The organism is Cellulophaga omnivescoria (genome assembly GCF_001999725.1).
Taxonomy (GTDB): Bacteria; Bacteroidota; Bacteroidia; order Flavobacteriales; family Flavobacteriaceae; genus Cellulophaga; species Cellulophaga omnivescoria.
In genome coordinates, this window is sequence record NZ_MDDP01000050.1 from 56407 (window position 1) to 114077 (window position 57671).

The window sequence follows — 57671 nt, forward strand, 5'->3', positions numbered from 1 at the left end:
TTAGTTCTACTCAATGGACGAGTTTCCATTATTTTTACTGTATCACCAATATTGCAATCGTTTGTTTCGTCGTGCGCAACGTATTTCTTAGTTTTTAACACGAACTTACCGTACATAGGGTGCTTAACACGCTTAACTTCTGAAACCACAATTGATTTCTCCATTTTGTTGCTAGTAACAACTCCTATTCTCTCTTTTCTTAAATTTCTTTTTTCCATAAAGCAGAACCAATTATTGGTTATCCCTTTTAGTTAATTCAGTTGCTAGTCTAGCCACCGTTCTTCTCGTCTTTCTGATTTGAAGTGGATTCTCCAAAGGCGTAACAGAATGCGCTAATTTTAAATCGCCATACTGTTTCTTATACTCAGCTAATTTATTTTTTAAATCTTCAACTGATAATTCTTTTACTTCTGATTGTTTCATGATTCCTTAAATTATAAATTAAGCTGAATAATCTCTAGCAACAATAAACTTAGTCTTTACCGGTAATTTTTGAGCCGCAAGACGTAAAGCCTCTTTTGCGATATCCATAGGAACACCCGCTACCTCAAACATAATTCTACCTGGTTTCACAACAGCAACAAAATATTCTGGAGCACCTTTACCTTTACCCATACGTACCTCTAAAGGCTTTTTAGTAATAGGCTTGTCCGGAAATATTTTAATCCATAACTGTCCTTCTCTCTTCATATATCTAGTAGCAGCAATACGAGCCGCCTCTATCTGACGTGAAGTAATAAACTTAGAATCTAAAGATTTTATACCGAACATACCGTTAGAAAGCTGATGCCCTCTTTGCGAAAGTCCTTTCATACGGCCTTTCTGCGCTTTACGAAATTTGGTTCTTTTTGGTTGTAACATTTCTCTATCTCTTTAAATAATTACTTTCTACGACGTTGTTTCTTAGGCCCTTCATTTCTTCCACCTTTGCCCTGTCCTTTAGACATACCAACTAGCGGAGAAAGTTCTCTTTTACCATAAACCTCGCCTTTCATAATCCACACTTTAATACCTAATCTTCCATAAGTAGTATGTGCTTCATTTAATGCATAGTCTATATCTGCTCTAAAAGTAGACAAAGGAATTCTACCATCTTTGTAAGCTTCAGAACGTGCCATTTCAGCACCGTTTAATCTTCCAGAGATTTGAATTTTTATACCCTCTGCATTCATTCTCATTGCAGCAGCAATTGCCATTTTTATAGCTCTTCTATAAGAAATCCTATTTTCAATTTGACGAGCAACACTAGCAGCTACAAGATTTGCATCAACCTCTGGTCTCTTAATTTCAAAAATATTTATCTGAACTTCTTTACTTGTAATCTTCTTAAGCTCCTCTTTTAACTTATCTACTTCCTGACCACCTTTACCAATTATGATACCTGGTCTAGCGGTAGTTATAGTTACAGTAACAAGCTTTAAAGTACGCTCTATAATAACTCTAGAAACACTAGCTTTTGCTAAACGAGCATGAACATACTTACGTATTTTATCATCCTCTGCTAATTTATCTCCATAATCATTTCCACCGTACCAGTTAGATTCCCAACCTCTGATGATACCTAGACGATTCCCGATTGGATTTGTTTTTTGTCCCATAGTAATGTCTTAGCTTTGAGTTTTATTGTTAGATTCTAAAACCAATGTTACGTGGTTAGAACGTTTTCTAATTCTATGTGCTCTTCCTTGAGGTGCTGGTCTTAACCTTTTTAACATTGCACCACTATCAACTCTTATTTCTTTAACAATAAGATCAGCTTCTTCTATATCTGCATCTTCATTTTTAGACTGCCAGTTAGCAATAGCAGAAAGCAACAACTTTTCTACTCTTCTAGAAGCTTCTTTTTGACTAAACTTTAAAATAGCCAAAGCTTTTTCTACCTGTACACCTCTAATTAAATCTGCAACAAGACGCATTTTTCTAGGCGAAGTTGGACAATTATTCAACTTTGCAAAAGCAATCTTTTTCTTTTCAGCCTTAATTCTTTCGGCCATCTGTTTTTTACGAACTCCCATAGCTTACTTTTTTCCTTTGTTCTTCGCACCAGCATGACCTCTAAATGATCTTGTTGGTGAAAATTCTCCTAATTTATGCCCTACCATATTCTCTGTTACATAAACAGGAACAAATTGTCTACCGTTGTGTACTGCTATAGTTTGACCAACAAAATCAGGAGTAATCATAGAAGCTCTAGACCAAGTCTTAATAACCGCTTTTTTACCCGACTCAACATTTTGTTGAACTTTTTTCTCTAAACTATAATGAACGTAAGGTCCTTTCTTTAGTGAACGTGCCATTTTTTTCTAATTTTATTTCTTTCTACGTTCTAATATATATCTATTTGTATCCTTAGTTTTAGAACGAGTTCTAAATCCTTTAGCAGGAATACCATTTCTTGATCTTGGATGACCACCTGAAGCTCTACCTTCACCACCTCCCATTGGGTGATCCACTGGGTTCATTGCTACCGGTCTTGTTCTTGGTCTTCTTCCTAACCATCTACTTCTACCTGCTTTACCAGACACAAGCAATTGGTGATCCGAATTTGATACTGCTCCTATCGTAGCCATACAACCCGCCAAAACTAATCTAGTTTCACCAGAAGGCAACTTAACAGTTACAAATTTTCCATCTTTTGCCATCAATTGAGCAAAAGTACCTGCACTTCTAGCCATAACAGCTCCTTGTCCAGGACGTAGTTCTATACAAGAAATAATTGTACCTAATGGTATAGCACTCAACGGTAATGCATTTCCTATTTCAGGAGATGCCGTTTCACCAGAAGAAATCTTCTGACCAACTTCTAATCCGTTTTGAGCAACAACATATCTCTTTTCACCATCAGTATACTCTACTAATGCTATAAAAGCTGTTCTATTAGGATCGTATTGTATAGACTCAACAGTCGCAACAACACCTTGTTTATCACGCTTAAAATCAACTACACGATACCTTCTCTTATGACCTCCACCTTTTTGGCGCATTGTCATTTTCCCCTGACTGTTTCTACCTCCAGACTTTTTTAACGGAGCAAGTAAACTTTTCTCCGGCTTATCAGTAGTAATCGCGTCAAATCCGTTTACTACTCTAAATCGCTGTCCTGGAGTGATTGGTTTTAATTTTCTAACTGACATTCTTTGTCTTTATAGATTATTATAAAAATCAATTATATCTCCTTCTACCACGTCAATAATAGCTTTCTTATAGCTACTAGTTTTTCCGTGCTGCACACCTGTCTTAGTGTGACGTGTTTTACGCTTTGGTCCGTAAATCATTGTTCGAACATCTTTTACCGTAACCCCATAAGCCTGCTCTACAGCATCCTTAATTTGGATCTTATTGGCATTTAAATCCACAACGAAACCATAACGATTATACAACTCGCTATCAGCGGTCATTTTTTCCGTAATTATTGGCTTAATTAATACACTCATTGCTTTTCTATTTGTTTAAGTTCGATACAATTCCCTCTAATGCGCTTTCAAATAACACTACACTCGAAGCATTAAGTATTTTGTAAGTGCTTAATTCTGAGTTAATTACAACTTCCGAACGCTTTAAATTGCGCGATGACAAATATACATTATTATTTGAATCACCCAACACAATTAAAGATTTTTTATTTTCAATACCCAAAGACTTAAGAACTTGCGTAAATTCTTTAGTTTTTGGAGCGTCAAAATTAAAGTCTTCAACCACTAAAATTGCTTTCTCATTTTGCTTGATACTAAAAGCAGATTTTCTTGCCAAACGCTTAACGTTTTTATTTAACTTCTGCTTATAGTCTTTAGGACGTGGACCAAAAATACGACCACCACCTCTAAAAACTGGAGACTTAATACTACCCGCACGAGCAGTACCTGTTCCCTTTTGCTTCTTTATTTTTCTTGTACTACCAGCAATCTCAGCTCTTTCCTTTGACTTGTGGTTTCCTTGCCTCTGATGCGCTAAATACTGCTTAACATCTAAATAAACAGCATGCTTATTAGGCTCTATTGCGAATACCGAATCAGAAAGGTCTACCTTTCTACCCGTATCTTTTCCTTTACTATCTAAAACTGCTACTTTCATTACTTCTGAATAGTTACGTAAGCGTTTTTATGACCAGGAACACAACCTTTTACTACTAAAAGATTTTTTTCTGGAACTACTTTATAAACTCTAAGGTTTTGAACAGTGACTCTTTCACCACCCATTCTACCTGCCATCTTCATACCCTTAAACACTCTCGCAGGATAAGAAGCAGCACCAATAGAACCTGGAGCCCTTAATCTGTTATGTTGACCGTGCGTAGCCTGACCAACACCTCCAAAGCCATGTCTTTTAACAACACCCTGAAAACCTTTACCTTTAGACGTACCTACTACATCTACAAATTCACCCTCTACAAACTGATCTACACCTAATGTATCACCTAATTTGTATTCACCTTCAAAACCTTGGAATTCAACGACTTTTTTCTTAGGAGAAGTACCTGCCTTTTTAAAATGACCCATTTGAGCCTTATTAGCACGTTTTTCTGCCTTGTCATCGAAACCAAGCTGAAGAGCACTATACCCATCAACTTCTTCGGTTCTGACTTGGGTAACAACACATGGCCCAGCTTCGATTACAGTACATGGAATATTTTTTCCATTTTCATCAAAGATGCTGGTCATGCCAATCTTTCTTCCAATTAACCCAGACATATTTATTAATTATTAATTATTAATTACTTATTTACTACTTAAAACTTTTTGACAAAAAAACAGGGTCAAAAATAACTCAACCCTGAATTTATTTTTTTCCGTTTTTCCATCGCGAAACGCTCAGGACATGTCATCCACTTCACACAGAAGCAGACAGAGATACTTAAACCTTAATCTCAACTTCAACACCACTTGGCAACTCTAACTTCATTAGAGCATCAATAGTTTTAGAAGAAGAACTGTAAATATCCAATAATCTCTTATAAGAACTTAACTGAAACTGCTCTCTAGATTTCTTATTTACGTGCGGCGAACGCAATACTGTAAATATTTTCTTGTGAGTTGGTAACGGAATTGGACCCGTAATAACCGCTCCAGTAGTCTTAACCGTCTTTACAATTTTCTCGGCAGATTTATCTACCAAATTATGATCGTAAGATTTTAACTTTATTCTAATTTTTTGACTCATTTTACTAAATTTAAGCGGTTGCTCCTTTTGCTGCCTTAATTACTTCTTCAGATATGTTAGATGGAGTTTCTGCATAATGAGAAAATTCCATAGTAGATGTTGCTCTACCAGAAGATAATGTTCTTAATGAAGTTACATAACCAAACATTTCAGATAATGGAACCTCAGCCTTAACAACCTTAGAACCAGCTCTATCATCCATACTAGAAATAACACCTCTTCTTCTATTTAAATCACCAACAATATCACCCATATTTTCCTCAGGAGTCAAAACCTCCATTTTCATTATAGGTTCCATTATAACAGCACCAGCAGCCTTACCAGCAGCTTTATAACCCATTTTTGCAGCTAACTCAAAAGATAATGCATCAGAATCCACAGGGTGGAAAGATCCATCTTTAAGAACTATTTTCATAGTATCCATCTCATAACCAGCTAAAGGACCATTTTTCATTGCAATTTCAAATCCTTTCTGAACAGCAGGTATAAATTCTTTTGGAATACGACCACCTTTAATTTCATCAACAAACTGAAGACCCTCTCCTTCAAAATCAGAATCCACAGGACCCATTTCAAAGACAATATCTCCAAATTTACCACGTCCACCAGATTGCTTCTTGTAAGTTTCTCTATGGTTAGCAGTTCTTGTTAATGCTTCTTTATACTCAACTTGAGGCTCACCTTGATTCACCTCTACTTTAAATTCACGTTTTAAACGATCAACAATAATATCTAAGTGAAGCTCACCCATACCTGATATAATTGTCTGACCTGAAGCCTCATCAGTTCTAACTGTAAACGTAGGATCTTCTTCAGCTAACTTACCTAAAGCCATACCCAATTTATCAACATCAGCCTTAGTTTTAGGCTCAACTGCAATACCAATTACAGGGTCTGGAAAATCCATACTTTCTAAAACGATAGGATTCTTTTCATCAGACATAGTATCACCTGTCTTAATATCTTTAAAACCTACAGCTGCACCAATATCTCCCGCCTCGATATAATCAATAGCATTTTGCTTATTAGAATGCATTTGGTAAATACGAGAAATACGTTCTTTTTTACCAGATCTATTATTTAATATATAAGAACCAGCATCTAAACGGCCAGAATAAGCTCTAAAGAATGCTAAACGACCAACAAAAGGATCCGTAGCAATTTTAAATGCCAATGCCGCAAAAGGCTCTTTAGCATCTGGCTTACGAGTAACAGCCTCACCAGTATCTGGATCAGTACCTACAATATCATCCTTATCTACAGGAGAAGGTAAATATCTACATACAGCATCTAATAAAAACTGCACCCCTTTATTTTTAAATGAAGAACCACAAACCATAGGAATAATTGCCCTATCCATAACAGCAGCTCTTAAAGCAGCATGAACTTCCTCCTCTGAGATTGAATCCTCATCCTCAAAAAATTTCTCCATTAACTCCTCATCATACTCAGCTACAGCCTCTATTAAAGCAGCTCTATACTGCTTCACTTCAGCTTTCATCTCTTCAGGAATATCAACAACATCAAAAGTTGCCCCAAAGTTCTCATCATGCCAAACAATAGCTCTATTCTTTGCCAAATCAACAATACCCCTAAAATCAGCTTCATCACCAATTGGCAAAACAATAGGAACAGCATTAGAACCTAGCATTGTTTTTACCTGACCACAAACCTTTAAGAAGTTAGAACCTTGACGATCCATTTTATTAACAAAACCAATACGCGGAACCTTATAATTATCAGCTAATCTCCAGTTAGTTTCTGACTGAGGCTCAACACCATCAACAGCACTAAACAAGAAAACTAAACCATCTAAAACACGTAAAGACCTATTTACCTCAACAGTAAAATCTACGTGGCCCGGAGTATCAATTATATTAAAGTGATAATCTTTAGTTTCTGGCAATGGCTTTGCATTCTCCATTGGAAACTGCCAAGTACAAGTAGTTGCAGCAGAAGTAATTGTAATACCTCTTTCCTGCTCCTGCTCCATCCAGTCCATAGTAGCCGCACCATCATGCACTTCTCCTATTTTATGACTAACACCCGTATAAAATAAAATACGTTCAGTTGTTGTTGTTTTACCAGCATCAATATGAGCTGCAATCCCTATATTCCTTGTATATCTTAAATCTCTTCCCATTACTATTAGAATCTAAAATGTGAGAATGCCTTGTTTGCTTCAGCCATCTTATGAGTATCAACTCTCTTTTTAACAGCAGCACCTTCCTCCTTAGCAGCAGCTAAGATTTCAGCAGCTAATTTCTGAGCCATTGATTTCTCATTTCTCTTACGAGAATAACTAATCAACCACTTCATAGCTGTAGATATTTTACGATCTGGCCTAATCTGCATAGGTATCTGAAAAGTAGCACCACCAACCCTACGACTACGCACTTCTACGTGAGGCATAACATTAGATAACGCTTCCTTCCACAATTCCAAAGCCGACTTTTCCTCGTCAGTATTTTTCTCATCTACAATTGCAATTGCATCATAGAACACCTTAAAGGCAACAGATTTTTTACCATCCCACATCATCATATTAACGAAACGTGTCACTAATTGATCATTAAATTTTGGATCCGGTAAAAGAGGCCTTTTTTTCGCCTGTTTTTTTCTCATTTCTTCTCTTTAAAAGTGTTAGTTAATTACTTCTTAGGGCGTTTAGCTCCATACTTTGATCTACGTTGAGTTCTTCCAGCAACACCTGCTGTATCCAAAGCACCTCTAACGATGTGATATCTAACACCTGGTAAATCTTTTACTCTTCCGCCTCTTACTAATACTATCGAGTGCTCTTGCAAATTGTGACCCTCACCTGGGATGTAAGCATTTACTTCTTTTCCATTTGTCAACCTAACCCTGGCAACTTTACGCATTGCAGAGTTTGGTTTCTTTGGAGTAGTAGTGTAAACACGTGTACAAACCCCTCTTCTTTGAGGACACGAATCCAAAGCAGCCGATTTACTCTTCTTAGTAATTGAGACCCTTCCTTTTCGTACTAATTGTGAAATTGTTGGCATACTATATTTATATGTATATAAATTTTTTCCCTTCTTTTAAGGGCGGCAAATGTAGTAATTATTTATTAAAATTCAAACAGTTAGATATTAATTTTATTTTTTTTCGAAAATTGAGGTATCCAAAGTCAAAAAATAAAAACAAAAAATCAATTACAAAATCTAATATAATTATCACTATTAATTATCCCGAAAATGGTTTACATAAAATAGTTGACAGCAACTGGATTTATATTGATGAAATTAAAGTAATACATAAGAGTAATATAAAAGATTCAAATCATTTATCTATTCCTACATATAAATTTACAAGTCTTAAAGTTGAAGATAAATTATTAAATGAGAATGCAAATACTATTGATATGGGAATGCTTGTATAAAGTACTTCAAAATTCTAGTAATTACATTTTTTACAACAAGACACAAACTTTAATAAATGGCAAGGTCTTATTTAGCAGAAAAGAAAATATATACAATTAGTGATTACAAAAAAAAGATCAACAGTAAATATAAGTTTTTAATAATTTTTATTTTTTAATAACAAATCATACTTAATAATACATCAACAATATACATATAGAAAACTTATGTAAAGTATAAAAAAACAGTTGTTATCTTAATAATTCATATTATTTGTTAAAATAAAGTGAATTTAATTTTTTTAATTAACAATATTTTTTGATTTTTGGTACCGACTAATTCAAATTTCAAAAAAATGAAAACAAAACAAAGAGGAATCTTGACGCTACTCTTAGCGTTTATTGTGCACTTAACTTTTGCACAACAAAAAACGATTTCTGGTACAGTTACCGACCAAGACGGTATACCATTGCCAGGCGTAAACATCCTTGTAAAAGGAACAACTACAGGTACTCAAACAGATTTTGATGGGAAATACACTATTTCCGCATCTAACGGACAGGTACTTTTATTTACCTATTTAGGTCAAACACCTACTTCGCGTACCGTTAGTAGCTCTAGCGTAATTAATGTACAGATGCAAGAGGACGCCGAAACTCTTCAAGAAGTTGTTGTAACTGGACTTGGTATCAGCAAAAAAGAAAAAGCAATTGGTTATGCTGTTCAAAAAGTTACTGGTGAAAGTATAGACAATGCAAAAGAAGTTAACATTGTAAACTCTTTACAAGGTAAGGTTGCCGGTGTGCAAATCCAAGGTAGTTCTTCAACTTTAGGTGGATCATCTAGAATAACTATTAGAGGTTCAAACTCATTCTTAGGAAATAACCAACCATTGTTTGTGATTGATGGGGTACCAGTAAGTAACCAAAGTTTTTCTGACTCTAGCCAAGAAAGAGGTTTTGGTGGAGGTAACTATGATTACGGAAACTCTGCCTCAGATATAGATCCTTCTAGTATTAAAACTATGTCTGTATTAAAAGGTGCAGCCGCAACTGCTATATATGGTTCTAGAGGTGCAAATGGTGTTATATTGATTACGACCAAAAATGGATCTGACAAAAAAGGTCTTGGTGTAACTTTTGACAGTAGTATTACTATTGACGAAGTTAGAAACTTAATACCTCATCAAAGAGTTTACGGTGGGGGTTCATCATATAATACAGCTAGTGGATTTAATGAATTTACACAAGACGGTGTGGCTTATTTAGCTCCAAATTACGGTAAAGATGGTTCTTGGGGACCAAAGTTTGATCCAAGTGTAAACGTAAGACATTGGGATTCTTGGGATCCAGGAGCAAGTAACTACAAAGAAACTAGACCTTGGGTTGCTCCTGAAAACACATATGATTCATTCTTCAATACTGGTGTAACTCTTATGAATAGTGTTGCTTTAAGTGGCGCAAATGAAAAAGGCTCTTTTAGATTAGGTTATTCTAATGTAGACCAAACAGGTACAACGCCAAATGGTGCTTTACAAAGAAACACAGTAAACCTTAACACAACTTATAATTTAACAGATAAATTAAAGGCTGGTGTAACAATGAGCTATATAAAAACAGAAGCTCAAAACAGAAACATTACTGGTTACAGTAACGGAAACCCATTACAAGGATTTAACCAATGGTGGCAAACACAATTAGATGTTGAGAGAATTAAAAATCAACAAAACACAACAGAAGGTAACCAATACACTTGGAACCCAAAAGGAATTGTAACAGATGCTTCTGGTAACTTAACTTCTTTTGATCCTACTCCTAATTATTTTGATAATCCATCATGGGTAAGAAATAACTTCATGCAAGAAGATACAAGAAATAGAGTTTTTGGTAACGCTAACTTTAGCTATGCTATAACTGATAACTTAAGTTTATCTTCTCAATTTGGAACAGATATATCTCAATTTAGTTTAATGGAAGGGATTCCTTTTAGATCAGTAGATCCTTCTAAATATGTTGAAACTGAAAGAAAGTTCCAAGAAAACAACTTTGAGGTTAGATTAAACTACCAAAAAGATTTTTCTGAAGACTTTACGTTTAGTGGTATTTTAGGTGCTAACAGAATGAGACAGTTTACAAAAAGAATAACTGCTGCAACTTCTGGTGGTTTAGTAGTAGATCGTTTTTACAATATTAGTAATTCTAGTGCTGCTGCTAACACAGACACTTACGAGGCTAACAAAGGAATTAATAGTATATTTGGATCTACTTCTTTTGGATTTAAAGATATGTTATTCTTAGATTTATCTGCTAGAAATGACTGGTCTTCTACACTTCCAAAAAAGAATAACAGTTATTTTTACCCTGCAGCTTCTATAAGTTTTGCACTATCTGAATTAGATTTTATAAAAGGGAGTAACGTTGTAAACTTTGTTAAACTTAGAGCTAGTATTGCTCAAGCAGGTAATGATGCAGATCCGTATAGACTATCTGATGTATATTCTCCACTAACTCCTAATTTTGGAAGTTTCCCGATGTACACAGTTCCTAACTCACAGCAAAACCCTGACTTAGTTAATGAGTTAACTACAGAAACAGAATTTGGTATTTTAGTTAAATTATTTAATAGTAGATTAAGTATTGATGCTTCTTACTATGACAGACTTACGGAAGACCAAATATTTAACGTGCCAACTTCTTCATCTACCGGCTATTCTTCTAAACTTTTAAATGCAGGTAGTATGAAAAACTCTGGTTTTGAATTCCAGATTAATGGTACTCCAATTCAAACTGAAAACTTTAGATGGGATATAGGCTTAAACCTTACTCAACAGAAAAATGAAGTGGTTGAATTGTTAAAAGATGAAAATGGGGAAACTTTAGTTGAAAGTATTAATATGGGTGGAACATGGGCTGCCGATTTAAGAATTCAAGAAGGTAAACCATATATGGCTATGTACGGTCAAGACTATATTTATGATGACAACGGAAACAAAGTTGTTGGTGATGATGGTGCTTACTTATTTACTGACGAAAGAGTTTACCTAGGATCTGCAATTGCCGACTGGGTTGGTGGTGTAAGCACATCTTTTACATATAAAAACTTTACATTATCTGGTTTAATAGATTTTCAAGAAGGTGGTATAATACACTCTACTTCTTTACAATGGGCTAAGTACTCAGGTATGCACCCAGAAACTGTAGCCTTTAATGGTGAAAGTGACACTAGAGCTAACGGAATGGTATTACCTGGTGTAACATCTACTGGAGCTGTAAATACTACAAGAATAGATCCACAAACTTATTACCAAACATATTGGAATAGAGCTGCTCCTAACGTTTATGATGCTAGCTTTATTAAATTTAGAGATATAAGATTAAGTTACTCTTTACCTGCTAAAGTATTAAAAGACCTCCCTTTTACTAGTGTAAATCTTAGCGTATTTGGTAGAAACTTAGCAATAATCTCTGCAGATGTACCATATATTGACCCTCAAGTTATAACTGGCTCTGGTAATGTACAAGGTTTGGAGAACGCACAGGTTCCACCAACAAGATCATTTGGTGTTAATTTATCTGCTAAATTTTAAATTATTAAAACATGAAAAAAAATAAAATATTTACCTTATTACTTTCTGCAACTATGTTCTGCGCTTGTGATAATGGACTTGAAGAACTAAATGTTGACCCAAACAATGCGGTTATAGTTAGCCCTTCTACCCTACTAACTACAGCAGAATATACTTTCTACAACAGTATGGCCGGAACAGGAGTTAATGCTGGATGGGGTATGTTAATGACACAACAGTGGGCAGAAAATGAATATACTGAAGACAGTAGATACACACAAACAATTACTGCTTTTGATGGCACGTGGTCTACTATGTATGTATCTATACTTAAAGAACTAAATTCTGCTAAAGAATTAGTAGAATTGCAGGATGTATCTGACAACATCAAAACTAATAGAAAAAATATATTGGATGTGATGTCAGCTCAAGTTTTTACTTTCTTGTCGGATGGATTTGGTTCTATTCCTTATACTGAAGCAATTAGCAGCGAGTTTAACTTACCAAGTTATGACTCTCAGGAAAATGTTTATTTAGGGATTTTAGAAACTCTAGAACAAGCAAGTAATAGTTTTGATACTAGCTCTCCTTCTTTTACAAGTGGAGATGTAGTATATGGCGGAAATGTTGATAGCTGGATTAAGTTAACAAATTCACTTATGTTAAAATATGCCATACGTCTATCTGATGTTGATTTAGCAACAGCTACACAATATGCGACAGCTGCAGCTTCTAATTTAATCTCAAGCAATGCAGAAAATGCTTTATTTACTTTTGATGCCGCACCAGATAGGTCTAACCCATTATGGAGAAATGTAAACATAAATAATAGAGATGATTATGCGGTTTCTGAATATTTAGTTACTACACTAACAGACCTAGGTGACCCAAGGTTAGAGGTATATGCTAAACCAGCTTCTAGTGGTTCAATTGTTGGTATGCCTTACGGTTTAAGTGATAATGATGCTACAGTATTAAAACCTACAACTTCTAGACCAAGTGATTTAGTTAGAGCTGCAACAGCACCTCACGTAATTATGTCTTATGCAGAAGTACAGTTTTTATTAGCTGAAGCTTACCAAAGAGGTATATTAACTGGTGATGCAGAGACAGCATACAACAATGCTGTTACAGCTTCTATGAACTATTGGGGTATTGATGATGCTGCGGCTATAAGTGACTACCTAACTAATAATCCTTATGATGCTGCTAACTGGAAAGAATCTATTGGGGTTCAAAAATGGGTGGCTTTATACGCTAAAGGTTTTGAGGCTTGGAATGAGTGGAGAAGATTAGATTACCCACAATTAACAGCTCCAGAGGCAGCATTCATTAGTACAATTCCTGTACGTATGCCTTATCCTTTATCTGAGACAACTTCAAACGCTGCTTCATTAGAAGCGGTAACTTCTACTCCAGGAGATATGACAACAAAAGTTTGGTGGGATGTTAACTAATAATTAGTTATTTAAATTACTTCTAATTTAAAATTTAAACCTGCGGAAAATTCCGCAGGTTTTTTTATTAATAGAACTATTAGAAATAAAAAAAGTAAACTAAACTCCTTGTGAATACAATACCTACAAAACACAAAACATACTGTTAAAATAACAAATAAATTTATTTTTAACATTTTAAAATAATATAATTCAGTCATTGTTAATTTACACCAAATTAAATAGTGGTGGATATTTTTTTTGCATTAACAAATGTATACTACTAACAAACAAATCAAAACCTAATAGTTAACAAAATTAAATTATTAATAACCGAATGAGGTTCTTATTATGAATATATCAATGTTTTTAGCTTTTTTATGAGATTATTGTTAAAATAAATAGAAAATTAGTTTGCTTATTAACAATAATTTTTGATTTTTGATACCGACTAATTCAAATATTTCAAAAATGAAAACAAAACAAAGAGGAATCTTAACGCTACTCTTAGCGTTTATTGTGCACTTAACTTTTGCACAACAAAAAACGATTTCTGGTACAGTTACCGACCAAGACGGTATACCATTACCAGGCGTAAACATCCTAGTAAAAGGAACAACTACGGGTACTCAAACAGATTTTGATGGGAAATACACAATTTCTGCCTCAAACGGGCAAGTACTATTGTTTACTTACCTAGGACAAACTCCAACATCTAAAACTGTTAGTAACCAAAGTGTTATTAATGTACAAATGAAAGAAGATGCTGAAGCGCTACAAGAAGTTGTGGTAACAGCTTTGGGTATTAAGAGAGAAGAAAGGACTCTTACATATGCTGCCCAAGAGGTAAAAGGAGAAAACCTTAATATTACTGAAGACGTAAACATTAAATCTGCAATTGCAGGTAAAGTTGCTGGTGTACAAATTCAAGGTCAATCAGGATCAAAATTGGGCCAATCAGGTAAAATTAGAATTAGAGGAGGAATATCTTTAACATCAGATTCTGATCCATTATATGTAATAGACGGAACACCAACTACAGACCCAAACAGTGTGGATATGAGCAACGTTGAGTCCCTAAACGTATTAAAGGGACCAAATGCAACCGCATTATACGGACAAAGAGCTGCATCAGGTGTTGTTGTAATTACAACAAAAAGAGGAAAAAAAGGACAAGGATTAGGGGTAGAAATATCTAGTGCAATAACATTTGATAAAGTAGCATATTTACCAAATTATCAAAATATGTACGGACAAGGATATTCTGGAGAAGCAGAATTCGCGATATTTGATTACTCTGCTGGAAATCGCCTTAACGGTGCTCCTTATCCAACATGGATGCAAGCATTTGACGGAAAAAGATACTTTGCGGGAGATGCATATGCAGATGAAAGTTGGGGACCTAAATTTGATGGTCAAGGGCACGTTCCATGGTACAACTACTACCCAGACAGTCCAACATTTGGAGAGGAAGTACCATATGTAGGGCAACCAAACAATATCAAAGACTTTTTTGATACCGGAGTTAGCCAAAAGAACTCTATTGCGCTATCAGGTAGCGGAGATAATTATAGAGCTAGATTATCTTATACTAACATCAAACAAAATGGTATCATACCAAATTCAGACTTTACAAAGAACTTTATTAGTACTAGTTTAGATTTTGATTTATCCGATAAATTAACCGCAGGAGTTAACATAAACTATACTGTAGATAATATCTCAGGTGATTTTAATGATGGATATTCTAATCAAACCTCTGGTTCTTTAAATAGCTGGTTTAACAGAAACCTAAATATGAACAAGGTACAAGAGTATAAAAATTTAACCACACCAAGAGGATACGCTACTTCATGGAATAACTGGGGATTAGATTATTATGCATATGCTGAAGAGGCATACCAAAGAACTGGTAACGAAACTCTTTTGGAGTATCAAAAACCTGCCTTTTGGTTCAATCCATATACGTATTTAGATGAATATGAAACAACTAATAGTACTAACAGATTGTTAGGTGACATTCATTTTAGTTACCAACTTACCGATAATATAGATATTAGTGCTAAAGCTTCTAGAAATGAAACAAAGTACAAGAGAGATTACTTTGTACCTTATTCAATAGAGTTTGCTGCTGCGCCAAACCTTTATAATAAATGGGTAAATTCATTTGGAAAGTATTATAGCTCTTCAAGTGAAGACAACTACAATGTGTTGTTAAAATACACGAAAGATTTTGGAAAACTAGATATGACTGCTTTTGTTGGTGGTAATATTCTAACTTCCAACTACTATCGTTTTCAAAATGATATGAGTATTGACAATAGTGAAAACGGAGGATTAATTTTACCAGACGTTTATACCTACAGTAACTCAAGAGAAGTTTTAACTGCTCAAACATATGAATATGAAAAGCAAGTTAATAGTGTATATGGAAATATGTCTCTTGGTTATGATAATATGGCTTATCTAGATTTTTCTGTAAGAAGAGATTGGAGTTCATCTTTACCATCTGACAATAATGGTTATACATATCCTTCAATCGGTGGTTCTTTTATATTATCAGAATTATGGGATAATAAAGGAGCTGTTACATTCGCAAAATTAAGAGGTAGTTGGGCTCAAGTAGGAGATGATGTTAGTGCATTAGCACTTAATCCTACATACCCTTTGGGATCAAACCTATATAATGACCAAATTTTGATGTACACACCTACTCAGCTCGTATCTAGCGGTATAGAACCAGCTATAAATACATCTCAAGAAATTGGTGTTGATTTAAAATTCTTAGAAAGTAGAATTGGATTAAGTGCCACATATTATACTGAAAATCGTAAGAACGAAATTATTCCTGTATCGTTATCAACAGGAACAGGATACTCTACATTATTAACAAACGCAGGAGAATCAGAAAGAAAGGGTATTGAAATTACTCTTAACGCAGATATTATTAAAACAGAAGATTTTAATTGGAGCATAACAGCTAACTATGCAAAAAATAAATCAGAAATAATTAGCTTACCAGGAGATTTAAAAGCGATTAATGGTGCTGGTGGTACGGATGCTTGGGGATTTGTACAGGTTGTTCATGAACTTGGTGGTGAATGGGGACAACTTAGAGGTACTGGTTATAAATTAGATGATAACGGTAACAAAGTAATTGGTGCAGATGGGCTATATGCTGTAGAAACAGATCAATATTTTGGCTCAATTCTACCTGATTTCACTGGTGGCTTACTAACAAATTTCTCATATAAAAATCTTAGTTTGGCAGCTTCTTTTGATTTTCAAAAGGGAGGTAAATTCTTCTCTTTATCAGAAATGTGGGGTACATATTCTGGCCTACTAGACGATACAGTAGAACTTAATGATAATGGTGTAAATCAAAGAGATGCAATTGCAGATGGTGGTGGTGTTCACGTAACCGGAGTTGATGTAAATGGTAATCCAGTTGACACATATGTAGAAGCTCAAACATATTGGAATCAATTTCAACCTAATAGACTGGCGAGTCCATTCATACACGATGCGGATTACATTAAACTTAGAGATATTAGTTTAACTTATAATTTACCTTCAAAATTATTAGAAAAAACAGCTTTACAGAGTGTAAGTATTAGTGCTGTAGGACGTAATTTATGGTTAATTTCTGTAGCTGATGACAACAAACACGGATGGGATCCTTCAGAATTATCTCAGTCTTATGGAGAAAACGCTCAATTACCAGGAACTAGAAGTTATGGTTTAAACCTAAAATTAACATTCTAATTTAAAGAATATTATGAAAAAAATTAAAATTATACTATCAGCCCTACTAATATTTGGCGCGTATAGTTGTGACACCGTAGATTTTGGTGATACAGATGAAAACGTTAATGGTCCAAGTGAATATAACTCTGGCGCATTATTAGCCGCTGCACAAAGGAGACTTGCAACCACAGGAGGTAGACAATACAAATCTGTGCCTACACTATATGTGCAGTACCAATCACAACCAGCATATCAAGATGAATCACGATATGGAGAAACACCATATACTTGGACTAGCTTTTATGTTCAAACACTTTCTAATTTAGAAGAAATAGTAAATCAAGCTAATGACCCAGAAGTTAATACTTCTGTATCATTCTTATCTAATGGATCTGTGAATAATCAAATTGGTATTGCTAAAATAATGAAAGCTATCATTTTTAGAAGAATAACAGATTCTTATGGAGACATACCTTACTCTGAAGCTTTAAATCCAGAGATTCAATCTCCAAAATATGATACACAAGAATTCATATATAAAGATTTGATAAATGAATTAAAAGAAGCTAGAGACTTGCTTGATGCTACTGAAGCAGCTCCAACAGGAGATTTGATATATGATGGAGATGTAAGTAAATGGAAGAAATTTGCAAACTCAAGTATTTTATCTTTATCTATTCAACTGTCAAATAAATATCCTGGAGTTTCAGAGTTTGCTGCTACCGAATTTAATAGCGCTCTAACAAATACTGCTGGAGTAATTGAATCAATAGAAGATGAAGCTTGGTTTACACACCTTAATACCGCTACATTTGAAAATCCATATTCTGGATTTAGAGCGGCAGATTATGCACTATCTGAATATTTTGTAAATGCTCTACAAGGAGATGGTGATGATTTCTCTTCTACTACATCTGACAGCAGATTACAAATTTTTGCTGATGATGCTAGTTTAGAAGGTTATCCTTATGGATTAGAAAGTAACCCATCTGGTTTAATTACTGCTAAAATGTCTTCGAACATTGCTAGTCCTGATGCACCTGCAGCTTGGCTAACAGCAGCTTACACTTATTTGAACAGAGCTGATGCTGCAAATTTAGGCTGGACTTCTGAAGATCCTGCAAGTATGTTAGAAATGGGAATTCAAAAATCGTATGAAACTTTATCTGCTCATTACGGTGTTGACATTACCGCTGATGCTGCTACATTTGCTGCAGCAAGAGTTAGTGATGCCTCAAGTACATCAATGGCACAGGTAATTGGTGAAGAAAAATGGGTGGCTTTATATCCTGAAGGTTTTGAAGCTTGGTCTGAATGGAGAAGAACAGATTATCCAATTTTAACACCTTCACCAGATCCATTAAACTCTAGTGGAGAAATTGCTACAAGATATATGTATCCAACATCTGAAATTAGCTTAAATGGTGCTAATTATAGCTCTGGAGTAAGCAACTTAAGCCCTGCAACAGACAATAACGATAGTAAAGTTTGGTGGGATCAATAAAAATTGATTAAACAATATTTAATATTTAAACCTGCGGAGATTTCCGCAGGTTTTTTTTATACCTTTGCCAAATGGAAAAAACTACCCAAATTTATGGTATTAGAGCTATTATAGAAGCAATAAATGCTAACGAAGCTCTAGATAAAATTTTTGTTCAAAAAGGATTAAAAGGAGATCTTTTTAGAGAGCTAGAAAATTTAGCCAGAAAAAAAGGAATAACAATTTCTTATGTACCTGTTGAAAAACTTAATAGGTTAACAAAAAATAACCACCAAGGTGTAGTTGCAAACATATCTCCTATTACGTTTCATAATTTTGAAGAATTGGTAGAAGCGGTAATTGAAAGAAAAGAAACTCCTCTTTTTTTACTTTTAGACCAATTGTCTGATGTACGTAACTTTGGTGCCATTATTAGAACAGCAGAATGTACTGGTGTAGATGGCATTATTATACAGAAAAAAGGTGCTGCTCCGGTAACAGCAGATACCATAAAAACTTCTGCTGGCGCTGCTTTTAAAGTACCAATAGCTAAAGTTAACCATATAAAAGATGCTGTACATTATCTGCAAGCATCTGGCGTTAAAATTATTGCTGCATCAGAAAAAACTGAGAACACAATTTACGATGTTTCTTTTAAAGAAGCTTCTGCAATTATTATGGGTTCTGAAGATGTAGGTATATCTCCATCAATATTAAAAGCTGCAGACCATACCGCTAAATTGCCATTATTGGGAGAAATAGAATCGTTAAATGTATCTGTTGCTTGTGGTGTATTTTTATATGAAGCTGTAAGGCAACGTTTAGGTTAAAATACTCCTACTACTCTTCTGTTTTCTTTTTAAAGTGATACGTTATATTAATTGGACTTGTAGTATCTAACTCAGGCTCATCTTCTGGTTTAGATTCTATAAAATTACCATTCTCATCAAAATGACGTAAAAATTCGTCTGCGTCCTCATTATAGTTGTCCTCTTCCCAAGCATACTTTTTGGGTTTAGGAATATCTGCTTTTAAAAAATATGCAAAAACCAAACCTGTAACAAATCCTCCTAAATGGCCTTCCCAAGAGATACCTTCTTTTATTGGTAAAATATACCAGAGCATACTACCGTAAACAAATACAACAAATAAAGAAAGTGCAATTAACCTAAAGTGTTTAGCAAAAACACCTTTAAAAAATATAAAACTAGCTAGTAAATATATAACTCCACTTGCTCCAATGTGGTAAGATGGTCTACCAATTAACCACGTAATTAAGCCAGATAATAGTGTACCGTAAAACAAAACTTTAAAAGCAACGGGCTTGTAAAAATAAACTAGAGCCGCACTAAGCACTACCAATGGTAAAGTATTACTATAAAGGTGCTTTAAAGATCCGTGTATAAACGGACTAAAAAGTATACCTTTAAGTCCGCTTAAGGTTCTTGGATACACTCCAAAATTATTAAAATTTATTTTAAATTGTAGCTCTACCCAATAAACTGTCCAAATACTTAGCACAGCTATTATAGGCACTAATAGCACCGAATTAGAAAATTTAAAGTAATTATTGTCTGTCATTAACACTAATTTACTACAATAACGCAATCATTTAGCCAAAAAATATAAATCTGCTAAATTGTCATTTAGATTCTTTTTATTTTTGTGGTATGAACGAGCCCTTAGCAGAACGAGTAAGACCAAAAACGTTATCAGAATATGTGAGTCAGACTCACTTGGTTGGAGATAATGGTACCTTAACACACCAAATTAAAAGGGGTATTTTGCCCTCGTTAATACTTTGGGGGCCTCCTGGTACCGGAAAAACTACTTTAGCAAACATAATTGCTAATGAAATAGACAGACCTTTTTACACTTTAAGTGCTATTAGCAGTGGTGTAAAAGATGTTAGAGAGGTTATTGAAAAGGCTAAAAAAAGTGGCGGATTATTTACTACAAAAAATCCTATATTATTTATTGATGAGATTCATAGATTTAGTAAATCTCAACAAGATTCTTTATTAGCTGCTGTAGAAAAAGGTTGGGTAACACTAATTGGAGCCACAACAGAAAATCCTAGTTTTGAGGTGATACCAGCACTTTTAAGTAGATGCCAAGTATATATATTAAAACCTTTTGATAAGCACGATTTAGTAGCTTTACTTGAACGTGCAATACGACAAGACACACAACTACAAAAGAAAACAATTCAGCTAAAAGAAACTGAAGCCTTATTAAGACTCTCTGGTGGTGATGGTAGAAAATTGTTAAATATGTTTGAACTAGTTATTAATTCTGAAAACACAGAAGATGTGGTTATTACAGATGAATTGGTACTTAGCAAGGTTCAAAAAAATACTGTTTTATATGACAAAACAGGTGAACAACATTATGATATTGTTTCTGCCTTTATAAAATCTATTCGTGGTAGCGACCCTAACGGTGCTGTATATTGGTTGGCTCGTATGATTGAAGGTGGTGAGGATGTAAAATTTATTGCACGCAGAATGCTTATTGCTGCATCAGAAGATATTGGCAATGCCAACCCTACTGCTTTAGTAATGGCAAATACTACTTTCCAAGCTGTTAGTACAATTGGTTACCCAGAAGCCAGAATTATACTTAGCCAATGTGCTATATATTTAGCTACATCTGCTAAAAGTAATGCTAGTTATGCCGCTATAGGTAAGGCTCAACAGGTAGTTAAACAAACCGGAGATTTATCTGTACCACTTGCATTGCGCAACGCACCAACAAAATTAATGAAAGATATTGGTTATGGTAAAGACTACCAATATGCCCACAATTATGAAAATAACTTTGTTGCAGCAGAATTTTTACCTGATGAGTTATCAGGTAGCTCTTTTTACATTCCTGGTAATAATAACCGAGAACGAACTATTAAAGAATTTTTAAAAAATAGATGGAAAGATAAATATGAGCTTTAGAATTAAAACTTTATGTTTAATTCTTTAGATTGTAATTTATCCCCTTGGTAATACTCAAAAAACCACTTACCGTTTTTAGACACCACCATTCCGTTAATATCATTATTAGTGGCCAAAAATACATTTTGTACTGTAGTTTTATACATTTTGTATTCAATTTTTGGAGTACTATCTACCAATTGGTAACCATTGGTAATCTGTTGCGCATATAAAACACCTTCTAGAACAGACTCTTCTGCTTTGGCAGCTGCAACAACTTGTTTTTTAACTGGAGTTACTACTGTTTCTTTTTCTTCAACCTTTTTAACATCATCTTTATAACTTACAACCAAAGTTTGATTGTTTTGTTTTTCTGGCTGCTTAGGAGTGTAATTATAACTTATAGTATTAAAAGATTTAAAAGCGTTTCTAATAGCCTCACTATATGCTTTTTGGTATTCTTTTTGTTTACTTTTAGCTACTGTAGTTTTAAAAACTTGATCTGCGTTACAATCTTTTAAAAGTAAACCAGCTTTGGTAGTAAACATATTAGACTCATCTTTTAAATCTACAGTTAAACCTAAGCATCTGTTAGATTTTAAATCTTGAGGCATGGCATCATCATACACAACATCATAGCCCTTTTTATCAAACAAAAATTTAACCAATGCACTAGTTCTATATTGGTCTTCTTCTTTAAAAGCATTAAATTTTTTAGGTACAATTATATATTTATACTCGTCAAAATTTTGAGCTGATAAAAAAAATGAACACATAAAAATTGTGCTAAAAAGTAACTGTTTCATAAGGCTAAAATAAATTTAACGCCAAGATATAACATTAATTCCTAATTGAAAAGATGCGTATTGCGAAGCTGCCAAATTTTTGTAACCAATTAAATTATCTGCCATTGCATATAGGTTTACTGGGCCTAAGTTTAAATTTGCACCAAAACCAATATTTGTAGCAGAGTATTTATCTACCGTATAAGTTGTTTTTAAGCTAACAGTTTTGCCAAAATTTCTTTGGTAAAAACCTGTTAAAGCAACCTGTGGCCCTCGTGGTCTGTTAATTACATATAACTGTCCGCCAACCGCATTAGGAAAACCTAAACTACCTTTACTTCCTCCTGCTTTACAGTCACAGTCCCTCATACTTCTATTTTGTTCTCCAAAATTATAACGTATAGAGCCATAAAGTTTAGTTGGTCTAAAGCTTATATAGGAATCCTGATTTTCTTCATAAGGAATTAAACCATCTACTTCATCTACTAGTTCTTGCCAAAAATCTCTTGACGGATCTGCCAAAGCATCTGGTAAAATTACCTCTACTCCTTCTACAGTTGCTTGTCCTTTTAAAGTATAGTTTCTAACATCTGTAGAATTCATTATAAATCCAAGGTCTAAAATACTTGCAGTAACTGTTGTATTTCTGTTTAATTGGTATGTAAAACCTACATCTACACCCACACCTAAATCACCTCCAAGCAAGCCTCTTTTTGTTAAAACACCACCAACACCTGTACCATCATCATTAGCATCTTTTATACTATTTAAACCAGATGTTTGTAATTTCATATCTGCAACTAAAGTAGAAGCCAACAAATTATTTTCTCCTGGAGTAGTAACAAAATACCCTTTGTTTCTGGTAGATTTAAATGAAAAAATACTTGAGTATAGTTTAGCTCTTGCACCAACTATTAACTTATTATTTACACGCTTATTTATTCCAAAATGAAAAACATTTACCATTTCTCCTCTTGTTTTTAGGTGAGACAAATCAAACCTCTGATTTAGTCTGTCCGCATTTCCTTCAAAACCTAATATAGCATAATCTTTAAACCAATAACCAATGGCATCACCTTCATTATAAATACCAAAGGAGTAAAAATTATCTGGATTTTTTTTACTTCTAAATCCAACATTTAAAATTTCTAAATGGTAGGTTCCACTTAAATCATCAGATGGTTTCATACCGTATAAGGCACGCTCTCTAATTTTATCATTAATATCTAAACCATCGTTAGCAAAAAAATCGTTTACAGATGCTCCACTAGAGCCCGCCTGAAATGATATACCCGATAATAAAGGTATACCCACATACATATTTAAACCTGTTTCTATACCAGGGTTTAAAAGCATGGATTGTGGCACCTCTTTAAAATCGTACATTATTTGTTTATTCTGCGCAAAACCAAAAAAAGTGTACGCAAAAAATAGTAACATTACATACCTGTATATCATCTTACACCTATTTTTAATTTAGCACTAGATCTAAAAATTAACTTAGGATCTGCATTACTAGACACACTTGAGTTATCCCCTAAATTTTGAGCAGACAAACGTAAGGCAGATGTATTTCTTATAATATCTAATGGTTTACCTGTACCACCATACAAAACATCTAGATCTGTAGTGGTGGCAGATTCTGCTGCAATATTTAAAACCGTTGTATCTAAAACATTACCGCCATCATCTATTAATTCTATAATAACGCTAACAGGCTTACTAGTTGTATTTTCTAGTTGATAGGTAATTGTACACTCCAGTACATTATCGGAGATATAATCTTCACTAAATGCATCAAAATTAAAATCGTTTGTATAAAAACCAGCTGGATCTGGATTGGTATTTATTAAATCTTCCGTAGTTTCAAAATAAAATATACTAGCTTCTACTGTTGGTTCTATTATTATATCATCGGTCTGGTTAAAGTCTTGTTCATCTATACAAGATACAAATGAGAAGCACAAAAATAGAACACCAAATAAATAGTGGGGAATTTTCATTATAGAATGGTTCTTTAATATTTGTAATTTAATAACTCTATAAATAGTTTTTTATTTCATCTAAAGAGTTAATTATACTACAATGATTATGAATTGGTTCTTGATGAGTATTAAAATGGAGTGCATGGAAACCAACAGATTGGGCTCCTAATATATCTGCTTCTAAGCTATCTCCAATCATTAAAGATTGTTCTGCTGATACATTCGCTTTTTGCAGTGCCAGTTTAAAAATATAAGGATCTGGTTTTTTTACACCTGCCATTTCTGAGTCTATTATAACATCAAAAAAGGTATGTAACTTAGCGTTTCTAATTTTTTTATTTTGAACTTCCTGAAAACCATTTGTAATAATGTGTAGTTTATAATTTGGTTTTAGATGCTGTAAAATTTCAACAGCATAAGGAAATAAGTGGTTGTACAAAGACAAATGATTAATATACTCTGCTGCAAGTAAATTAATTTCTGCATCTGTTGCTTTATAATTTATTGTATTAAAAGTGGTTTGTAAACGCTGAAAACGCAAATCTTCCTTGGATATTTTTTCTTCTCTAAATAACTTCCAATATTGATGATTAATTGGCACGTATGCAGCTAAAAAATCTTTAACTTTTACACCAATTTTATTATCTTCTAATATTTTGGTAAACGTTAGAGCAGAGTTTTTTTCAAAATCCCATAAGGTATGGTCTAAGTCAAAAAAAACATCTGTAACTATTTCTTTATACATTGTATTTTTTTAGTATTGTTTCGTAAATATTCATCCAATTAAAGCGCTGTGTACCTCCTAATAACTCATTAGAAAATATGGTAACTAATTTACCATTAACTTTATGCAATTGAAGATATAAGGCATCTAATTTTTCAAATATTGCTTTTTCGTTCTTTAAAGTTATTAGTGAGTAATTGTGTACTGCAAACGGATGAATTTTTATAGGTTGTTGGGACTCCAAATGTATATCATAAAATGAAAACGGAGAACAAGTACCAGCTCTAAAACCAATACAATGTGTATAACCCATTGTAAAATCTTCTCTAAAATCTGCTTCAACCAAAGCTTTGTAAGTTGCAGGCACTTCTACCCTATTGTACCTAAAACGCACATACTTAATTGGTCTGTTAATTACCGCTGCTAATTTGCGTTTTTCTTCTTTTAAAATTTCTAGGTTAGAAAAAGAATTATATGATGCTGCTAGGGACACAACACTATAATCTGCTACAGATTTAATTAGATATTTAAACTTATTGTTTGTTGTAGACACGTTTTTATCGAAAGTAGAATAATCTGCAAACTGAAAAAAGAACATACTTTTTACTTTGTTTGCTTTGTGCAAATTTATAAGGTAATCAAAATTATTGTAGGGATCTTTTTTAGGATTAAACCATACAGATACTCTCTGAAAAACACGTTTAATTTTTAAGGTAAAAACATCTAACAACAAACCACCCAAGCTACGCATAACACCTCTATGAGCAAAACAATGAGACGTGGTTACATCTATTATAGATGTGTATTGGTAAGTTCGTTTTTTATGTTCTAAATCTGGAAATTGCTTAAGCAAAGCATCTAATACCTTGTACATCCAAATATCTACCACAGGCTTGTCTAAAAAACTATGTTTATACGCCATGCTATCTTTTACAGGATACCTACCGTGCTCGTCTTTTACGTGTGGCAAATACTCCTCGTACCTAGTAATTAAATAAAAACTTGCGGCAAAAACATCAAACGGAATATTACTACGCTCTCCTGTTGCAAAAAAACAAGGTGTACCATCCCAATCTCCAATATTAATTTCTAAATCTGTTATACCCTGTTGGTAAAGTAAATCATTACTACGTATAAAAAACTCATTTTGTAATGGTTGTTTACTATAGGTTATTTTTGCTCCAGAATGCTTTATAAAATCTTCTACCTTTGTAGTTAGTGTAACCTCTATACCCAGAATTTTACCAAATAGATGTTTCATTATATATGTGAAACGTGGCGTTATTTTATGTGTGTAGATTAGTAACATTATGGATTTTAGCGATTTATATTTTTTAGATTATTTTTTACAATAAATTATCATCTGCAAAGCTAAAGTATTCTCTTTGAGTAATTATAATATGGTCTAAAACTTTCATATCTAAAGCAGCTGCTGCATTTTTTAATTTTTCTGTTATTTGCTTATCTGCGGTACTTGGCTTTAACCCACCAGACGGATGATTATGCGCTAAAATTAAGCCAATTGCACCAATTTCTAAAGCTTGCTTAAGCACCAACCTAACGTCTACCAAAGTACCAGTAATACCTCCTTTACTTAGTTGCGCTTGGTGTATTACCTTATTGGAGTTGTTAAGGTAAATAATCCAAAATTCTTCATGGGGCAACTCCCCTAAAATAGGTTGCAGTAAATTAAAAACATCTTTACTACTGCCTATTTTTTCTATCTTTTTAGCTTCTTCTCCTCTTCTGCGTCTTCCTATTTCTAGAGCAGCGGTTATGGTAATTGCTTTAGCTTCTCCTATACCTTTAAACTGCATAAGCTGGTTTATTGATAGTTTACCAAGGTCGTTTAAATTATTATTTACAGAGCCAAGTATTCTTTTAGATAATTCTACAGCGCTTTCATCTCTACTTCCAGATCCTATTAGTATGGCAATAAGTTCTGCATCAGACAAAACAGATTTTCCTTTTTGCGCTAATTTTTCTCTGGGTTTATCATCGTTAGACCAATTCTTAATAGAAAAGGATTGTGGTTGGTTTTGCATTTGTTAAAGATAATAATCTTTAGTAACATACGTATTTGTGTATTAAAACGTTACTTTTATAAATAAGACATTACAATGAAAGAAATTCTGAATCAGCTTTATGAAATTGAACAAAAGAGTATAAAAAATAACATTACGTTATTTGACAGAAACCTAAAACGTTTATTTCATGATATTGAAGAGCAAGGTTTTTTTATAAAAAATCCGTTAGGAGAAAAATTTTCAGAATCCAGAACAGATATTGATGCTACCTTAATGAATAATATAGGTCCTGAATCTAAAATTACGAAGGTGTTAAAACCTATTATTTACAAAAAAGAGAATGACCAACTAATAATAATACAAAAAGGGGTAGCAATAGTAGAATAAACAAGTATGAAGACAATAAACTTTGGAATAGACTTAGGCACAACAAATAGTTTAATTGCTAAATATGAAAATGGAGTATTAGAGGTTTTTAAAAACCCTATTGGTCAAAAACAAACCCTTGCATCTGCTGTTGCCTTTAGGGGTAGTAGAATTTTAGTTGGAGATAAAGCTAGAGATTTATTAGAAAAAGACCCTTTAAATGTTTTTACTTGTTTTAAAAGAAAAATGGGTACTACAGACCGTTATTTTGCAAAAAGTATAAACAAAGATGTTTCTCCTATAGAGCTTAGTGCTTATGTATTAAAAGAACTCAAAAATTTTATACACACTGGGGAGGAGTTGCATGAGGCAGTTATTACAATACCTTCTTCTTTTGACACTATACAATCTAACGCAACAAAAACTGCTGGCCAAGAGGCTGGTTTTAAAAATGTATATTTACTGCAAGAACCTATTGCTGCTAGTTTAGCATTTGCCAATAAAAATAATTTAGAGCTAAACGAAACAAAAAAATGGCTTATTTACGATTTTGGCGGTGGTACTTTTGATGTTGCCTTGTTAGAGATTAACGAGAGAGAAATGAACGTTTTGGATAATGAAGGAGATAATTTTTTAGGAGGTATGGATATAGACAACCTAATTATTGAAAAACTTCTTGTTCCAAAATTAGAGCCCATTTTAAATGAAACTAAACTTTGGGATAAATTTAAAGAACCTAATAACCCTTTACAAAAACTATATTTTGAACTTTTATTTAGAGCAGAAGAAGCAAAAAAAGAACTCTCTAGGTTTGAAACCACAGAAATAGATATAGATTACCCAGAAAAAGACATTTATACCAGCATAGAGGTTACCAGAGATAGTTTTAACAACTTACTTACCCCATTAGTAGAACACACTATTAATTTTTGCAAAAAAATACTGAATAATAATAACCTTATAAGTACAGATATAGAAAAAATTATTATGGTAGGTGGCAGCACACTTATACCCTATGTTAGAGAACAAGTAGAAAAAAACTTAAATATTACAATAGATACCAGCGTAGATCCTACTGCTGCCGTAGGTATTGGCGCTGCATATTATGCAGGCTCTAAAATTTCGGCATTAAAACCAGAGGATATAAAACCACCTACTACCAACCAAACGGAAGTTAGTACTAGTACACAACCTTTGGTAAATTTAATTTTTGAAAAAAACACAAAAGATACAGAAGAGCTTTTAGCTTTTAAATTAAATTCCTCTTTACAAGGATTTTACAGAGTTATAAGAAAAGATGGTGGATTTGATACTGGACTTGTTACCTTACAAAATAATGTTAATGTATTTGTAGATTTATTAGAAGGACAAGTAAATAGCTTTAGTCTTAAAATTTACAACAGTAACCAAGATGTTGTTTACACCAATAATGACATCCACATAAACCAGGGTAAATACAATATACAGGGCCAATTATTACCTAACGACATTTGTTTAGAAATAGATGACATACAATATAATGTGACTAGACTAGAAGCTATTTTTAACAAAAATAGTGTTCTTCCTCTAAAAAAAACGATATACAAATCGGCTTCTAAAACTATTTTAAAAGATAGTGATGACAAACTACAAATAAATATTGTAGAAGGAGATGGCAATGGACTACCTAGTTCTGGACTATCTATAGGTTATATAGAAATTACAGGAAAAGAACTAGAACAAGATTTAATTAAGGGTACAGATATAGAATTAAACATTTCTGTATCTGAATCTAGAGATATTGATGTAGATATATTTTTAACAAGTTGTGACCAAGAATTTAGCAATTCTTTTAAGCCCACAGAAAGGTACATCAGCAATTCTAAAATGGAAAATGAAATTAGAGTTGTTATCCAAAAAATTGAAAGAGAAATTGCAAAACCTGAAAATGCAGAAAACTATGAGCTTTTGCAAAAATTTAAAAACATAGAACATGCATTAATTGAGCTACAAATAGAATTAAGTTTATTGGTAGATAATGATGTTACAGATGCTAAATTTAAAATAGACAACCAAAAAAGAAGCTTAATACAAAAATATGATTTGCTTACTAGGCATAAAGAATTAGATAATGACATAGAAGAATACAAAAACAATGTTTTAGCTGTTAAACAAGTGTTGACAGAATCTGGCAGTGAATATTATATGGCAGAATTAAACAAAGTTATAGCTAATGAAAAAACATTTATAAACTCTGGAAATAAGTACCTAATACGTTCTAAAATTGAAGAGCTAAGAGTTATTAGAAATGCAATTTTTACAGCAGATGATTCTAATTTTATTGGTCCATTTTTTCATTATAAAACATTAGATAATTATCCAGACCAGCAAAAAGCGAATATACTAATTGCAGAAGGTGATAAAGCTTTAGAAAACAAACAATATAAAGTTGTTAAACAAGTAGTGTACCAACTTGCTAGTATGTTACCAGATGACAAACCAAAAACATCATTTAACAACCAAGACAAAACAGGATTAAGCTAATACATAAATAAAAAAGCGGTTAAGTAAAACTCTTAACCGCTTTTTTTATTCCTGTATTAGTAAAGGCTTATTTAATACTACCTTCTTTATACTTTATATCTACAAAATCTACACCAAATATACTAATGTTAATTTGTGGTTTTAAGCCCAATTCTTCAATTAAAAAATTCTTATTAAAATATTTTTTAGCTGTTTTAGATGAAGTTTTAAAATACCCTCTTGGCTCTTGTAAATCTTCTGTATTATAACTTCCGCTTACTTTATAAAAGTCTTGGCCCATATAAAAATAAAGTGTATCACCCTCATCATGTAGGTTTATAACAACAGAATCATCACTTTTTATAAATGTAGCCTGATCCCTTTGTAAACCAAAATTTGATGTAAACAAAAACATATCTTCATCGCTCTTATTATTTACTGTTACCTCATAACCATTTAAAGTACTATTATATATACCCTTAAATAAATCTGGATAAGGATTATCTCCTGTATCAAAATTTAACAAACGTACATTACGGTTGCCTTCAGCATTTTTAAACATATTTTTAAAAAATATAGATTTATCTTTTTCCCAAACACTAGTACTTGGGTTAGTATATCTATTTCTTGGTCCACCTATAACAGTTTCCTCAACTACTTCTAACTCTTCAACCTCAGGAGGCAAAATTTTATGTGGCACTGTGTGGTAGTATATATCTGTAAAAACAATATTATCATCATAAACAACAATATTTGGGTCTGCGCCTAAGCTATCTATCACGTATTTATTTTTTAAAAAGCTTAGTTCTTTTTCATTTACACTTTTAAAGTACTTTTTACTAGCACTTAATTTTGTAGATGATCCATAGGTTTCTCGATTTAAACTTTCGTTACCCACAAAATCATCACCCATATAAAAAACCAATTCTTCTAAGTAATTTTTATTCATTATTTTAAAAGAGTCATTAGGTCTTGTATAAGCCGCATAATCCGGTTTTATAACTTTAAAATGCTCAAAAAGAATAAAAGGTCTAGTCCTTTTATTTAGTACTTTAATAAAATCGCCAGACCTTAGACCTTCATTACTCTTAAAAGAAGCTGAGTACGGTGTAGTTCCAGATTTTATAATTATTTTGTTATTTATATCTAAACTATCATTTTCTGCTTTATGTATTAAATCTGAGTAAAATGCTGTTTTATCATCCTCATAAGAAAACTCTAACGTAGGAATTTTATAATTAGGAGAACTGTATGTAGAGTAATTTGATGATGATGATGATGATGAGGATGTAAAAATGCGTCCCACTCTAACCAAAAAAATAACAATTCCTATAACTATTGCAATAGTTTTTACACCCGAAGATGATGATCCTTTGCTTTTTTGAGCTTCTTTACTAGTAGAATATTTTGTTTGTGATACCCAATGTTGGCTTCCTACGTGGTTAGCTATTTTTACATAATAATCTTTGGTTTCTTGGCTAGCTACCTCTATTAATTTAAAATTCCGAAATGCCCGCTGTACACTTGGGAACTCTCCATAAATATTTTTTGTAATGTTATAATAATCTATCATGGCATTTACATAGTCTGTTTTAGACTTTGTAATTACACCTAAAGAAACTGTATTTAATAGGTAAATATATGTTTTATAAGCTATCTCTGGACACCTACTTATTAAATCTCCATTAGCAGATATTTTTACCTTTTCTGTAATAATATCCGCCTGTGCTTTAATATATCTATAGTAAATGCTTAATAAATTATCTGTAAAAAGTTCTTTGTGCTGCATTGCCTTAATAATGGTATCGTATTTTTTTGCAGCAAAATCCTTTTTTACCATCTTCATAAAATAAGCTTCAAAATAAGGTTCTAAAAACTCTTTTATGTTTGGGGTATTAGCTAATAAAACAGCATCTACAATAAATGTTTTTTCTCCATTATCTTTTCCTGTGGTAATAAACTCTTTTAAGTATCTGTGCTTTTCTATAAAATAAACAGATTTTTTTTGCTCATCGTTAGATAACTGTTTTACAATACTACTAACTTGCTCTGGATTGTAGGCATTTGCACCAGTTTGTAGTCTTTGTACTTTAAGTGTTTTTTCTAGTCTAATAATTCCTCGGTTATCCAAGTTCATAAGTTCGTCTAGAGATAATCCTAAAAGGTCTACAGGTGAAATATACATAAGCAAGTTTAGATATTATTTTAACGAAAAAATCTAAACTTTATGATGTATTTACCTAAAAAAGAAAAAAATACTACTTTATAAGTGTCTTAAAATCATTTAAATCTAAACCACCATAGTTACCAGAGCTCATAAACAAAACAACAGAATTGCTATAATCTTGGGCATAAACAAGATCTTTAAAAGCAGCTGCATTTGTTAAAATTTGTAGATCATCTCTTTTAAAAGCATCTTTTATTTGTTGTGGACTAACCGGATCTAATTTTTTAATGGCTACAGATTCTGGAATATAAAATACAACTGCTACATCTGCTGCATTTAATGCTCCTTTATATTCTTTTAAAAACTCTGGGTTAAAACTACTATAGGTATGTAACTCTAAAAAGGCAATTAATTTTCTGTTTGCATATTGCTCTTTTACAGCTTTTGTAGTGGCAGCCACTTTACTTGGCGAGTGCGCAAAATCTTTATAAGCAACACAACTTTTACTTTCTGCAATTTTCTCTAGCCTTTTAGAAGCTCCTTTAAACGTTGCTATTGCCTCGTAAAAATCGTCCTCATCTATTCCTATATTTTGGCAAATCCATTTTGCCCCAGCTAAATTACTTAGGTTGTGTTTCCCAAAAACTTCTATTGGCATTGGACCTTCTGGGGTTTCTAATAAGGTTACACCATCTTCAATAGTATAATCTGGGGTAGAATAGCCTAACTTGCGTATTGGATTTTCAGATGCTTCTACAACATCTACAACAGTAGCATCTTCTTCATTAAAAGTGATGCTTCCACCTTTAACAATGCTATCTACAAAAATTTTAAACTGCTCTACATAATTTTCTAACGTAGGAAAAACGTTAATATGGTCCCACGCAATTCCGCTTAACAAAGCAATATTGGGCTTGTATAAATGAAACTTTGGTCGCCTATCTATAGGAGAAGACAAGTACTCATCTCCCTCTAAAATTATAAAGTCGTTTTCTTCTGTTAAATGCACCATTCTATCAAAACCATCTAATTGTGCACCAACCATATAATCTACTTCTCTGCCGTGGTAATTAAGCACGTGCAAAATCATAGATGTAATTGTTGTTTTACCGTGACTACCACCAATAACAACTCTTGTTTTATTTTTACTTTGCTCGTATAAAAACTCGGGATAAGAATAAATGGTTAGTCCAAGTTCCTTAGCTTTTAAAAGCTCCGGGTTGTCTGCCTTTGCGTGCATACCTAAAATAACTGCGTCTAAGTCTGCAGTAATTTTATCTGCAAACCAACCAAAAGAATTGGGTAGTAAACCTTTAGCTTCTAACCTACTTTTAGAAGGTTCAAAAATAACATCGTCACTACCTGTAATTGTGTATCCTTTATGTTCTAAGGCTAATGCCAAATTGTGCATTGCACTTCCACCAATGGCTATAAAATGAATTTTCATACGTAAAATTATTGCCGTAAAGATAACAATACAAATAGGTTTAAAAAAAATAAACACTACTCACTATTACACGGAAAATTGGGATGTAAAAAAATTTTTATGGCATTACTTTTGCCTTACATAGAGGAGTTTACTCACTAAAAAGGTAAGTTAACGCATTCTTAATTGCACAAGTGTGCTATAAAGCTCAATTTTGTTAGTACATTTAATGGTAATTTAGATTTAAAATCTTAACAAGATAACATACAAGTAATGAAAAACTTAACTTCTATTATAGTTCTAATTTTATTTGCAAACATAGCAATGGCACAAGAAAACAACAGTTTTAACGCACTTTGGAAAACCGTAGAAAAGCACGAGAGCTCCTCTATGACCAAATCTGCCCTAGAAACAGTGCAGGCAATTGCTGCTAAGGCAGAAAAAGAAGGCAACTCGCCACAAAAAGTAAAGGCCCTGTTGTACATTTCTAAATATGCAATGGTATTAGAAGAAGATGCTGTGTTGTCTATTATAAATAATTTTAAATCTGAAATTGCTAAAAGTGATTCTCCAACAAAAAACGTTTTACACAGTTATTTAGCTAATTTATATTTACAATATTTTAAACAAAATAGATATAGATTTTACAATAGAACTACAACTGAAGCTAAAGTAGATAGTGTAGATTTTAGAACTTGGGACTTAACTACTTTATTTTATGAAATTGACACACATTTTAAGGCATCATTAGAAAATAGTAGCACAATACAAAACATAAAAGTAACTGAATTTGACTTGTTATTAAACAACAGAAAAGATTCTGAAATATACAGGCCTACCTTGTTTGACCTTTTATCTCATACTGCATTAGAGTTTTATAAAACAGATGAAAGTAGCATTACAAGACCTGCTGATAAGTTTGAGATTGATGACCAAAATATGCTTTGTAGTGGTACAGATTTTATTAGCTTACCTATTAACCAAGACGATAAAACATCATTAAAAGCTAGAGCCTTAAAAGTATATCAAAATTTATTAGATTTTCATAAAAACGATGCTTCACCAGAGGCTTTTGCTGAAGTAGATTTAGAACGTTTAAATTTTGTATTCGCAAATGCTGTTTTTTTAGAGAAAGATAAATACTACTTATCTACCTTAAAAAAAATGGTTAACGTATTTAAAAGCAATGCCGTTTCTGGTTTATACAATTACTATATTGCTACTTACTACAACAACCTAGGAGATGCATACCAACCAAATAGCGTAGAGCAAGAAAACAAATGGAAAAAAAATGATGCTATTAAAGTTTGTGAAACTGTAATAGCAAAATTTCCTAAAAGTAGGGCTGCAAAAATGTGTGCCGACCTAATTACATCAATAAAAAGGAGCCAGTTAAGCATAACTACAGAAAGCTACTTACCAACCAACAAACCATCTAAAGTACTGGTTAATTATAAGAATGTAGACGATTTAAATTTTACAGCATATACCGTTTCTAACAAGCAATTACGTACCATAGATACCATTTATGAAAATGATAAAAAGCTACAGTATATAAAAAAACTTAAAAGCGTAAAAACTTGGAAATCTAAATTAAAAAACGAAAAAGATTACCAAAATCATTCTACTGAAGTTATTATACCAAACCTAAATGTAGGTCAACTACTTATACTTGCACAGCCTTCTAAATTAACAAAAACATACGGATATAGCACCATACAAGTTACAGACTTGGCTGTTGTAAACAGCACTACAGATACAGCAGATTATTTTCAGGTAGTAAACAGAGCAAATGGTAAGCCTATTGCTAATGCAAGTGTTAAGTTTGAGTACCACAAAACATATGATGATCCTGTGCAACACGCTAAATTTAAAACCAATAGTTTAGGCATAGTTACCATTAATAAAACTAAAGAAAGATGGCGTAATATAAAACTAAAGGTTAGTAGTAATGATGATTACGCTACATTTGGTACGTATAATGTATACACTAAATCTAACAGAAATAGCACTGCAGACTATAATAATGCCTTTTTATTTACAGACCGTAGTATTTATAGACCAGGACAACCTGTTTATTTTAAAGGGATAGCAGTACAGCAGAAAAACAATAAATCTGATGTATTAGAAAACATTACGTTTAAAGTAACCTTAAAAGATGTAAACTACCAAGCTGTAAAATCTTTAGAATTAACTACAAATAAATACGGCTCTTTTAGCGGTGAATTTATATTACCAAGCAATGGCTTAACAGGTAATTTTACTATAGAAGCAATTTCTACTAGTAACAAAATAAATAACACCAGTTATTTTTCTGTAGAAGAATACAAACGACCTAAATTCACAACAACATTTAAACCTGTTACAGAGATCTACAAGGTTAATGATATGGTAACGGTAAACGGTACAGCCAATGCTTTTGCTGGTAGCACAATTACTGATGCTAAAGTTGTTTACACCGTAAAAAGGTTGGTTAGATATCCTAACTGGTATTATTGGAGAGTGCCCTACTATAATAGCACACCACAAGAAATTAAACACGGGGAAACTAAAACAGATGCTAATGGAAACTACCAAATAACATTTAAGGCTATACCAGAAAAAAGTGTAAATAAAGATAACTCTCCTATTTTTAATTATGAAATTACTGCAGATGTTACAGATATTAATGGCGAAACAAAAAGTACAACAACTGTAGTTAATGTTGGTTACCATAGTTTAAATGCCACTATAAATGTAAGCTCGCAAATAGATAAAACTAAAAAAGACAGCGTATTATATGTTAATACTGCTAACTTAAACGGACAGTTTACTGCCGCAAAAGGGTCATTAAAAATATACAAATTACAAGCACCTAAAAATGTAAAACGCAGTAGACCTTGGTCTGCTCCAGATTACAAAATAGATGAAACTACGTTTAGCACAAACTTCCCTAACGAAATATACAAAAAGCAGCAACCAAGAGATTGGGACAAGGGGCCACTATTATGGAGCACTACTTTTGATACTGAAAAATCTTCTGTAATTAATTTGCCTACTATTAAAAAATGGGAATCTGGTAAGTATATTATTGAGCTAGAAGCTAAAGATAAATTTGGACAAACTGTTACAGACAAGGCAATAACAAGTTTATTTAGCAATACAGATAAAACTACAGCAGACAACGAACTTTTTGATATAAAAATCGACAAAAATAGTTACAGCGTTGGAGATAATGTAGAAGTTAAACTGTTATCTGCAGCAACACCTTTAAATGTTACTTTGTATATAGATAGAAATAACAAACCTATTGAAACAAAAATAATAACACTTAGTAACAGTTCTAAAACAATAAAAATACCAATTACTAAAGAAGATATAGGTGGCTTGTCTATTAACTACACTTTTACGGCTTACAATTCTTTTAAAAATGATAAAGTATATATTAATGTTCCACACCCAAGTACATCATTAGAAATAGAAACAGTAACTTTTAGAGATAAAATACAACCTGGTACAGATGAAACTTGGAAATTTAAAATTAAAGGCTCTAAAGGAGATAAAGTTGCTGCAGAAATATTAGCAAGTATGTATGATGCTTCCTTGGATGAATTTAGAAGCCACAGTTGGTATTTTTACCCAATACACCATAAAAACCACTCTAATAACATAAGAAGTAGTGCTTACAAAAGTTTTTCTGAAGATTCGTTTACAGTCTATAATAATGAATTCTATGAGTATATATACCAAGGTCAAAATTATGACGCTTTTAATTGGTATGGGTTGTATATAGGTAACTCTTATTACAATCGTAGGTCTTTATCTGTAATGAGAAAATCTGCCTCACCTGTTGCTATGGAAATGGTTGCAGATGATAATGAAGAAATAGTTGTTGTAGAGGAAAGTGATTCTGGTGCTTTAGATGATGCTATGAGTAGTCCTGCAGAATCTAAAAAAGATAGTACTGCTCCTGCATCTGTTCCTTCTAAAAAAGAAGAAGTTAAGATTAGAAAAAACTTACAAGAAACAGCATTCTTTTTTCCTCATTTACAAACAGATAAAGAGGGTAATGTTTCATTTAATTTCACAACACCAGAAGCATTAACAAAATGGAAATTACAGTTATTAGCACATACCAAAAGTTTAGAAAGTGCTGTAACAACATTGCAAACAGTAACACAAAAAGAGCTAATGGTTATGCCAAATGCCCCACGTTTTTTACGTGAAGGAGACAAGCTTATTTTTAGTGCTAAAATTGCCAATATAACAGACAAAAATTTATCTGGCGCAGCCACTTTAGAGCTTAAAGATGCTGTTACAGGTAAAGATATTACAGCTACATTAATTACATCTACTACAAAAAATAATTTCTCTGTAGATGCAAAAGGCAACACTCAGGTTTCATGGACTATAGAAATTCCTAAAAATCTTCAGGCTGTACAATATACGGTTGTGGCCAAAGCAGGTAATTTTAGTGATGGTGAGCAAAACTTACTTCCGGTACTTACCGATAGAATGTTGGTAACAGAAACTTTACCAATGTGGGTAAAAAGTAATCAAACTAAAAAATTCAGCTTAGATAAATTAAAAAACAACACGTCTACTACTTTAACAAACCATAAATTAAGTTTAGAAATAACATCTAATCCTGCTTGGTATGCTGTACAAGCTTTACCGTATTTAATGGAGTATCCGCACGAGTGTAATGAGCAGCTATTCTCTAGATATTATGCAAATACATTAGCTAGCCATATTGCAAATAGCACCCCAAGAATACAAGAGGTTATTAAACAATGGGCAAATTCTGATGCTTTGTTAAGTAATTTAGAAAAGAACCAGGAATTAAAATCGCTTTTAATACAAGAAACACCTTGGCTAAGAGACGCACAGTCTGAGACGGAACAGAAAAAACGTATTGCATTACTTTTTAATTTAAATAAAATGAAAAGTGAGCAAGCTGCAGTTGTGCGTAAATTAGCAAATAACCAAACCAATAATGGTGGTTGGGCTTGGTTTAATGGAGGTAAAGAAAGTAGATATATCACACAGCATATTATTACTGGTTTTGGACATTTAAACACCCTAAAAGCATTAAATAATACTGATAAAGATGTAGATAAAATGATTAAAAAAGCGATTGCTTACTTAGATCAAGAATTTGTAAGTGAGTATGAGTATATGAAAAAGCATAGCTCTAACTTAAAAAGTGATCATTTAAGTAATATGCAGCTTCATTACTTGTATATGCGTAGTTTTTATCCGGATGTTAAAGCATCTAAAAAAACAAAAGAGGTTACTGAATATTACAGAGGACAAGCTAAAAAATATTGGAACAAACGTAGTTTATACAACAAAGGTTTACTTGCTTTAAGTTTATATAGAATGGATGAAGATGTTACTGCTAAAAAGATTTTAAAGTCTCTAAAGCAAAACAGCATAACTTCTGATGAATTAGGAATGTATTGGAAAGAAAATACCAACTCTTGGTATTGGTACCAAGCACCAATTGAAACTCAGTCGTTGTTAATTGAAGCTTTTGCTGAAGTAGAAAACGATACAGAAACAATAGATAATCTAAAAATTTGGTTGCTAAAAAATAAGCAAACCAACCAATGGAAAACCACAAAAGCTACCACAGAAGCTGTTTACGCATTGCTTTTACAAGGCAGCGATTGGCTTTCTGTTACAGATGCTGTAGATGTTTTGGTGGGAAATAAAAAAATAGATGCTAGTAAATTAGAAGATGTTAAAGTAGAGGCTGGTACTGGTTATTATAAAACAGCTTGGAGCGCTAAAGAAATAGAACCTAAAATGGCAGACGTACAAATTACCAAAAAAGGCAATGGTATTGCTTGGGGTGCTATGTACTGGCAGTATTTTGAAGATTTAGACAAAATTACATCTGCAGAAACGCCACTTAAATTATCTAAAAAATTATTCTTAAAAAAGAACACAAATACTGGTGAGCAACTATCAGAAATTACTAAAAACACAAAATTAGTAGTAGGTGATTTGGTTAAAGTACGCATAGAACTTAGAGCAGATAGACCAATGGAATTTGTACATATGAAAGATATGAGAGCCTCTGGACTAGAGCCTTTAAATGTAATATCTAGATACAAATGGCAAGACGGTTTAGGATATTATGAAAGTACAAAGGATGCAAGTACAAATTTCTTTTTTGATTATTTACCAAAAGGGGTTTATGTATTTGAGTATAATTTACGTGTAAATAATGCTGGTGATTTTAGCAATGGTATTACAACAATACAAAGTATGTATGCACCAGAATTTAGTAGCCATAGTGAGGGTGTGCGAGTTTCTGTTAACAAATAGTAGCCGTTAAACAAATGTATTGCTTATCTTAACAAGATAAACTGTTTTTTATGAACTGGATACTGCTGTTAGAAATACTATACGTGCCCTTATTACTATTTACTTGTCTGCGTATCATTTACGATACTAGAGGCACAACAAAAACACTTGCTTATTTATTAAGCGCAGTGTTTTTGCCTTTTTTGGGTATTATAATTTATTTTTCATTTGGCATAAACTATAGAAAACATAAAATGTATGCTAATAAATTTTTGTTAGATACAAAACAAAAAAAAGTTTTAGAAAAAGAAATAATAGCTCATTCCAAAGAAGTATTAGAAAATGGCAATGAACCCGCTAAAAGTAGAGCGGAGTTGGTTAATTTATTACTTAAAGACACCGCCAGTCCACTTACTAATAACAATACAGTAAAGCTTTTAATAAATGGTGAAAATAAATTTCCAGAGGTTATAAAAGCCATTGAAAAAGCGAAACATCATATCCATATTGAGTATTATATTTTTAGAGATGATAAAATTGGAAATACGTTAGAAAAGTTACTTATTAAAAAAGCTAATGAAGGTGTAAAAATTAGATTTATTTATGATGATTATGGTAGCTCTGAAATTAGAAAAACATTAAGTAACAGATTAAGAGAAGCTGGCATAGAAGCCGTACCTTTTTACAAAATAAAATTAATTGCATTTGCCAATAGTCTAAATTACCGTAACCACAGAAAAATTATTGTTATAGATGGTAAGGTTGGTTTTGTAGGGGGCATAAATGTTAGTGATAATTATGTTAATAAAAACAATACCACAGACGCCGTTTTTTGGAGAGATACACATTTAAAATTAGAAGGTCCGGCAGTAACTTATTTACAATACATATTTTTGTCTGATTGGAACTCTTGCTCTAACCAAAACCACATCTTAAAAAAAGAAATGTATGTACCATTTAATTCATTTACATACACAGACACAAAACTGGTACAAATTGCTGCTAGCGGTCCAGATTCTAACTCTCCCACAATACTGTACTCTATTTTACAAGCTATATATTTAGCCGAAGAAGAAATTTTAATTACAACACCTTACTTTATTCCTGGAGAAAGTTTATTAGATGCATTAAACATTGCCGCTATGAGTGGCTTAACAGTAAAACTCCTTGTACCCTTTGAGTCAGACACCCTTTTAGTTAACGCCGCATCTAGAGCATACTACAGAGAAATATTAAATGCTGGTGTAGAAGTGTATCGTTATAAAAAAGGATTTGTACACGCAAAAACCATAGTAACAGATAAAAAAATAGCCATAATTGGTACAGCAAATATGGATACTAGAAGCTTTGAACTTAATTTTGAAGTTAATGCTATTGTTTATGATAAAGAAATAGCTACTGAGTTAACCCAAATTTTTTATCACGATCTTTTAGATGCAGAACAAATAGACAAAGAAAAATGGATAAATAGACCTTGGTATATTAAATTAGGAGACAAAATTGCAAAACTACTATCTCCAATGCTGTAAACTACTGTTTTTTAGATTTTTATAACATAAAAAATCAAAAATATTGTTTACCTTTATTCTTCAATTTTTTTACAATTTTAATTTATTAAATATGAGAGCCTACTTTATGGTAAGTTTTAAAAAAGATGTATAAAAAGTAGTGGCTTTTTTCCCCACAATTTAGTTATTACTTTTTAGCATCTTTTATTTAAATACTCATTTTATCTTTAAAAATATAAGATTGTCTTCTAGACACCTCAACTTCTTCACCTGTGTTCATAGTTAGTTTAAGCTTACCATTAAACCAAGGAACAACATTAGCTATATAATTTACATTTATAATTTGCTGTCTGTTTACTCTAAAAAAGTTGTGATCTGGTAATTTCTCTTCTATTTGGTTTAAGGACTTGTAAAGCATTGGTTTTTCACCTTTAAAATATACACGAGTATAATTGCCTACAATTTCAAATAAAGAAATATCTCCTATTTTTACCAACCAACATTTGTCGCCATCTTTTATAAAAATCTGACTACTTTCTGTTAGCTTCTCTTTAGCCTCAGTAGAAACGTTTTCCTCCTTACTCTCTGCTGTAGCGCCTTCTAACTGTACTTTAACTTTTTCTATAGCCTTTGCAAAACGTTTTGCATTAATAGGTTTTAAAATATAATCTAAAGCATTATACTCAAAAGACTTTATGGCGTATTCATCAAAAGCGGTAGTAAATACTGTTATAGGCACATTGTCCAACATTTCTAAAAGCTCAAACCCATCTTTTTCTGGCATATTTATATCCAAAAATAGCAAGTCTGGTTGTGCTTCATTAATTAGTTGGTATCCTGCATCTACATTCTCTGCTTCACCAACAATTTCAATATCGCCGTGGTTTTTTATCAATTCTTTTAGCTCATTTCTGGCTAACCTAGAGTCTTCTACAATAACTGCTTTAATCATACTCATACCATTGGTATTTTTATATTTGCTACTACCTCATCATTTACTTCTTCTAAAGAAAACTCTGCCAAGTTTCCGTATAACAACCGTAGACGTTGTTTTATATTTTTAAGTCCTAACTGTGTAGAGCCTTTTGCTATTTTTAATTTACCTGTATTACGCACTATTATATGTAAATAATCTGGAGTTCTGTTTGTTATTAGTGTAATTGTACCACCTTTAATTAAGTTTGCAATACCGTGTTTTGCTGCATTTTCTACCAACAATTGTATAATCATTGGTGGTATAGATACCGAAAGTGAGTTAGGGTCTACTTCTTTAACAAATTCTAATCTATCTTCAAACTGAATTTTAGATAAGGCAATATAGTTTTCTACCATATCCACTTCTTCTTCCAAAGCTATAGAATTAACATCATTTTTAATTAAAGAATACCTAAGCATTTCAGACAATTTAGTTAGCATTTCTCTAGACTTACTAACATCTTCTAACATTAAACCTCTAATATTGTTTAAGCTATTAAACATAAAGTGAGGATTAATTTGTCCTTTTAAGGAGTTTAATTGAGACTCCTTTAAACTTCCTTCTAACTTAAATTGCTTTAACGTAATATTTTTATTGTAATCGTAGGCTTTTATGACCAATACAATAAAAATCCATATCACAAACATAGCCGAGAAAAATGGTATGTTTGTTAAACGCATAAACCAGTTTATAGTATCTGTTAAGTTTTTATCTGTTTGGAAATTAGAAATATCCTGAACCACATCTAGCATTGGCCATAAAATTAAAGAGTAAACTATTTGTACTCCAATAAAAAGCAATACCAAACTAACAACATTTCTCTTTTTAAGATTACCAAATGTTATGTGTTTTTCTATATAATACAGCAATATAAAAGACATTGCATACGCTAGTAAGCCACAAGCAATACCCTCTGCTATTAAGTAACCTATATAACCGTAGTATCCGTTTTGGTCTGCATATTCTAATCCGTAAGACACTTTGTCAAAAGTAAGTGTAGATAATATTAAAATTAACCACCCTATTAGGGCAAAAACCCAGTATTTCCAGTTATTTATAAGTTTCATTAAATTTTATTCTAATACATTAATACGCTAATAAAAGCTATTTATTTTTTGGCTTAAGCGATAATGTTTAAAATTACGACAATCAATAATTCTGCTAGTAGTATCATAATGTTTTTTTTTAGATTGATGGTTAATAGTTGATTAGTTGTTTTTTTAAAATCCTAAATGGTACAGAAGTTTACCAAAGTTGTAACCTAATCCAAAAAGTAATACAAGAGCAAAAGTGCTGATTAAAATACCGTAAGCAATTGCATTTACTTTTTGGGTTTGGGTTGTTGGTTTCTGCATAACTGTTAGTTTTTAAAAATGATGATTTTGATTGATGAACTATTTATTAATGAACTGTTGTTGATTGATTGATGATTTGTTTTTTGATTGATGATTCAAAAATAAAATAGTTTAAAGGTCTTTTTAGGTAATTTATGATGAGCGGTAGTATTTAAAACCTAAACGGTAATACACGCTAACACCTTGGTTTATTATACAAATAACTGTACAATAGCACCGCCTAATTTGTAGCCTACGTGGTATACTGGCACTATTGCTATAATGCTACATATTAATAAGGCTTTAATTTGTTCTGCTTTTTTGATGATTGCTATTCTATTTTTCATAATACAAAAATTTAAGGTTATTATTAGTTGTTTAATTATGATGTAAAGGTATAGCAGCTTATCCCTAAAAAAATCCGTTTTATGACAAACGGTAATTTAAGATTAGCGAACGGTAATTTTGAATAATTGAATTGAAATTGCTGTATTTACAGCACATAACTACCTAGTTTGCAACAAACAAACTAATAGTTATTTTACCTTAGGAGGGTATTTACTTAGCGCTTTTTCTACTATTTTTAATAGTTTTAGCTCTTTAGCATCGGGAGTTTGGTTTTCTTTATAACCACTTGTACTTACAGCTTGCCATACAAGCGCATCTCTTTGTACATCTATAAAATCAAAAGTAATTTGACGTTCTAATTGTGCACCTCCAATAGGTAAACCTACAGATAAGCCACCGCCAATATTGTTGCCACCACCACCTAAACCAACACCAACAGAGTTGTTTGGTGCTCCTTTATATATTTGTGCCGTAATATTAATATAAAGTTCTGGCTCTTCTGCCAACTTAAAACCTTTGGTGCGCATTACATCTTCTACTGCATTTAATAAACGTTTGGTGTCTAAATCATTTAAACCCGTGTTCATATCCATATAAAAACCATAAGTGGTGTATGCTGTAAAATCTAAATCCTTATCATAATCATAATTTACACGTACAGCATTACAAGAAACTAGCAGTATAATTAACAGTAGAGATATATAATTTTTCATTGGTATATTATTAATAGTCTTATTAATTATACGGTACAAATAAGACGTATGGCCTTTTAAAGTTATCAAAAAGATTTAATAACACCCTAAAATATAACTTATTAATTGTTTAGCTGTTGCCACAATTTATCTTTTAACTCTTGTAATCCTTGCTGTGCAACAGAAGAAATAAACATATAAGTAGCACCGTCTAAATCTTTGTCTAATTCTGCACTCATTTCAGCAATAAGCTCATCATCTAACATATCACTTTTAGAAATTACAACAAAGCGCTCTTTATCTATTAGCTCTGGGTTGTACCTCTTAAGTTCATCTAACAGTATTCTATATTCCTTTCCAATATCTTTACTATCTGCCGGAATTAAAAATAACAATGTAGCATTACGTTCTATATGTCTTAAAAAATAATGACCAAGACCTTTACCTTCTGCGGCACCTTCAATAATACCAGGAATATCTGCCATTACAAAACTCTGAAAGTCTCTGTATTTTACAATTCCTAAGTTAGGTTTTAGCGTGGTAAATTCATAATCTGCAATTTTTGGTTTTGCAGAGGTTAGCACAGATAGCAATGTAGACTTACCTGCATTAGGAAAACCAACTAAACCTACATCTGCCAAAACTTTTAGCTCTAAGGTAATTTGCATTTCTTCGCCAGGTAAACCAGGTTGTGCGTACCTTGGTGTTTGGTTGGTACTGCTTTTAAAGTGCCAGTTACCACGGCCTCCTAAACCACCTTTTAGTAGTATAACCTCTTCTCCGTGTTCTGTAACCTCTAGTACAATTTCGTTAGTTTCTGTATCTCTAACAACTGTACCTAGTGGCACATCCATAAACACATCTTCACCATCTGCACCAGTACTACGGCCTTTACTACCGTGTTCCCCGTGCCCAGCTTTAAAATGCCTTTGTACCTTATAATTTAATAAGGTCCATAAGTTTTTATTGCCACGTAAAATAATATGACCGCCACGGCCACCATCACCACCATCTGGACCTCCTTTGGTAATATACTTTTCTCTATGCAAATGCACAGAGCCTTTACCTCCGTTACCAGAAGAAACCGTCATCTTTACATAGTCTACAAAATTACCTTCGGTCATTGTTTTAGGTTATGGAATTAATATTATCTGTGTTTTTAGGTTTATAAAGTATCTATTACTTTACTTAACCTAGCTGTAATTTCTTTTATTTCTCCTATACCATTTACGGTATGAAACTTACCTTGCTTATCATAATAAGCCTGTAATGGGGCTGTTTTTTGGTTGTATTCTTCAAACCTGTTACGAATTTTGCTTTCGTCTTGGTCATCCGTTCTTCCACTTACTTTACCACGTTCTAATAAACGCTGTATTAAAACTTCATCATTAGCATCTAAAGCAATTGTAGCATCTATCTTCATATCTTTAGTAGATAAAAAGTTGTCTAATGCTTCAGCCTGTGCAGTTGTTCTAGGAAAACCATCAAAAATAAATCCGTTTGCTTCAGGATTTTTTTCTACTTCTTCCTTTAACATATTAATAGTTACCTCATCTGGTACCAACTCACCCTTATCTATAAAAGACTTAGCTAACGTACCCAATTCTGTACCATTTTTTATATTGTAACGAAAAACATCTCCGGTAGATATATGTTTTAAATTGTACTGTTCTTTTAAAAAATTTGCCTGTGTGCCCTTGCCAGCTCCCGGTTTCCCGAATAGTACAAGATTTATCATATTATTTTGATTTAGTTGATACACTTCTCTTAGGTTTCTACCAAGCTCATTATAATCTAGCCCGTAACCTACAATAAATTTATTTGGTATTTCTATACCTACATAGTCTATGTTATACTCTCCAGAATATACAGATGGTTTATAAAATAATGTTGCAATTTTAAACTCCTTAACATTACTATTGCTAAACATATGTACTAGCTGTTTTACAGTACGTCCTGTATCTATAACATCTTCTAGTATTATTACGCTTCTGCCTTCTATAGTGTCAGACACGTCTATAAGTGTTTCTACAATACCAGTAGAAGATAAGCCACTGTAAGAACTTAATCTAACAAAAGAAACTTCACAATTGTGTTGGTACTCTTTTAATAAATCTGCTACAAACATAAAAGAACCATTAAGTACACCAATAAATACTGGAGTCTCGTTTTTATAATCATTGGCAATCTGACCTGCAATTTTTTTTACTGCAGCTAATATTTCTTGCTCTGTTAAATAAGGTCTAAAATATTTGTCGTGTAGCTTAATCAATTGAATGTTCTTTTAGTAAAAGCGCAAATATACCATTTTGATTTCTCTTTTTAGGATATACAAGAGCAGTTTTAAGATTTAAGTGTATTTTTGTTACCAAGTTAACAATACTGCTAAAATTACAAAAATGAACTTTTTTTCTTCAGATTTTAAACTTGGCATCTTAGGTGGTGGCCAATTAGGAAAAATGATGCTTTATGAAACCCGTAAACTAGACATATTTACTAAGGTTTTAGAGGCCTCAGAAGATGCACCGACTAGCATTGCCTGCAACCAATTTGTGAAAGGTGATATTTTAGATTTTGATACTGTTTACAATTTTGGAAAAACTGTAGATGTACTTACCATTGAAATAGAAAATGTAAATTTATCTGCGCTTGAAAAATTAGAAGACGAAGGCAAAAAAGTTTACCCACCGACTAGTGCTCTGCGCGTTATACACAACAAGGCTACCCAAAAGTTGTTTTATGTAGACAATGCAATACCTACTGCAGATTTTACCAGGTTTGCTTATACAAGTGAAATTAAGGATAGTGTAGAAAATGGAGGTTTAGCTTTTCCGTTTGTTTGGAAATGTGCACAATTTGGGTACGATGGTCAAGGTGTAAAAGTTGTTCGTAATTTTTCTGATTTAGAAGGGTTGCCAAATGTAGAGTGTATTGCTGAAGAAATGGTACCGTTTAAAAATGAACTTGCGGTAATTGTTGCACGTAGTAGTAACGGTGAAGTTAAAACATACCCTGTGGTAGAAATGGAATTTCATCCAGAAGCTAACCAAGTAGAGTATGTTATTTGTCCTGCTAGGATACCAGATGACGTTTCAGAAAAAGCACAAAAAGTGGCTTTACAAGTAGCAGATAAAATAAAACACGTTGGTTTATTAGCTGTAGAAATGTTTCAGACTAATGAAGATGAAATATTAGTAAACGAGGTTGCACCTAGGCCACACAATAGCGGACATTATAGTATTGAAGCAAGCTACACCAACCAGTTTGAGCAACACATACGTGCTATTCTTGGTTTGCCTTTAGGTAACACAAAAAGTAAAGTTGCTGGTATTATGGTAAACCTAGTTGGTGCAGAAGGGTACACTGGCAATGTTGTGTACCAAAATATGGAAGACATTTTAAAATTAGAAGGTGTTACACCACATATTTACGGTAAAAAACAAACAAGACCTTTTCGTAAAATGGGACACGTAACTATTGTAAATAAAGATATAGATAAGGCTCGGGAAATAGCAGAGCAAGTAAAAAATACAATTAAAGTAATAAGCGAATAAATTATGAGCAAAGTAGCCGTAGTAATGGGAAGCACAAGTGACCTTCCTGTAATGCAAGACGCAATAGATATTTTAAAAGGATTTGATATTGAGGTGGATGTAGATATTGTTTCTGCACACCGTACACCAGAAAAATTATTCGACTTTAGTAAAAATGCACACACAAACGGTTATGCAGTAATTATTGCAGGTGCAGGTGGTGCAGCTCACCTACCTGGTATGGTTGCATCTATGTCTCCTTTACCTGTAATTGGTGTTCCTGTAAAAAGCAGTAACTCTATAGATGGTTGGGATTCTGTTTTATCTATATTACAAATGCCTGGTGGTGTACCTGTTGCAACAGTAGCTTTAAATGGCGCAAAAAACGCTGGTATATTGGCTGCACAAATTATTGGTGCATCTGACAAATGTGTATTGGATAAAATAATTTTTTACAAAGAAGGATTAAAACAAAAAGTTATTGAAGGAGCTGAAAAAGTTAAAAGTATAAAGTAACAATTACAGTATACCTTTTTAAAACTTCTCATTATTCTAATAAGTAAAATATTAATAAATGAATCCATTATTATCCACTTTTGATACTGCACCGTTTTCCAAAATTAAAAATGAGCATTTTATGCCTGCTTTTACAAAAGCTATGGCAGATGCAAGAGCAGAAATAGATGCTATAACAAATAACACCAACACTCCTACATTTAAAAATACTATTGAAGCTCTAGATTTTGCTGGTGAGCAATTAGACCGTATCTCAAGCGTATTTTTTAATTTAAATTCAGCAGAAACTAATGAAGAAATTCAGAAAATAGCACAAGAAGTTTCTCCTTTATTGTCTGAGTTTGGTAACGATATTACTTTAAACGAGGCTTTATTTAAAAGAGTGAAAACCGTTTATAAGCAAAAAAATAGTTTAGACCTAACTGTAGAACAACAAACGTTGTTAGATAAAAGATACAAAGGCTTTAGCAGAAACGGTGCAAACTTGGCTGATGATAAAAAAACAAGACTTAGAGAAATAGATGCAGAATTGTCTAAACTTAAACTAAAGTTTGGAGAAAATGTATTGGCAGAAACCAATAAATTTAAAATGCATTTAACTAATGAAGAAGATTTAGATGGTTTGCCAGAAGGTGAAAAAGAAGCTGCTGCGCAACTAGCCAAATCTAAAGACTTAGATGGTTGGTTAATAACATTAGATTATCCTAGCTATATACCTTTTATGAAGTATGCCAAAAACAGAGAACTTCGTAAAAAATTATCATTAGCCTTTGGCAGTAAAGCGTTTAAAGGTGATGAGTTAGACAACCAAGAAAATGTACTAAAAATAGCAAAATTACGCCACGAACGTGCCAATTTACTTGGGTATGCAACACACGCAAATTTTGTATTAGAAGAACGTATGGCAGAAACGCCAGAAAAAGTACATTCTTTTTTAAATGAATTATTAGTAAAAGCAAAGCCAGCTGCTGAACGCGAGTTTAAACAACTAGAAGATTTTGCCAAAGAGTTAGATGGCATAGACCAATTGCAAAAATGGGATGGCGCCTATTACTCAGAAAAACTAAAACAAAAGTTGTTTAGTTTAGATGATGAGATACTAAAACCATACTTTAAACTAGAAAATGTAATTGCTGGAGTATTTAAAATAGCCGAAAAGTTATTTGGCTTACAATTTAAAGAAGTTACCAATGTAGATAAGTACCATAAAGATGTAAAAATATATGAGGTGTATGACGCAGATAATACTTTTGTGTCTTTATTTTACGCAGATTTTCACCCAAGAGCAGGCAAACGTGGTGGTGCTTGGATGACATCGTACAAACCACAATATATAAAAGACGGTGTAAATGTACGCCCGCATATATCTAACGTATGTAATTTTACAAAACCTACAGACACTAAACCATCGTTATTAACTTTTAACGAGGTTACTACATTGTTTCATGAATTTGGTCACGGTTTACACGGTATGCTTGCAAATACTACTTACCCAAGTTTATCTGGTACATCTGTGTATTGGGATTTTGTAGAGTTACCAAGTCAGGTTTTAGAAAACTGGTGTTATGAAAAAGAAGCTCTAGAACTTTTTGCTACTCATTACCAAACAGGAGAAGTAATACCAATGGAATTGGTACAAAAGATAAAAGAATCTGCTACTTTTCAAGAAGGTATGCAAACATTACGCCAATTAAGTTTTGGCTTGTTAGATATGTCTTGGCACGGTGTAGATCCAACAAACTTTACAAATGTAAAAGCACAAGAAGAGAAAGCTTTTACAGGTACAGATTTATACCCTAGCACAGCAGAAACGTGTATGAGCACTGCTTTTTCTCATATTTTCCAAGGAGGATATTCTTCTGGATACTACAGTTATAAATGGGCAGAAGTTTTAGATGCAGATGCATTTGCTTACTTTAAAGAAGAAGGAATTTTTAATAAAGATGTTGCTACTAAATTTAAAGACAATGTACTGTCTAAAGGTGGTACAGAAAACCCTATGGTATTATACAAACGCTTTAGAGGTGCAGAACCAAAGGTTGAAGCTTTATTAGAAAGAGCAGGACTGTTATAGTCCTAATTATTTATAAAGCACAAAGCAGGATAATAGTTATTAATTATCCTGCTTTTTTATTTTTGCAATAGTAATAACTGCTTATTCTTCTTCATCTAAATCTACGTCTGCACTAACAAGTGCTAACGCTTCATCTTCTAAAATTTCTTTAGCCTCTTCTGTTTCTTCTACTTCAGGAACAGAATCTTTTATTTCGTTAAATTTATGAATACGATCTAGTTCTCCTTCTTCACCAGAAAAATAAGGAAAAACATCCATTATTGGAGACTCTGTAATAGATGGTATAGTATATTCTCCCATAGTATCTTTCATTACAGCAACCGTATTATCATAGGCTTCTTTTACATCATTAGCTTGCACTAATAAATACATATTGGTTTTACGCTCTTTACCACTTTCTTCATCAAAAGCAATTAAAGAAACTTTACTTTTAAACCAACGATCTGTATTTTCAAAAGGATGAATTTCTGCAAAATTAGCAACCTTAATGTTTGTAATTTTAAACTCGTCACTAATGTAAGCTTTCATTTCCTCATTAATTCTAGTTTCTGCCTCTGTATAAGAAATTGCATCTACCAAATAAGGTTCTGTTGTTACTTTTTGAGCTCCTGTGTCGCTCATTTTTCTATATTTTACTTTGCATTCGTACCAAGTTGCGCTCATAATTTTTCTGTTTTTTGGGAAGCCAAATATAACCGTTACAAAAAAAAATAGATTGTAAATGCGCAAATAGATATTCACAATTTAAATATAAAAAACGTAGTGTTCTTATAACAAGACAGTTGAACACTAAACTTTTAAAATAGTTTTTGTGTTATTGCTAAACTTGACTTAAATAAGTCATAACACATCTTAAAATAGCCGTGTTATTTATTGCTTAATTGTACTTTTGTAGTTCATAATTTACACTCAACTATATACGTGTAATTAATAGGTCTTTAGTACGACAAAATAAAGTCCAAAAAACTGTTACTTTCTTAAAATAACAGCAACAAAAAGAAAAAAATGTCATCAAAAAAAATAGCATATTCGGTTTTAGAACTCGCCATTGTATCTAAAGGCAGTTCTTTACAAACCACGTTTAAAAATAGTGTAGATCTTGCGCAAAAAGCCGAAGCCTTTGGCTACAAGCGTTTTTGGCTTGCAGAGCATCATAACTCTATAACTATTGGTAGTTCTGCTACTGCAGTTTTAATTGGTAATGTTGCAGAAAACACAAAAACAATACGTGTAGGCTCTGGTGGTATTATGTTACCAAACCACTCACCTTTAATTGTTGCAGAACAGTTTGGTACACTTGGCACACTGTACCAAAACCGTATAGATTTAGGTTTGGGGAGAGCTCCTGGAACAGACCCAGAAACGGCACACGCCATAAGAGCAAACCATACACAAGCAGCACACTCTTTCCCTGAAGAAGTAGCACAAATACAACAATATTTTTCTGCAGATAACAAAAAATCTAAAGTTAGAGCTACTGTTGCCGAAGGTGTTCATGTACCTTTATATATTTTAGGCTCTAGTACAGATAGCGCACATTTGTCATCTAGAAAAGGATTGCCTTATGCTTTTGCCAGCCATTTTGCTACTGCTAAGTTGCACGATGCTTTAAAAATTTATAATGAAGAATTTGTACCATCTAGTTCTTTAGATAAACCATACACTATGGCTGGTGTAAATGTTATTGTTGCAGATACCGATGAAGAAGCAGAAAATATATCTACATCTTTGCTTAAAATTATTGTTGGTTTACTTACCAACCAAAGAGATTTTATGCTACCTCCTGTAAAAATGACTGATGATTTACGACAAATGTTTAAACACCCTGCTGTAGACCAAATGTTAAAGTATTCTTTTATAGGAAGCAAAGCAACTGTAAAAAAACAGATTAAAGAATTTTTAGAACAAACACAGGTTAATGAGCTTATTGCTGTAACAAACATTTATGACCATACAGATCGTGTAAAATCATACAAATTATTTGCAGAAATAATGAATGAAATAAATTTAGAGAAAGAATAAAAGTAAGTTTTTTTTGTTTTGATAAAGCAATTTTTTGAATTTGTATTTTCACTGTAATCCGTGTATATAAATTTGGGAAGTTGCTTTATTTTTGTTTTAAACTTAACAGAATGAAGTCTAAACTCCTATTGTTATTACTATTCTTATTAGTACACTTGCAAAATAGTGCCCAAAATAAAAAAGTTTTATTAGAAGAAACCATTACAAATGTTATTATAGCTTTTAGAGAGAAAAACACAAAAGCCATAAACAACTACGTCTCTAAAGAAAATGGTATTACTATACTTGTTAAATATGGTGTTTTAAACAATTACAAGATTATAGACTCTCTGAATTTTAAAAATCCTACACCTAATTACTTACCCTATGCAGAACCTGTGTCTAACGCTAAAATAACTTATAATACATCACCTACTTTTGATTGTAACACTTACACTTGGTCTACAAAAGGATTATTTTGTGATACATTAAAAACAAATGCTCTTTTATCTAATACCATAAAAAATTTAAAGTATGAACTAAGTTCTACAACTTACAGTAATGAATTAAAACGAGCTTTAGATTTAGAAAAAATTAGCTACAGAATTATTTTGGTTGATAAGAATGACGAAGACTTAATTTTTTACTTAAGCTATATAAATAAAAAATGGATGTTAACATTAATAGACCGTGTAACTACAGATTGTAGCGCATAAAAAAACTAAGGAAATGAAACATTTACAACTTGTCTTTATACTTATCTCATTTTTGTTTTATAATTCTTCTATTGCTCAGCACAATGATAGCATAAACTGCTACAAGAAAGTGAATAAAAAAACAAAAATGCTACAAAAAAGCACCTACACAAAAGCAGTAAAAAAAATTGGAAATACTTTTGAACAATATAACTACACTTTGCAGTTTAAAGAACTATCATCTATTTTAAACAACAAAACAATAACTAAACATTTTAAGCATACTAACAGTAATGCAAACATTAAAATACGTGAAGCCAGCTTTAAAGCATGTAATGGTAGTTTTATAACAGTTTATTACAAACAAAAGAATAATAAATGGTATCCGCTAGAGTGTTTAATTTCGCTTTAGATAAAATTAATATGGTATAACATTTATATTCTTTGCCTCTAACTGTGCTACCAACTCTTCTGAAAAATGTAAAGAATTAGTAGTTTCTAAACTAGGCAAAAACTTAATGTCTTCAATAGATTTTACATCAAAACTATCATCCTCTCCGCTCCAAAACGGAATTAATTGGGCGTAAATTTCATCTCCTCCATCGGGCAACAACTCTACAATATCTAATAATAGTGTGGCCGGAATTGGTAATTTTTTAAAATAAGCAGCAACTTCAGGAATAATAGCATACCCTTCTTCCTCTATATCAATTTTACGGTCTTTGTAATTTTTTGCAAAAAAGTGCACATTAAACTTTGGATATAAAACCTCATCTACATACATCAATTTATTTATAACCATTAATTTAAAGTTAAAGTCAGACTCAAAATAACAGTCCCCACTTGGCAATTGTTCTAATTTATTTTTAACCTCATTATTGTACAATGCCTGATTTTGTAACTCTAATTTTATAATCTTTGTTGGTATTTTCAATAATGAAGCCGGAAGCTCTACAAAAGAGTTTTTCTTTAAATTAAGCTCTTTTAAATTTGTAAGATTGCAAATACTATCTGGTAACGAGGTAAGCTGTGTTTGCTGCAGATCTAAAACCTCTAATTGTTTAAGTTTCCCAATCCAATTTGGTAAGGTTAAAAGAGGATTATTATTTAGCCTTAACACTTTTAAACGTTTTAATGTGACTAAACTCTCTGGTAATTCTGTTATTTTATTGTTAGACAAGTCTAACTCTTCTAACTGGTTTAAATATTTTATTCTTGATGTTATTCTGTTTAATGATGTATTAGATAAATTAAGGGTTTTTAAACCTGTAATTTTTACAACTGATGACCATAATGGACTTTTATTACCCGAAAAATCTAAATATTTTAAACTTTTTATTTTCTCTAAGTTAGGAGGCAACCCATTTAATGGCACACTGTAGTAATCTCCATCTCTAGAAATAGTTAAAGACACCAAATAGTTAAACTTGTAAATTTTATTAATTAAGTCAGGGGCTATTAAACTCACATTGCGCAATGTGAGTTCGTTAAGTGATTTTAATTTTAAAATTCCTGGATATAAATGTTGTACTGTTTGATTAGCTACTGATAAACACTTTAAATTAGTACAGGAAAAAATACCTTGAGGAAGCTCAAAACCATAACCGTAGTATAATTTTTGAGTAGCTAAGCCAAAATCGTTTTCGCTATTTAACTCCCAAATATCTGAATAAAATTGCCTTGGTTTTTTTTCTATATATTTTAAAACTTCTTTATGGTATGCAGATAAATCTACTTTTTCTGCATTAGGATTTGTACTATTGTACGGGTCTGATGAACAATAACCGTAAACCTGATCTTTAGTAGTTTTTCCTAATCTTTTTTTTAGCTCTAAACGCAAACCAAACCTAGTAATTAAAGCATCGTACAAATTTTGCATTTCTTCTGGCGCACTACGCTTAAAAAACGATTTTCTTTTAACTTTTAAAAACTGTTGAAAAGTAGCCGCATCAAAAGCTATTACCTGACACAAAAACATAAATTCTCCTTTTTTTGCTGGATTATGTGCAGGTCTGGTTGGTGGTAAAATTTGACAAACGGAATACACTTCTCCACCTTTTAAATCATCTTCTTTAAAAAAAATATCGCCAAAAGGTGAAACTTTCAGAACCTCCCTTTCTTTAAAGTCCTGAAATAATGCATCTAAAATTAATTCTTCCAATGGTTAGTTGTGTTTAATTTATTTTTGCTTGATACAAAAACTACTCTACCTCTAACAAGGTTTTAGCAGTAATTTTTGCATTGCTATTTTTATCCCAAATTTTTATTTGCCATTTTACCGGATTGCTAATAGCTCCTTCTGTTATAATTAAAGAAGCCTGTATAGATTGTTGTACTAATGCGGGGTTTATTTTTTGATTTAAAAACATATCTGGTTGGTCTAGTACAACACGGCCGTTATCATCTTTAACAAGCATTGTCATTCCTATTTCTACAGTACCATCTTTTTTAGTAAATCCTTCTAGGCCTTCAAATATAAACAACATTTTATCATTAAACCCAACTTTTCTATTGGTAATCACAGACTTACGGTCTGGAGAAAACAAATAAGCCTCCCCATACCCTAATTTTTCTGTATTAATCGTAATATTTGGATCTTTTATTAAATCTATTTCTAAACTAGAGGTAAGTATGCCATCTCCTTTTAAGTCTGTTAAAGTATAAAGCATAGTATAGGTTTCTTCAGAAAAAATAGGGGCAGCAAAACTTACTTGTCCTATTAAATCTTTCATACTTAAATCTAAACCACTTGCTGAGTTTTGTATTAAACTTGAGTGTTTTAAAACCGTATCTCCTTTTTTAGATATTACAGCAACGGCTAAGTTTGGATAATATTTACCGTTTTCTTCTGTAAAACCGTCTACAGAACTAAAAGTAGTAACTAAAGTTTTACCATAAATTAATGTATTATCGTCTAAGATCTGGTCATCTAAAGTAACTTCTACCTCATCTACATTTATACCGTCTCCTTTAGTAATTAAACCTATACTAAAGTTTTTTTTTACAGATTTGTTAAAACTACATGATGCAGATAACGTTAATAATATAGTTGTAATAGCTAAGCATATTATTGTATTTTTTTTCATAAGGTGAGTGTTTTCTGGTTATTTTTTATTTTTAACTAAATTGGATATCCTCCTAAGGCCTCTTTTACATATATATTAAACTCTTTACGAACCTTTTTAAAGTCTAGATTATGATACTCTGCTACTTCTTTTAACTTCCCTTTTACTTTTAATTGCTTAGTAAAATAAACACCTGCAAAAACCAATAATACTGTTATAAATATGCAGCATATTAGAATTACGGATGTTTTTATAGTGTTATAATCTGAGTAAGAATAAGATTTACCTGCTATAAATACATTGTATAACAACACTAATGCTCCAAAAAGCAGCAGAACATAGCGAATGTACTTTGTACTAGACATAAATTTTAGGTATTCCTCTAATACCTCTTTAAGCTTTGTTTCTGGTATTCTCTGTAATACTGATAGTTTATTTTCTTCTGATTTCATTACTATGATATTAATATTGTTTTTTATTCCAAGCTGGCGCTAAAGAAATTAGCTTAACGTCTTTGTGTAAAATTGGCATTACTTTAAACTTTATATTTTGATCTGCTTTAAAATTAAATTGATGCTCCTCTTCTACTCCATTATCAGTTAACAACTCTATTGTATTATTTTTATAATAAGCATACGTACCATCTGCGTTTAAATTAAAACCCAAATAGGTAATGTCTTTAATTGTATTGTAACTTAATTTTATGGTGGCGTTAAGCGTATTATCTTTTTCATAAACCTTTTTAGATATTAAAGTTAAACCTTGTAAAGAGTCGTCTAAAGATGTTTGTTCCATAGCTAATTTTAAACCAGCAGTAGCAGCTTCTTCTTGCCCTTTAATTGTAGATAAATTATGTTGCTCTATCGTTATTGCTTTAGACTCTACATCTACAAAAAACACTGTATCTGTGCTTACCAAAGGAACTTCTCCTTGTAAAAAAAAGCTAATTATAGCC

General features: G+C 32.4%; 52 protein-coding genes (2 of these 52 only partly in view). 17 read left to right on the plus strand and 35 right to left on the minus strand.

The window, feature by feature from the left end; translation table 11 throughout:
• The 14 genes from rpsQ to rpsL form a co-directional block, all read right to left on the minus strand.
• Window positions 1-218 carry the 5' portion of a 30S ribosomal protein S17 gene (gene rpsQ / locus BFJ87_RS15585; protein WP_072303188.1) on the minus strand. 40 nt of this gene lie to the left of the window's left edge, so the window shows 218 of its 258 coding nt (coding positions 1-218); its start codon is at window positions 216-218; its stop codon lies off the left edge, out of view.
• A 13-nt stretch (window positions 219-231) separates the two neighbouring features.
• Window positions 232-423 (minus strand): 50S ribosomal protein L29, encoded by a 192-nt coding sequence (rpmC, locus tag BFJ87_RS15590; RefSeq protein ID WP_013621720.1) that lies wholly within the window; start codon window positions 421-423, stop codon window positions 232-234.
• A gap of 18 nt (window positions 424-441) precedes the next feature.
• Window positions 442-861 (minus strand): 50S ribosomal protein L16, encoded by a 420-nt coding sequence (gene rplP, locus BFJ87_RS15595; protein ID WP_077406753.1) that lies wholly within the window; start codon window positions 859-861, stop codon window positions 442-444.
• 20 nt (window positions 862-881) lie between these two features.
• On the minus strand, window positions 882-1598 hold the full coding sequence (rpsC, locus tag BFJ87_RS15600) for a 30S ribosomal protein S3 (protein WP_013621718.1): 717 nt from the start codon (window positions 1596-1598) through the stop codon (window positions 882-884).
• A 9-nt stretch (window positions 1599-1607) separates the two neighbouring features.
• On the minus strand, window positions 1608-2015 hold the full coding sequence (gene rplV / locus BFJ87_RS15605; RefSeq protein WP_013621717.1) for a 50S ribosomal protein L22: 408 nt from the start codon (window positions 2013-2015) through the stop codon (window positions 1608-1610).
• Window positions 2016-2018: 3 nt separating this feature from the next.
• Window positions 2019-2297 (minus strand): 30S ribosomal protein S19, encoded by a 279-nt coding sequence (gene rpsS, locus BFJ87_RS15610; RefSeq protein ID WP_013621716.1) that lies wholly within the window; start codon window positions 2295-2297, stop codon window positions 2019-2021.
• 12 nt (window positions 2298-2309) lie between these two features.
• Window positions 2310-3134, minus strand: coding sequence for a 50S ribosomal protein L2 (gene rplB / locus BFJ87_RS15615; protein ID WP_077406756.1), 825 nt, complete (start codon window positions 3132-3134; stop codon window positions 2310-2312).
• A 9-nt stretch (window positions 3135-3143) separates the two neighbouring features.
• Complete coding sequence (gene rplW / locus BFJ87_RS15620) at window positions 3144-3434, minus strand: 50S ribosomal protein L23 (RefSeq protein ID WP_077406759.1); 291 nt, start codon at window positions 3432-3434, stop codon at window positions 3144-3146.
• A gap of 7 nt (window positions 3435-3441) precedes the next feature.
• Window positions 3442-4071 carry a 50S ribosomal protein L4 gene (rplD, locus tag BFJ87_RS15625; protein WP_077406762.1) on the minus strand — a complete coding sequence of 210 codons (630 nt, stop codon included), beginning with the start codon at window positions 4069-4071 and terminating at the stop codon, window positions 3442-3444.
• Window positions 4071-4688, minus strand: coding sequence for a 50S ribosomal protein L3 (rplC, locus tag BFJ87_RS15630; RefSeq protein WP_077406765.1), 618 nt, complete (start codon window positions 4686-4688; stop codon window positions 4071-4073). Before rplC ends, rplD begins: the two co-directional genes overlap by 1 nt.
• A 163-nt stretch (window positions 4689-4851) precedes the next feature.
• Window positions 4852-5157 carry a 30S ribosomal protein S10 gene (gene rpsJ, locus BFJ87_RS15635; RefSeq protein WP_013621711.1) on the minus strand — a complete coding sequence of 102 codons (306 nt, stop codon included), beginning with the start codon at window positions 5155-5157 and terminating at the stop codon, window positions 4852-4854.
• Window positions 5158-5167: 10 nt separating this feature from the next.
• Window positions 5168-7300 carry an elongation factor G gene (gene fusA, locus BFJ87_RS15640; RefSeq protein ID WP_077406768.1) on the minus strand — a complete coding sequence of 711 codons (2133 nt, stop codon included), beginning with the start codon at window positions 7298-7300 and terminating at the stop codon, window positions 5168-5170.
• Between the two features lie 5 nt (window positions 7301-7305).
• The gene (gene rpsG, locus BFJ87_RS15645; RefSeq protein ID WP_013621709.1) at window positions 7306-7782 is read right to left on the minus strand and encodes a 30S ribosomal protein S7; all 477 of its coding nucleotides are present in this window, start codon (window positions 7780-7782) and stop codon (window positions 7306-7308) included.
• Window positions 7783-7808: 26 nt separating this feature from the next.
• A complete protein-coding gene (rpsL, locus tag BFJ87_RS15650) occupies window positions 7809-8183 on the minus strand; it encodes a 30S ribosomal protein S12 (RefSeq protein WP_013621708.1) in 375 nt (124 codons plus the stop codon).
• A gap of 11 nt (window positions 8184-8194) precedes the next feature.
• Here rpsL and BFJ87_RS15655 point away from each other — a divergent pair, with 11 nt between their 5' ends.
• From BFJ87_RS15655 to rlmB, 6 genes are all read left to right on the plus strand, one after another.
• A complete protein-coding gene (locus BFJ87_RS15655; protein WP_077406772.1) occupies window positions 8195-8560 on the plus strand; it encodes a hypothetical protein in 366 nt (121 codons plus the stop codon).
• A 335-nt stretch (window positions 8561-8895) separates the two neighbouring features.
• Entirely contained in the window at window positions 8896-12126 is a 3231-nt protein-coding gene (locus tag BFJ87_RS15660; protein ID WP_077406775.1) for a SusC/RagA family TonB-linked outer membrane protein, read from the plus strand.
• 11 nt (window positions 12127-12137) lie between these two features.
• A complete protein-coding gene (locus BFJ87_RS15665; protein ID WP_077406778.1) occupies window positions 12138-13562 on the plus strand; it encodes a SusD/RagB family nutrient-binding outer membrane lipoprotein in 1425 nt (474 codons plus the stop codon).
• Window positions 13563-14012: 450 nt separating this feature from the next.
• On the plus strand, window positions 14013-17306 hold the full coding sequence (locus tag BFJ87_RS15670; protein WP_077406781.1) for a SusC/RagA family TonB-linked outer membrane protein: 3294 nt from the start codon (window positions 14013-14015) through the stop codon (window positions 17304-17306).
• Window positions 17307-17319: 13 nt separating this feature from the next.
• Window positions 17320-18792: a SusD/RagB family nutrient-binding outer membrane lipoprotein gene (locus tag BFJ87_RS15675; protein WP_077406784.1), complete on the plus strand. Its 1473-nt coding sequence runs from the start codon at window positions 17320-17322 to the stop codon at window positions 18790-18792.
• A gap of 71 nt (window positions 18793-18863) precedes the next feature.
• Window positions 18864-19601 carry a 23S rRNA (guanosine(2251)-2'-O)-methyltransferase RlmB gene (rlmB, locus tag BFJ87_RS15680; RefSeq protein WP_077406787.1) on the plus strand — a complete coding sequence of 246 codons (738 nt, stop codon included), beginning with the start codon at window positions 18864-18866 and terminating at the stop codon, window positions 19599-19601.
• A 10-nt stretch (window positions 19602-19611) separates the two neighbouring features.
• On the opposite strand, the gene BFJ87_RS15685 is transcribed toward rlmB, so the two are convergent.
• Complete coding sequence (locus BFJ87_RS15685; RefSeq protein WP_077406790.1) at window positions 19612-20352, minus strand: rhomboid family intramembrane serine protease; 741 nt, start codon at window positions 20350-20352, stop codon at window positions 19612-19614.
• A gap of 89 nt (window positions 20353-20441) precedes the next feature.
• On the opposite strand from BFJ87_RS15685, the gene BFJ87_RS15690 reads away from it, so the two are divergent.
• On the plus strand, window positions 20442-21719 hold the full coding sequence (locus BFJ87_RS15690) for a replication-associated recombination protein A (RefSeq protein ID WP_077406793.1): 1278 nt from the start codon (window positions 20442-20444) through the stop codon (window positions 21717-21719).
• 2 nt (window positions 21720-21721) lie between these two features.
• On the opposite strand, the gene BFJ87_RS15695 is transcribed toward BFJ87_RS15690, so the two are convergent.
• From BFJ87_RS15695 to radC, 6 genes are read right to left on the minus strand one after another with little or no spacing between them, the layout of a single operon-like run.
• Window positions 21722-22504: a hypothetical protein gene (locus BFJ87_RS15695; protein ID WP_139344267.1), complete on the minus strand. Its 783-nt coding sequence runs from the start codon at window positions 22502-22504 to the stop codon at window positions 21722-21724.
• 15 nt (window positions 22505-22519) lie between these two features.
• Window positions 22520-23941: a DUF5723 family protein gene (locus BFJ87_RS15700; RefSeq protein ID WP_077406799.1), complete on the minus strand. Its 1422-nt coding sequence runs from the start codon at window positions 23939-23941 to the stop codon at window positions 22520-22522.
• Window positions 23938-24486: a hypothetical protein gene (locus BFJ87_RS15705; protein WP_139344268.1), complete on the minus strand. Its 549-nt coding sequence runs from the start codon at window positions 24484-24486 to the stop codon at window positions 23938-23940. Before BFJ87_RS15705 ends, BFJ87_RS15700 begins: the two co-directional genes overlap by 4 nt.
• Window positions 24487-24523: 37 nt before the next feature.
• Entirely contained in the window at window positions 24524-25213 is a 690-nt protein-coding gene (locus BFJ87_RS15710) for a YjjG family noncanonical pyrimidine nucleotidase (protein WP_077406806.1), read from the minus strand.
• On the minus strand, window positions 25206-26501 hold the full coding sequence (locus BFJ87_RS15715) for a polysaccharide deacetylase family protein (protein ID WP_077406809.1): 1296 nt from the start codon (window positions 26499-26501) through the stop codon (window positions 25206-25208). Before BFJ87_RS15715 ends, BFJ87_RS15710 begins: the two co-directional genes overlap by 8 nt.
• 37 nt (window positions 26502-26538) lie before the next feature.
• Window positions 26539-27237 carry a RadC family protein gene (radC, locus tag BFJ87_RS15720; protein ID WP_077406812.1) on the minus strand — a complete coding sequence of 233 codons (699 nt, stop codon included), beginning with the start codon at window positions 27235-27237 and terminating at the stop codon, window positions 26539-26541.
• 75 nt (window positions 27238-27312) lie between these two features.
• Between radC and BFJ87_RS15725 the strand changes: the two genes are divergently transcribed.
• Both BFJ87_RS15725 and BFJ87_RS15730 read left to right on the plus strand, forming a co-directional pair.
• Entirely contained in the window at window positions 27313-27606 is a 294-nt protein-coding gene (locus BFJ87_RS15725; protein WP_077406815.1) for a hypothetical protein, read from the plus strand.
• A gap of 6 nt (window positions 27607-27612) precedes the next feature.
• On the plus strand, window positions 27613-30108 hold the full coding sequence (locus BFJ87_RS15730) for an Hsp70 family protein (protein ID WP_077406818.1): 2496 nt from the start codon (window positions 27613-27615) through the stop codon (window positions 30106-30108).
• 67 nt (window positions 30109-30175) lie between these two features.
• Here BFJ87_RS15730 and BFJ87_RS15735 read toward each other — a convergent pair whose 3' ends face one another.
• Together BFJ87_RS15735 and BFJ87_RS15740 are read right to left on the minus strand one after the other, a co-directional pair.
• Window positions 30176-32272 (minus strand): hypothetical protein, encoded by a 2097-nt coding sequence (locus tag BFJ87_RS15735; RefSeq protein ID WP_077406821.1) that lies wholly within the window; start codon window positions 32270-32272, stop codon window positions 30176-30178.
• Between the two features lie 73 nt (window positions 32273-32345).
• Entirely contained in the window at window positions 32346-33701 is a 1356-nt protein-coding gene (locus tag BFJ87_RS15740) for a UDP-N-acetylmuramate--L-alanine ligase (protein WP_077407155.1), read from the minus strand.
• Between the two features lie 252 nt (window positions 33702-33953).
• Here BFJ87_RS15740 and BFJ87_RS15745 point away from each other — a divergent pair, with 252 nt between their 5' ends.
• Both BFJ87_RS15745 and cls read left to right on the plus strand, forming a co-directional pair.
• A complete protein-coding gene (locus BFJ87_RS15745; protein WP_077406823.1) occupies window positions 33954-39995 on the plus strand; it encodes an alpha-2-macroglobulin family protein in 6042 nt (2013 codons plus the stop codon).
• Between the two features lie 50 nt (window positions 39996-40045).
• On the plus strand, window positions 40046-41503 hold the full coding sequence (gene cls / locus BFJ87_RS15750; protein ID WP_077406826.1) for a cardiolipin synthase: 1458 nt from the start codon (window positions 40046-40048) through the stop codon (window positions 41501-41503).
• Between the two features lie 187 nt (window positions 41504-41690).
• Here cls and BFJ87_RS15755 read toward each other — a convergent pair whose 3' ends face one another.
• The 7 genes from BFJ87_RS15755 to BFJ87_RS15775 all read right to left on the minus strand — a co-directional run bounded on the left by BFJ87_RS15755 (window position 41691) and on the right by BFJ87_RS15775 (window position 47104).
• Window positions 41691-42440, minus strand: coding sequence for a LytR/AlgR family response regulator transcription factor (locus BFJ87_RS15755; protein WP_077406829.1), 750 nt, complete (start codon window positions 42438-42440; stop codon window positions 41691-41693).
• Window positions 42437-43525, minus strand: a complete 1089-nt coding sequence (locus tag BFJ87_RS15760) for a sensor histidine kinase (protein WP_077406832.1) — start codon at window positions 43523-43525, stop codon at window positions 42437-42439. The genes BFJ87_RS15755 and BFJ87_RS15760 overlap by 4 nt, the downstream gene beginning before the upstream one ends.
• Window positions 43526-43678: 153 nt before the next feature.
• Entirely contained in the window at window positions 43679-43813 is a 135-nt protein-coding gene (locus BFJ87_RS17105; RefSeq protein ID WP_262487739.1) for a hypothetical protein, read from the minus strand.
• 191 nt (window positions 43814-44004) lie between these two features.
• Window positions 44005-44139, minus strand: a complete 135-nt coding sequence (locus BFJ87_RS17110; RefSeq protein ID WP_013621682.1) for a hypothetical protein — start codon at window positions 44137-44139, stop codon at window positions 44005-44007.
• 189 nt (window positions 44140-44328) lie between these two features.
• Entirely contained in the window at window positions 44329-44853 is a 525-nt protein-coding gene (locus BFJ87_RS15765) for a DUF4136 domain-containing protein (protein ID WP_077406836.1), read from the minus strand.
• Window positions 44854-44954: 101 nt separating this feature from the next.
• Complete coding sequence (gene obgE, locus BFJ87_RS15770) at window positions 44955-45956, minus strand: GTPase ObgE (RefSeq protein ID WP_077406838.1); 1002 nt, start codon at window positions 45954-45956, stop codon at window positions 44955-44957.
• 41 nt (window positions 45957-45997) lie between these two features.
• Entirely contained in the window at window positions 45998-47104 is a 1107-nt protein-coding gene (locus BFJ87_RS15775) for an adenylate kinase (protein ID WP_077406841.1), read from the minus strand.
• 127 nt (window positions 47105-47231) lie between these two features.
• Between BFJ87_RS15775 and BFJ87_RS15780 the strand changes: the two genes are divergently transcribed.
• From BFJ87_RS15780 to BFJ87_RS15790, 3 genes are read left to right on the plus strand one after another with little or no spacing between them, the layout of a single operon-like run.
• A complete protein-coding gene (locus tag BFJ87_RS15780) occupies window positions 47232-48386 on the plus strand; it encodes a 5-(carboxyamino)imidazole ribonucleotide synthase (RefSeq protein WP_077406844.1) in 1155 nt (384 codons plus the stop codon).
• Between the two features lie 3 nt (window positions 48387-48389).
• Window positions 48390-48881 carry a 5-(carboxyamino)imidazole ribonucleotide mutase gene (gene purE / locus BFJ87_RS15785; protein WP_077406847.1) on the plus strand — a complete coding sequence of 164 codons (492 nt, stop codon included), beginning with the start codon at window positions 48390-48392 and terminating at the stop codon, window positions 48879-48881.
• Between the two features lie 58 nt (window positions 48882-48939).
• Window positions 48940-50955 carry a M3 family metallopeptidase gene (locus BFJ87_RS15790; RefSeq protein ID WP_077406850.1) on the plus strand — a complete coding sequence of 672 codons (2016 nt, stop codon included), beginning with the start codon at window positions 48940-48942 and terminating at the stop codon, window positions 50953-50955.
• Window positions 50956-51036: 81 nt separating this feature from the next.
• Here BFJ87_RS15790 and BFJ87_RS15795 read toward each other — a convergent pair whose 3' ends face one another.
• Window positions 51037-51618, minus strand: a complete 582-nt coding sequence (locus tag BFJ87_RS15795) for a DUF4494 domain-containing protein (protein WP_077406853.1) — start codon at window positions 51616-51618, stop codon at window positions 51037-51039.
• Window positions 51619-51960: 342 nt separating this feature from the next.
• On the opposite strand from BFJ87_RS15795, the gene BFJ87_RS15800 reads away from it, so the two are divergent.
• From BFJ87_RS15800 to BFJ87_RS15810, 3 genes are all read left to right on the plus strand, one after another.
• Window positions 51961-52977, plus strand: coding sequence for an LLM class flavin-dependent oxidoreductase (locus BFJ87_RS15800; protein ID WP_077406856.1), 1017 nt, complete (start codon window positions 51961-51963; stop codon window positions 52975-52977).
• A 110-nt stretch (window positions 52978-53087) separates the two neighbouring features.
• On the plus strand, window positions 53088-53672 hold the full coding sequence (locus tag BFJ87_RS15805; protein WP_077406859.1) for a hypothetical protein: 585 nt from the start codon (window positions 53088-53090) through the stop codon (window positions 53670-53672).
• A gap of 13 nt (window positions 53673-53685) precedes the next feature.
• A complete protein-coding gene (locus BFJ87_RS15810; RefSeq protein WP_139344269.1) occupies window positions 53686-54063 on the plus strand; it encodes a hypothetical protein in 378 nt (125 codons plus the stop codon).
• A 6-nt stretch (window positions 54064-54069) separates the two neighbouring features.
• On the opposite strand, the gene BFJ87_RS15815 is transcribed toward BFJ87_RS15810, so the two are convergent.
• The 4 genes in view from BFJ87_RS15815 to BFJ87_RS15830 are tightly spaced (at most 40 nt apart) and all read right to left on the minus strand, a layout consistent with a single transcriptional unit that may run on beyond the window.
• Window positions 54070-55812 (minus strand): leucine-rich repeat domain-containing protein, encoded by a 1743-nt coding sequence (locus BFJ87_RS15815; protein ID WP_077406865.1) that lies wholly within the window; start codon window positions 55810-55812, stop codon window positions 54070-54072.
• Between the two features lie 40 nt (window positions 55813-55852).
• Entirely contained in the window at window positions 55853-56737 is an 885-nt protein-coding gene (locus BFJ87_RS15820; protein WP_077406869.1) for a hypothetical protein, read from the minus strand.
• A 35-nt stretch (window positions 56738-56772) separates the two neighbouring features.
• Window positions 56773-57168, minus strand: a complete 396-nt coding sequence (locus BFJ87_RS15825; protein WP_077406872.1) for a hypothetical protein — start codon at window positions 57166-57168, stop codon at window positions 56773-56775.
• Window positions 57169-57178: 10 nt separating this feature from the next.
• Window positions 57179-57671 carry the 3' portion of a hypothetical protein gene (locus BFJ87_RS15830; protein ID WP_077406875.1) on the minus strand. The gene runs 26 nt beyond the window's last position, so the window shows 493 of its 519 coding nt (coding positions 27-519); its start codon lies off the right edge, out of view; the stop codon is at window positions 57179-57181.

What these genes read in the sequence shown, in the direction of transcription:
- rpmC (WP_013621720.1), bottom strand. Translation starts at nt 423, where the DNA reads ATGAAACAATCAGAAGTAAAAGAATTATCAGTTGAAGATTTAAAAAAT.
- rplP (WP_077406753.1), bottom strand. Translation starts at nt 861, where the DNA reads ATGTTACAACCAAAAAGAACCAAATTTCGTAAAGCGCAGAAAGGCCGT.
- rpsC (WP_013621718.1), bottom strand. Translation starts at nt 1,598, where the DNA reads ATGGGACAAAAAACAAATCCAATCGGGAATCGTCTAGGTATCATCAGA.
- rplV (WP_013621717.1), bottom strand. Translation starts at nt 2,015, where the DNA reads ATGGGAGTTCGTAAAAAACAGATGGCCGAAAGAATTAAGGCTGAAAAG.
- rpsS (WP_013621716.1), bottom strand. Translation starts at nt 2,297, where the DNA reads ATGGCACGTTCACTAAAGAAAGGACCTTACGTTCATTATAGTTTAGAG.
- rplB (WP_077406756.1), bottom strand. Translation starts at nt 3,134, where the DNA reads ATGTCAGTTAGAAAATTAAAACCAATCACTCCAGGACAGCGATTTAGA.
- rplW (WP_077406759.1), bottom strand. Translation starts at nt 3,434, where the DNA reads ATGAGTGTATTAATTAAGCCAATAATTACGGAAAAAATGACCGCTGAT.
- rplD (WP_077406762.1), bottom strand. Translation starts at nt 4,071, where the DNA reads ATGAAAGTAGCAGTTTTAGATAGTAAAGGAAAAGATACGGGTAGAAAG.
- rplC (WP_077406765.1), bottom strand. Translation starts at nt 4,688, where the DNA reads ATGTCTGGGTTAATTGGAAGAAAGATTGGCATGACCAGCATCTTTGAT.
- rpsJ (WP_013621711.1), bottom strand. Translation starts at nt 5,157, where the DNA reads ATGAGTCAAAAAATTAGAATAAAGTTAAAATCTTACGATCATAATTTG.
- fusA (WP_077406768.1), bottom strand. Translation starts at nt 7,300, where the DNA reads ATGGGAAGAGATTTAAGATATACAAGGAATATAGGGATTGCAGCTCAT.
- rpsG (WP_013621709.1), bottom strand. Translation starts at nt 7,782, where the DNA reads ATGAGAAAAAAACAGGCGAAAAAAAGGCCTCTTTTACCGGATCCAAAA.
- rpsL (WP_013621708.1), bottom strand. Translation starts at nt 8,183, where the DNA reads ATGCCAACAATTTCACAATTAGTACGAAAAGGAAGGGTCTCAATTACT.
- BFJ87_RS15655 (WP_077406772.1), top strand. Translation starts at nt 8,195, where the DNA reads ATGTATATAAATTTTTTCCCTTCTTTTAAGGGCGGCAAATGTAGTAAT.
- BFJ87_RS15660 (WP_077406775.1), top strand. Translation starts at nt 8,896, where the DNA reads ATGAAAACAAAACAAAGAGGAATCTTGACGCTACTCTTAGCGTTTATT.
- BFJ87_RS15665 (WP_077406778.1), top strand. Translation starts at nt 12,138, where the DNA reads ATGAAAAAAAATAAAATATTTACCTTATTACTTTCTGCAACTATGTTC.
- BFJ87_RS15670 (WP_077406781.1), top strand. Translation starts at nt 14,013, where the DNA reads ATGAAAACAAAACAAAGAGGAATCTTAACGCTACTCTTAGCGTTTATT.
- BFJ87_RS15675 (WP_077406784.1), top strand. Translation starts at nt 17,320, where the DNA reads ATGAAAAAAATTAAAATTATACTATCAGCCCTACTAATATTTGGCGCG.
- rlmB (WP_077406787.1), top strand. Translation starts at nt 18,864, where the DNA reads ATGGAAAAAACTACCCAAATTTATGGTATTAGAGCTATTATAGAAGCA.
- BFJ87_RS15685 (WP_077406790.1), bottom strand. Translation starts at nt 20,352, where the DNA reads ATGACAGACAATAATTACTTTAAATTTTCTAATTCGGTGCTATTAGTG.
- BFJ87_RS15690 (WP_077406793.1), top strand. Translation starts at nt 20,442, where the DNA reads ATGAACGAGCCCTTAGCAGAACGAGTAAGACCAAAAACGTTATCAGAA.
- BFJ87_RS15695 (WP_139344267.1), bottom strand. Translation starts at nt 22,504, where the DNA reads ATGAAACAGTTACTTTTTAGCACAATTTTTATGTGTTCATTTTTTTTA.
- BFJ87_RS15700 (WP_077406799.1), bottom strand. Translation starts at nt 23,941, where the DNA reads ATGATATACAGGTATGTAATGTTACTATTTTTTGCGTACACTTTTTTT.
- BFJ87_RS15705 (WP_139344268.1), bottom strand. Translation starts at nt 24,486, where the DNA reads ATGAAAATTCCCCACTATTTATTTGGTGTTCTATTTTTGTGCTTCTCA.
- BFJ87_RS15710 (WP_077406806.1), bottom strand. Translation starts at nt 25,213, where the DNA reads ATGTATAAAGAAATAGTTACAGATGTTTTTTTTGACTTAGACCATACC.
- BFJ87_RS15715 (WP_077406809.1), bottom strand. Translation starts at nt 26,501, where the DNA reads ATGTTACTAATCTACACACATAAAATAACGCCACGTTTCACATATATA.
- radC (WP_077406812.1), bottom strand. Translation starts at nt 27,237, where the DNA reads ATGCAAAACCAACCACAATCCTTTTCTATTAAGAATTGGTCTAACGAT.
- BFJ87_RS15725 (WP_077406815.1), top strand. Translation starts at nt 27,313, where the DNA reads ATGAAAGAAATTCTGAATCAGCTTTATGAAATTGAACAAAAGAGTATA.
- BFJ87_RS15730 (WP_077406818.1), top strand. Translation starts at nt 27,613, where the DNA reads ATGAAGACAATAAACTTTGGAATAGACTTAGGCACAACAAATAGTTTA.
- BFJ87_RS15735 (WP_077406821.1), bottom strand. Translation starts at nt 32,272, where the DNA reads ATGTATATTTCACCTGTAGACCTTTTAGGATTATCTCTAGACGAACTT.
- BFJ87_RS15740 (WP_077407155.1), bottom strand. Translation starts at nt 33,701, where the DNA reads ATGAAAATTCATTTTATAGCCATTGGTGGAAGTGCAATGCACAATTTG.
- BFJ87_RS15745 (WP_077406823.1), top strand. Translation starts at nt 33,954, where the DNA reads ATGAAAAACTTAACTTCTATTATAGTTCTAATTTTATTTGCAAACATA.
- cls (WP_077406826.1), top strand. Translation starts at nt 40,046, where the DNA reads ATGAACTGGATACTGCTGTTAGAAATACTATACGTGCCCTTATTACTA.
- BFJ87_RS15755 (WP_077406829.1), bottom strand. Translation starts at nt 42,440, where the DNA reads ATGAGTATGATTAAAGCAGTTATTGTAGAAGACTCTAGGTTAGCCAGA.
- BFJ87_RS15760 (WP_077406832.1), bottom strand. Translation starts at nt 43,525, where the DNA reads ATGAAACTTATAAATAACTGGAAATACTGGGTTTTTGCCCTAATAGGG.
- BFJ87_RS17105 (WP_262487739.1), bottom strand. Translation starts at nt 43,813, where the DNA reads ATGCAGAAACCAACAACCCAAACCCAAAAAGTAAATGCAATTGCTTAC.
- BFJ87_RS17110 (WP_013621682.1), bottom strand. Translation starts at nt 44,139, where the DNA reads ATGAAAAATAGAATAGCAATCATCAAAAAAGCAGAACAAATTAAAGCC.
- BFJ87_RS15765 (WP_077406836.1), bottom strand. Translation starts at nt 44,853, where the DNA reads ATGAAAAATTATATATCTCTACTGTTAATTATACTGCTAGTTTCTTGT.
- obgE (WP_077406838.1), bottom strand. Translation starts at nt 45,956, where the DNA reads ATGACCGAAGGTAATTTTGTAGACTATGTAAAGATGACGGTTTCTTCT.
- BFJ87_RS15780 (WP_077406844.1), top strand. Translation starts at nt 47,232, where the DNA reads ATGAACTTTTTTTCTTCAGATTTTAAACTTGGCATCTTAGGTGGTGGC.
- purE (WP_077406847.1), top strand. Translation starts at nt 48,390, where the DNA reads ATGAGCAAAGTAGCCGTAGTAATGGGAAGCACAAGTGACCTTCCTGTA.
- BFJ87_RS15790 (WP_077406850.1), top strand. Translation starts at nt 48,940, where the DNA reads ATGAATCCATTATTATCCACTTTTGATACTGCACCGTTTTCCAAAATT.
- BFJ87_RS15795 (WP_077406853.1), bottom strand. Translation starts at nt 51,618, where the DNA reads ATGAGCGCAACTTGGTACGAATGCAAAGTAAAATATAGAAAAATGAGC.
- BFJ87_RS15800 (WP_077406856.1), top strand. Translation starts at nt 51,961, where the DNA reads ATGTCATCAAAAAAAATAGCATATTCGGTTTTAGAACTCGCCATTGTA.
- BFJ87_RS15805 (WP_077406859.1), top strand. Translation starts at nt 53,088, where the DNA reads ATGAAGTCTAAACTCCTATTGTTATTACTATTCTTATTAGTACACTTG.
- BFJ87_RS15810 (WP_139344269.1), top strand. Translation starts at nt 53,686, where the DNA reads ATGAAACATTTACAACTTGTCTTTATACTTATCTCATTTTTGTTTTAT.
- BFJ87_RS15820 (WP_077406869.1), bottom strand. Translation starts at nt 56,737, where the DNA reads ATGAAAAAAAATACAATAATATGCTTAGCTATTACAACTATATTATTA.
- BFJ87_RS15825 (WP_077406872.1), bottom strand. Translation starts at nt 57,168, where the DNA reads ATGAAATCAGAAGAAAATAAACTATCAGTATTACAGAGAATACCAGAA.